The sequence below is a fragment of the Dietzia aurantiaca genome (assembly GCF_021033825.1).
In the GTDB taxonomy this organism is placed as follows: Bacteria; Actinomycetota; Actinomycetes; order Mycobacteriales; family Mycobacteriaceae; genus Dietzia; species Dietzia aurantiaca.
Window position 1 is genome coordinate 56,485 of sequence record NZ_JAIFXZ010000012.1, and the last position, 56,673, is coordinate 113,157.

Annotated in this window: 56 protein-coding genes and 1 pseudogene (2 of these 57 cut by a window edge); 29 read left to right on the top strand and 28 right to left on the bottom strand. The window is 69.4% G+C overall.

Going from position 1 to position 56,673, the window contains the following annotated elements; all coding sequences use genetic code 11:
* The 4 genes from coaA to K3888_RS12860 all read left to right on the top strand — a co-directional run.
* Nucleotides 1-829 carry the 3' portion of a type I pantothenate kinase gene (gene coaA / locus K3888_RS12845; RefSeq protein WP_230930668.1) on the top strand. It extends 104 nt beyond the left edge of the window, so only the last 829 of its 933 coding nucleotides appear in the window; its start codon lies off the left edge, out of view; its stop codon occupies nt 827-829.
* Between the two features lie 275 nt (nt 830-1,104).
* Complete coding sequence (locus K3888_RS12850; protein WP_230930669.1) at nt 1,105-1,497, top strand: GntR family transcriptional regulator; 393 nt, start codon at nt 1,105-1,107, stop codon at nt 1,495-1,497.
* Nucleotides 1,494-2,453, top strand: coding sequence for an ATP-binding cassette domain-containing protein (locus K3888_RS12855; protein WP_230930670.1), 960 nt, complete (start codon nt 1,494-1,496; stop codon nt 2,451-2,453). The genes K3888_RS12850 and K3888_RS12855 overlap by 4 nt, the downstream gene beginning before the upstream one ends.
* Complete coding sequence (locus K3888_RS12860) at nt 2,450-3,226, top strand: hypothetical protein (protein WP_230930671.1); 777 nt, start codon at nt 2,450-2,452, stop codon at nt 3,224-3,226. Before K3888_RS12855 ends, K3888_RS12860 begins: the two co-directional genes overlap by 4 nt.
* Before the next feature lie 332 nt (nt 3,227-3,558).
* On the opposite strand, the gene K3888_RS12865 is transcribed toward K3888_RS12860, so the two are convergent.
* From K3888_RS12865 to K3888_RS12905, 9 genes are all read right to left on the bottom strand, one after another.
* A complete protein-coding gene (locus K3888_RS12865) occupies nt 3,559-4,047 on the bottom strand; it encodes a nuclear transport factor 2 family protein (RefSeq protein ID WP_230930741.1) in 489 nt (162 codons plus the stop codon).
* A gap of 5 nt (nt 4,048-4,052) precedes the next feature.
* Nucleotides 4,053-5,615 (bottom strand): aldehyde dehydrogenase, encoded by a 1,563-nt coding sequence (locus tag K3888_RS12870; protein ID WP_230930672.1) that lies wholly within the window; start codon nt 5,613-5,615, stop codon nt 4,053-4,055.
* Nucleotides 5,616-5,673: 58 nt separating this feature from the next.
* Nucleotides 5,674-6,669: a PDR/VanB family oxidoreductase gene (locus K3888_RS12875; RefSeq protein WP_230930673.1), complete on the bottom strand. Its 996-nt coding sequence runs from the start codon at nt 6,667-6,669 to the stop codon at nt 5,674-5,676.
* Nucleotides 6,670-6,682: 13 nt separating this feature from the next.
* Complete coding sequence (locus K3888_RS12880) at nt 6,683-6,877, bottom strand: ferredoxin (RefSeq protein ID WP_230930674.1); 195 nt, start codon at nt 6,875-6,877, stop codon at nt 6,683-6,685.
* A 33-nt stretch (nt 6,878-6,910) separates the two neighbouring features.
* Nucleotides 6,911-8,170 (bottom strand): cytochrome P450, encoded by a 1,260-nt coding sequence (locus K3888_RS12885; protein WP_230930675.1) that lies wholly within the window; start codon nt 8,168-8,170, stop codon nt 6,911-6,913.
* Between the two features lie 58 nt (nt 8,171-8,228).
* On the bottom strand, nt 8,229-8,699 hold the full coding sequence (locus K3888_RS12890; RefSeq protein ID WP_230930676.1) for a nuclear transport factor 2 family protein: 471 nt from the start codon (nt 8,697-8,699) through the stop codon (nt 8,229-8,231).
* Between the two features lie 316 nt (nt 8,700-9,015).
* Complete coding sequence (locus K3888_RS12895; protein WP_230930677.1) at nt 9,016-9,384, bottom strand: EthD family reductase; 369 nt, start codon at nt 9,382-9,384, stop codon at nt 9,016-9,018.
* Nucleotides 9,385-9,434: 50 nt separating this feature from the next.
* The gene (locus tag K3888_RS12900; protein WP_230930678.1) at nt 9,435-10,709 is read right to left on the bottom strand and encodes a cytochrome P450; all 1,275 of its coding nucleotides are present in this window, start codon (nt 10,707-10,709) and stop codon (nt 9,435-9,437) included.
* 3 nt (nt 10,710-10,712) lie between these two features.
* The gene (locus K3888_RS12905; RefSeq protein WP_230930679.1) at nt 10,713-11,096 is read right to left on the bottom strand and encodes a hypothetical protein; all 384 of its coding nucleotides are present in this window, start codon (nt 11,094-11,096) and stop codon (nt 10,713-10,715) included.
* Nucleotides 11,097-11,216: 120 nt separating this feature from the next.
* Here K3888_RS12905 and K3888_RS12910 point away from each other — a divergent pair, with 120 nt between their 5' ends.
* A complete protein-coding gene (locus K3888_RS12910) occupies nt 11,217-11,660 on the top strand; it encodes a nuclear transport factor 2 family protein (protein WP_230930680.1) in 444 nt (147 codons plus the stop codon).
* Here the strand turns inward: K3888_RS12910 and K3888_RS12915 are convergent, their stop codons facing one another.
* Nucleotides 11,661-12,764, bottom strand: coding sequence for a tocopherol cyclase family protein (locus K3888_RS12915; protein ID WP_230930681.1), 1,104 nt, complete (start codon nt 12,762-12,764; stop codon nt 11,661-11,663).
* 37 nt (nt 12,765-12,801) lie between these two features.
* Here K3888_RS12915 and K3888_RS12920 point away from each other — a divergent pair, with 37 nt between their 5' ends.
* Nucleotides 12,802-13,290 carry a PH domain-containing protein gene (locus tag K3888_RS12920; protein WP_230930682.1) on the top strand — a complete coding sequence of 163 codons (489 nt, stop codon included), beginning with the start codon at nt 12,802-12,804 and terminating at the stop codon, nt 13,288-13,290.
* Complete coding sequence (locus tag K3888_RS12925; RefSeq protein ID WP_230930683.1) at nt 13,287-14,750, top strand: PH domain-containing protein; 1,464 nt, start codon at nt 13,287-13,289, stop codon at nt 14,748-14,750. The genes K3888_RS12920 and K3888_RS12925 overlap by 4 nt, the downstream gene beginning before the upstream one ends.
* Here the strand turns inward: K3888_RS12925 and K3888_RS12930 are convergent.
* The 3 genes from K3888_RS12930 to K3888_RS12940 are packed head-to-tail and all read right to left on the bottom strand — an operon-like array spanning nt 14,747 to nt 17,333.
* Complete coding sequence (locus K3888_RS12930; protein WP_230930684.1) at nt 14,747-15,433, bottom strand: MOSC domain-containing protein; 687 nt, start codon at nt 15,431-15,433, stop codon at nt 14,747-14,749. The genes K3888_RS12925 and K3888_RS12930 overlap by 4 nt on opposite strands.
* Nucleotides 15,433-16,200: an isoprenyl transferase gene (locus K3888_RS12935; RefSeq protein ID WP_230930685.1), complete on the bottom strand. Its 768-nt coding sequence runs from the start codon at nt 16,198-16,200 to the stop codon at nt 15,433-15,435. The genes K3888_RS12930 and K3888_RS12935 overlap by 1 nt, the downstream gene beginning before the upstream one ends.
* A gap of 59 nt (nt 16,201-16,259) precedes the next feature.
* Complete coding sequence (locus K3888_RS12940) at nt 16,260-17,333, bottom strand: 3-deoxy-7-phosphoheptulonate synthase (protein ID WP_230930686.1); 1,074 nt, start codon at nt 17,331-17,333, stop codon at nt 16,260-16,262.
* A 399-nt stretch (nt 17,334-17,732) separates the two neighbouring features.
* On the opposite strand from K3888_RS12940, the gene K3888_RS12945 reads away from it, so the two are divergent.
* A complete protein-coding gene (locus K3888_RS12945; protein ID WP_230930687.1) occupies nt 17,733-19,220 on the top strand; it encodes an HNH endonuclease signature motif containing protein in 1,488 nt (495 codons plus the stop codon).
* 258 nt (nt 19,221-19,478) lie between these two features.
* Here the strand turns inward: K3888_RS12945 and K3888_RS17890 are convergent.
* Both K3888_RS17890 and K3888_RS17895 read right to left on the bottom strand, forming a co-directional pair.
* Nucleotides 19,479-19,733: pseudogene (locus tag K3888_RS17890) on the bottom strand (nuclease-related domain-containing protein); the annotation flags it as partial.
* Nucleotides 19,616-19,864, bottom strand: coding sequence for a hypothetical protein (locus K3888_RS17895; protein WP_230930745.1), 249 nt, complete (start codon nt 19,862-19,864; stop codon nt 19,616-19,618). The pseudogene K3888_RS17890 and the gene K3888_RS17895, both read right to left, overlap by 118 nt.
* A 640-nt stretch (nt 19,865-20,504) precedes the next feature.
* Between K3888_RS17895 and K3888_RS12960 the strand changes: the two genes are divergently transcribed.
* Nucleotides 20,505-21,755, top strand: a complete 1,251-nt coding sequence (locus K3888_RS12960) for an LLM class flavin-dependent oxidoreductase (RefSeq protein WP_230930688.1) — start codon at nt 20,505-20,507, stop codon at nt 21,753-21,755.
* Nucleotides 21,752-22,453, top strand: coding sequence for a CE1759 family FMN reductase (locus K3888_RS12965; RefSeq protein ID WP_230930689.1), 702 nt, complete (start codon nt 21,752-21,754; stop codon nt 22,451-22,453). The genes K3888_RS12960 and K3888_RS12965 overlap by 4 nt, the downstream gene beginning before the upstream one ends.
* Before the next feature lie 5 nt (nt 22,454-22,458).
* Here K3888_RS12965 and K3888_RS12970 read toward each other — a convergent pair whose 3' ends face one another.
* The 7 genes from K3888_RS12970 to mca all read right to left on the bottom strand — a co-directional run bounded on the left by K3888_RS12970 (nt 22,459) and on the right by mca (nt 31,224).
* On the bottom strand, nt 22,459-23,559 hold the full coding sequence (locus K3888_RS12970) for a beta-mannosidase (RefSeq protein WP_230930690.1): 1,101 nt from the start codon (nt 23,557-23,559) through the stop codon (nt 22,459-22,461).
* The gene (locus tag K3888_RS12975; protein WP_230930691.1) at nt 23,556-25,205 is read right to left on the bottom strand and encodes an ABC transporter; all 1,650 of its coding nucleotides are present in this window, start codon (nt 25,203-25,205) and stop codon (nt 23,556-23,558) included. Before K3888_RS12975 ends, K3888_RS12970 begins: the two co-directional genes overlap by 4 nt.
* Nucleotides 25,202-26,653, bottom strand: coding sequence for a glycosyltransferase (locus tag K3888_RS12980; protein ID WP_230930692.1), 1,452 nt, complete (start codon nt 26,651-26,653; stop codon nt 25,202-25,204). The genes K3888_RS12975 and K3888_RS12980 overlap by 4 nt, the downstream gene beginning before the upstream one ends.
* Nucleotides 26,638-27,936 carry an exosortase/archaeosortase family protein gene (locus tag K3888_RS12985; protein ID WP_230930693.1) on the bottom strand — a complete coding sequence of 433 codons (1,299 nt, stop codon included), beginning with the start codon at nt 27,934-27,936 and terminating at the stop codon, nt 26,638-26,640. Before K3888_RS12985 ends, K3888_RS12980 begins: the two co-directional genes overlap by 16 nt.
* Nucleotides 27,933-29,825, bottom strand: a complete 1,893-nt coding sequence (locus K3888_RS12990) for a hypothetical protein (RefSeq protein ID WP_230930694.1) — start codon at nt 29,823-29,825, stop codon at nt 27,933-27,935. Before K3888_RS12990 ends, K3888_RS12985 begins: the two co-directional genes overlap by 4 nt.
* A gap of 155 nt (nt 29,826-29,980) precedes the next feature.
* Nucleotides 29,981-30,304, bottom strand: a complete 324-nt coding sequence (locus tag K3888_RS12995; protein WP_230930695.1) for a hypothetical protein — start codon at nt 30,302-30,304, stop codon at nt 29,981-29,983.
* Entirely contained in the window at nt 30,301-31,224 is a 924-nt protein-coding gene (gene mca, locus K3888_RS13000; RefSeq protein WP_230930696.1) for a mycothiol conjugate amidase Mca, read from the bottom strand. The genes K3888_RS12995 and mca overlap by 4 nt, the downstream gene beginning before the upstream one ends.
* Nucleotides 31,225-31,337: 113 nt before the next feature.
* On the opposite strand from mca, the gene K3888_RS13005 reads away from it, so the two are divergent.
* The 6 genes from K3888_RS13005 to K3888_RS13030 all read left to right on the top strand — a co-directional run bounded on the left by K3888_RS13005 (nt 31,338) and on the right by K3888_RS13030 (nt 38,573).
* Nucleotides 31,338-31,796: a DUF4307 domain-containing protein gene (locus K3888_RS13005; RefSeq protein WP_230930697.1), complete on the top strand. Its 459-nt coding sequence runs from the start codon at nt 31,338-31,340 to the stop codon at nt 31,794-31,796.
* A gap of 110 nt (nt 31,797-31,906) precedes the next feature.
* On the top strand, nt 31,907-32,404 hold the full coding sequence (gene greA / locus K3888_RS13010; protein WP_230930698.1) for a transcription elongation factor GreA: 498 nt from the start codon (nt 31,907-31,909) through the stop codon (nt 32,402-32,404).
* A gap of 92 nt (nt 32,405-32,496) precedes the next feature.
* The gene (locus tag K3888_RS13015; RefSeq protein WP_230930699.1) at nt 32,497-34,725 is read left to right on the top strand and encodes an McrB family protein; all 2,229 of its coding nucleotides are present in this window, start codon (nt 32,497-32,499) and stop codon (nt 34,723-34,725) included.
* Nucleotides 34,722-36,152, top strand: a complete 1,431-nt coding sequence (locus K3888_RS13020; RefSeq protein WP_230930700.1) for an McrC family protein — start codon at nt 34,722-34,724, stop codon at nt 36,150-36,152. The genes K3888_RS13015 and K3888_RS13020 overlap by 4 nt, the downstream gene beginning before the upstream one ends.
* The gene (locus K3888_RS13025) at nt 36,149-37,291 is read left to right on the top strand and encodes an SGNH/GDSL hydrolase family protein (protein ID WP_230930701.1); all 1,143 of its coding nucleotides are present in this window, start codon (nt 36,149-36,151) and stop codon (nt 37,289-37,291) included. The genes K3888_RS13020 and K3888_RS13025 overlap by 4 nt, the downstream gene beginning before the upstream one ends.
* 61 nt (nt 37,292-37,352) lie before the next feature.
* On the top strand, nt 37,353-38,573 hold the full coding sequence (locus K3888_RS13030; RefSeq protein ID WP_230930702.1) for an acetyl-CoA C-acetyltransferase: 1,221 nt from the start codon (nt 37,353-37,355) through the stop codon (nt 38,571-38,573).
* Between the two features lie 377 nt (nt 38,574-38,950).
* Here K3888_RS13030 and K3888_RS13035 read toward each other — a convergent pair whose 3' ends face one another.
* Nucleotides 38,951-39,802, bottom strand: a complete 852-nt coding sequence (locus K3888_RS13035; protein ID WP_230930703.1) for a Bax inhibitor-1/YccA family protein — start codon at nt 39,800-39,802, stop codon at nt 38,951-38,953.
* 254 nt (nt 39,803-40,056) lie between these two features.
* Between K3888_RS13035 and K3888_RS13040 the strand changes: the two genes are divergently transcribed.
* The 3 genes from K3888_RS13040 (at nt 40,057) to K3888_RS13050 (ending at nt 42,557) form a co-directional block, all read left to right on the top strand.
* Nucleotides 40,057-40,818: a PadR family transcriptional regulator gene (locus tag K3888_RS13040; RefSeq protein WP_230930704.1), complete on the top strand. Its 762-nt coding sequence runs from the start codon at nt 40,057-40,059 to the stop codon at nt 40,816-40,818.
* A 117-nt stretch (nt 40,819-40,935) separates the two neighbouring features.
* Nucleotides 40,936-42,195: a hypothetical protein gene (locus K3888_RS13045; RefSeq protein ID WP_230930705.1), complete on the top strand. Its 1,260-nt coding sequence runs from the start codon at nt 40,936-40,938 to the stop codon at nt 42,193-42,195.
* Nucleotides 42,196-42,230: 35 nt separating this feature from the next.
* A complete protein-coding gene (locus K3888_RS13050) occupies nt 42,231-42,557 on the top strand; it encodes a gamma-glutamylcyclotransferase family protein (RefSeq protein WP_230930706.1) in 327 nt (108 codons plus the stop codon).
* Nucleotides 42,558-42,681: 124 nt separating this feature from the next.
* Here the strand turns inward: K3888_RS13050 and K3888_RS13055 are convergent, their stop codons facing one another.
* From K3888_RS13055 to K3888_RS13070, 4 genes are all read right to left on the bottom strand, one after another.
* Complete coding sequence (locus K3888_RS13055; protein ID WP_230930707.1) at nt 42,682-43,503, bottom strand: hypothetical protein; 822 nt, start codon at nt 43,501-43,503, stop codon at nt 42,682-42,684.
* Nucleotides 43,500-44,243, bottom strand: coding sequence for an ABC transporter ATP-binding protein (locus K3888_RS13060; protein ID WP_230930708.1), 744 nt, complete (start codon nt 44,241-44,243; stop codon nt 43,500-43,502). The genes K3888_RS13055 and K3888_RS13060 overlap by 4 nt, the downstream gene beginning before the upstream one ends.
* Nucleotide 44,244: 1 nt before the next feature.
* Nucleotides 44,245-44,643, bottom strand: a complete 399-nt coding sequence (locus K3888_RS13065) for a GntR family transcriptional regulator (RefSeq protein WP_230930709.1) — start codon at nt 44,641-44,643, stop codon at nt 44,245-44,247.
* A gap of 394 nt (nt 44,644-45,037) precedes the next feature.
* Entirely contained in the window at nt 45,038-46,570 is a 1,533-nt protein-coding gene (locus tag K3888_RS13070) for an MDR family MFS transporter (protein ID WP_230930710.1), read from the bottom strand.
* Between the two features lie 287 nt (nt 46,571-46,857).
* Between K3888_RS13070 and K3888_RS13075 the strand changes: the two genes are divergently transcribed.
* From K3888_RS13075 to K3888_RS13115, 9 genes are all read left to right on the top strand, one after another.
* The gene (locus tag K3888_RS13075; protein WP_230930711.1) at nt 46,858-48,249 is read left to right on the top strand and encodes an MBL fold metallo-hydrolase; all 1,392 of its coding nucleotides are present in this window, start codon (nt 46,858-46,860) and stop codon (nt 48,247-48,249) included.
* A gap of 8 nt (nt 48,250-48,257) precedes the next feature.
* On the top strand, nt 48,258-49,154 hold the full coding sequence (locus K3888_RS13080; protein ID WP_230930712.1) for a sulfite exporter TauE/SafE family protein: 897 nt from the start codon (nt 48,258-48,260) through the stop codon (nt 49,152-49,154).
* Nucleotides 49,147-49,311 carry a DUF8730 family Cys-rich protein gene (locus tag K3888_RS13085; protein ID WP_230930713.1) on the top strand — a complete coding sequence of 55 codons (165 nt, stop codon included), beginning with the start codon at nt 49,147-49,149 and terminating at the stop codon, nt 49,309-49,311. Before K3888_RS13080 ends, K3888_RS13085 begins: the two co-directional genes overlap by 8 nt.
* 48 nt (nt 49,312-49,359) lie before the next feature.
* On the top strand, nt 49,360-50,196 hold the full coding sequence (locus K3888_RS13090; RefSeq protein ID WP_230930714.1) for a helix-turn-helix transcriptional regulator: 837 nt from the start codon (nt 49,360-49,362) through the stop codon (nt 50,194-50,196).
* A 127-nt stretch (nt 50,197-50,323) separates the two neighbouring features.
* Nucleotides 50,324-51,355, top strand: coding sequence for an iron-siderophore ABC transporter substrate-binding protein (locus K3888_RS13095; protein WP_230930715.1), 1,032 nt, complete (start codon nt 50,324-50,326; stop codon nt 51,353-51,355).
* Nucleotides 51,356-51,362: 7 nt separating this feature from the next.
* Nucleotides 51,363-52,433: a FecCD family ABC transporter permease gene (locus tag K3888_RS13100; RefSeq protein ID WP_372459574.1), complete on the top strand. Its 1,071-nt coding sequence runs from the start codon at nt 51,363-51,365 to the stop codon at nt 52,431-52,433.
* A 14-nt stretch (nt 52,434-52,447) separates the two neighbouring features.
* Nucleotides 52,448-53,482: a FecCD family ABC transporter permease gene (locus K3888_RS13105; protein WP_230930743.1), complete on the top strand. Its 1,035-nt coding sequence runs from the start codon at nt 52,448-52,450 to the stop codon at nt 53,480-53,482.
* A complete protein-coding gene (locus K3888_RS13110; protein ID WP_230930716.1) occupies nt 53,479-54,324 on the top strand; it encodes an ABC transporter ATP-binding protein in 846 nt (281 codons plus the stop codon). The genes K3888_RS13105 and K3888_RS13110 overlap by 4 nt, the downstream gene beginning before the upstream one ends.
* Before the next feature lie 32 nt (nt 54,325-54,356).
* Entirely contained in the window at nt 54,357-54,815 is a 459-nt protein-coding gene (locus tag K3888_RS13115) for a nitroreductase family deazaflavin-dependent oxidoreductase (RefSeq protein WP_230930717.1), read from the top strand.
* Between the two features lie 12 nt (nt 54,816-54,827).
* Here K3888_RS13115 and K3888_RS13120 read toward each other — a convergent pair whose 3' ends face one another.
* Nucleotides 54,828-55,952, bottom strand: coding sequence for a sterol desaturase family protein (locus tag K3888_RS13120; RefSeq protein WP_230930718.1), 1,125 nt, complete (start codon nt 55,950-55,952; stop codon nt 54,828-54,830).
* Nucleotides 55,953-56,387: 435 nt separating this feature from the next.
* On the opposite strand from K3888_RS13120, the gene K3888_RS13125 reads away from it, so the two are divergent.
* Nucleotides 56,388-56,673 carry the 5' portion of a hypothetical protein gene (locus tag K3888_RS13125; RefSeq protein WP_230930719.1) on the top strand. Its footprint extends 53 nt past the window's final position, so the window shows 286 of its 339 coding nt (coding positions 1-286); its start codon is at nt 56,388-56,390; its stop codon lies beyond the right edge, outside the window.

Sequence of the window (56,673 nt, forward strand, 5' to 3'; positions counted from 1 at the left end):
CGAAGGGCTACGTGGCCTGGGCGAACATCTCGACCTGGACGAGATCGCGGAGATCTACCTGCCGCTCAGCCGGCTCATCCACCTGCAGGTTTCCGCCCGGCAGCGCCTGTTCCAGTCCACCAACCTATTCCTCGGCGAGGCCTCCGACGCCCCGATGCCGTTCGTGATCGGCGTGGCCGGCTCCGTCGCGGTAGGCAAGTCCACCTCCGCCCGTGTGCTGCGCGCACTGCTCACCCGCTGGGACTCCCACCCGCGCGTCGACCTCATCACCACCGACGGCTTTCTCCACCCCAACCGCGAGCTCGAACGCCGTGGCCTCATGCACCGCAAGGGCTACCCCGAGTCCTATGACCGGCGGGCGCTGCTGCGGTTCGTCACCGAGGTCAAGTCCGGTGCACCGCTGGTGCGTGCGCCGGTCTACTCGCACACCAAGTACGACATCGTGCCCGGCGAGCACATCGAGGTGAAGCGGCCGGACATCCTCATCGTCGAGGGTCTCAACGTGCTGCAGACCGGGCCGCGGCTCATGGTCTCCGACCTGTTCGACTTCTCGCTATATGTCGACGCGCGTATCGAGGACATCGAGCAGTGGTACATCGAGCGCTTCCTCGAACTGCGGAGCACGTCGTTCTCCAACCCGAACTCGCATTTCGCGCATTACGCGGACCTGTCCGACCAGGCGGCCCGGCTCGCCGCGCGGGAGATCTGGACCTCGATCAACCGGCCGAACCTGGTCGAGAACATCCTGCCCACCCGGCCGCGCGCGACACTCGTGCTGCGCAAGAACTCGGACCACTCGATTCAGCGACTGCGCCTGCGCAAGATCTGACCCGCTGCGCCGCTCCTGCGCCGCTTTCGCCCGGCCCGCCCCTGTCGCGCCGCCGCATCCACGCGCGGCCGCTTTCGCCTTCGCCCTCATCGCGAAGGGTGTTTGGCGCATTTCCACTCGGGCGATGCAGGCGATTCCCTCTTGACGATGAGGTGTAGCAGCCCTGCTCCCCCGCCTGGCCACAACGGGACACCCCGCCACGTCATTGACCCCGCATCGGTCACATGGTTCACTAGTTCAGTAACTAACCCACCAACCTGGGGAGGGCGACGCCCGTGGATGACGGCAAACCGCTCTTCGTGCAGATCGCCATCCAGGTCGAGGCATCAGTTCTGGACGGCTCACTCGCGGAAGGCGAACGCGCCCCGTCGACGAACGAACTCTCGAGCTTCCACCGCATCAACCCGGCGACCGCCGCCAGAGGCATCAATCTCCTGGTGGACCGCGGCATCCTCGTCAAACGTAGAGGTCTCGGGATGTTCGTCGCGGACGGCGCCAGGCAGCTCCTACGAGCCGAACGACAGCAGCGCTTCACGGATCACTTCATCTCCCCCATGCTCGACGAGGCCAGGGCCATCGGTCTGAGCCCCGAGGACGTCGTGGACCTGATCAGCACCACCACCCACACCCCCACCGACCACGACCGGATGAAGGAGCAGGCGCAATGACCACCGCTATCGAAGTCCACGACCTCACCCGCAGACACAGGTCGGCAACCGCACTCGACTCGGTCACCGTGTCGCTCGAAGCCGGCGTCATCCACGGACTGCTGGGCCGCAACGGTGCCGGCAAGACCTCGCTCATGTCGATCGCCTCCGGGCAGGACTGGCCCACCAGCGGCTCGGTCACCGTTTTCGGTGAGCACCCACACGAGAACGAGCAGGTCCTGCCCCGAATCTGCTTTGTCCGCGAGGACCAGCGCTATATCGAGGACTCGTACGCTCGTCACGCGTTCGCCGCCGCGGCCATGGCCTTCCCGCGCTGGGACCAGCAGCTGGCCGACCGGCTGAGCAGAGAGCTCGGAGTCCCGGCCAGGACGCGGATCAAGAAGATGTCGCGAGGCCAACGTTCGGCGGTCGCGGTGATCATCGGTATCGCCTCCCGCGCCGACCTGACCTTCTTCGACGAGCCCTACATGGGCCTGGACGCCGTGGCGCGGCAACTGTTCTACGACCGGCTCCTCGAGGACTACTCCGAGCATCCGCGCACGATCGTGCTGTCCTCGCACCTGATCGACGAGATCGCCCACCTCATCGAGAACGTGGTCCTCATCGACCGGGGACGCATCATGCTCGACGAGCAGGTCGACGCGCTCCGCGGCCGGGCCGTGACGCTGATCGGCGCCGCCGACACCGTCCGGGAGCTGACCGACTTCCGCCGGGTCCTCCACACCGAGTCGCTGGGGCGCCTCACCAGGTCGACGGTGTTGGGGGCGCTCGAGGAGCACGAGGAGCAGCGGGCCCGCGCCCGGGGCGTCGAGGTGCTCCCGGTGTCACTGCAACAGCTCATCGTCCACCTGACCTCGGGAGACGTCGGTGGAATGCGCGACGAGGGGCCGGCTACCGCCCCGGATCCGACGACGACAACCTCACCCCGCAACTGGAACTCGGAGGTCGCATCATGACCGCCCTCTCTGTCGACGCACGCGTTGTCGACCGACACCGGCCCACCACGTGGGCGACACGCATCCCGGCCGCGTTCCGGCTGCAGTTCATCGTCCCCACCAATCTGATCATCGTGCCGGCGATGGTGTTCCTGCTGGTCTGGGCGGTGTCCATCGGGATCACCGTGTGGATCCACGCGGCGGCCGGTGACCGTGTCGCCTCTGTGGAACCGATGTACGGCGGTGCGTCGCAGGCGGCGGTGTGGACGCTGGGCTTCATGGCCGCCTACACCGTCACCCAGACGTTGCCGTTCGCGATGGCGCTGAGCTTCAGCCGCCGGACATTCGTAGTGGGCTCATACCTGGCGTTCATGGCGGTCTCGGTCGGATTCGGTGCGGCCTACACGCTGGCCGCCTGGATCGAGAGGGTGACGAACGGCTTCGGCATCCACGCCTACCAGTTCGACACCCCGTTCATGACGAGCACCAACGGCCTCGTCGGCGGGGGCGCCCTGGCCGCGGCGATCGCACTGACAGTGATGACCGTGACCTTCATGTTCGCCGCGGTGTTCCGCCGCATCTCGGTTCTGACCTTCTGGACCCTCCTGGTCGCCCTCGCCGCGGTGCTCGGCGTGCTGGTCTTGTTGATCGTGCAGAACGTCGGGTGGTCCGGCCTCGGCGGCTGGTTCCTGCGGCAGACCGCTCTTACCGGGTCGGCGTACCTACTCGGAGTCTCCCTGGTGGCCGGGGCGTTCGGGTACCTGGTCTTACGCAGGGACACGCCCGTCAGTTGACGACTCACCCCGGGGCGACGTGGGCCGCCCGGCGATTCTGAATTCATGGCAGTTCTGTGCACGATCCTCACGCCGGCTCCCGGGATGCCGACGGCGATTCCGAGCACTCCACGGACAGGCTCGCCGACCAGTCCTGGTGCCCACACTCACCCGATGCCTCGAGTTCTCGTCACGGTCGGCGTGGACCGAAGTGATCGCCTCGGATCACGTCGATCGCGCCGTCCTCGCATCGTGTGAACGACTGCGCTGATCCACCAGCGACAACAGCGGGGCGACCCGGACCATGTTCAGGTCCGGGTCGCCCCTCGCGGATGACCCCCACGCGGATCCGGTCACCCCGGCAGCGTCCGTTCGGGCCAGAGGAACTCGAGCTTCACGCGGGAGATGAGCCATCTCCCGTCGACCTTCTTGTACTCATCCTGGTAGATGCCCAGGTAGAACAGCGGGTTCGCGTGACCGCCCCCAGAGGTCATCACACCCTGGCGGGTGAGGTACTCGATCAGGTACCAGCGGCCCTTCGCCGTGTTCTCACCGGTCAGTTCGATCCACGGATTGGTGACCGCATGGATAGCGCTGTACGGCGCTCCGACCTGCTCGGCCACCGCCGCATAGTTCGCGCGGATGGTCTCCCGGCCCACCCAGTCACCGCCGTACTCTTGACTGAACTCGCAGACCGCGTCCTCGGCGAAGATCGAGGCGAGCCCGTCCAGGTCCTGGGAGTCGAAGTAGGCCGAGTACGCCAGCCGCAGGTTCTTGATCTCTTCGACCGCGAGCAGCTCGTCGAGCTTGGCGAGGCGACGATCGTTGTCGTCGTCAGACATCGTCGTCACGCCCCCTTACGTGCGCCGGTCGTGACCACGTCGGCCTGCTCGACCACGGAATCCGGGATCGACATCGACGGGTCGACCGAGATGGTCTTGGGGATCAGGTAGCCCTCGAGGCCGGCCACCCCGTGCTCACGGCCGATCCCCGATTCCTTGAACCCACCGAACGGCGAGTTGAAATCCGCCGAGAACGAGTTGACCGAGAACGTGCCGGTCCGCACCCGACGAGCGAGCCGGAAACCGCGCTCTACATCCGTGGTGTAGACCGAGCCGGCGAGACCGTATCGACTGTCGTTGGCGATCCGGACCGCGTCGTCCTCATCGGTGTACCTGAGCACCGCGACAACCGGGCCGAAGACCTCCTCCCGGGCGATCTCCATGTCGGGGGTGACGTCGACCAGGAGGGTGGGCTCCACGTACCACCCCTTGTCCAACCCCTCCGGGATGCGGCCGCCGAACGCCACCGTCGCGCCCTGCTCAACGGCCCGGTGGATCATCCCCAGTACGTGCTCACGATGGGCTTCGGTGATCAGCGGTCCCATGTCGGTGCCCTCGGCGTGCGGGTCACCTACCTTGATGTCCGCCATAGCGGTCACCAGCCGCTCCACCAGCTCGTCGTGACGTGACTCCGAGACGAGGAAACGGCTCTGGCACACGCAGCTCTGGCCGCTGCTCGGGATCACGCTGACACCCAGGAGCGTCGGGACGGTGGTCTCGAGGTCGGCGTCGTCGAGGACGATCGCGGCGGACTTACCTCCCAGCTCGAGGACCACCGGTCGGATGAGCGATCCGCACTCGCGACCGATGTGGGAGCCGACGGTGGTGGAACCGGTGAAGCTCACCATGTCCACGTCCGGATGCGAGACCAGATAGGCGGACTCCTCGGGACCCGCGGCGACGATGTTGATGACGCCGGGCGGGAAGCCGACATCGTCGATCAACTGCGCCAACGCGAAGACCGCGAGCGGATCCGGCTCGGGCACCTTGACCACCACGGTGCAGCCGGCGACGATCGCCGGCGCCACCTTCTGCGAGGTCCCGGGCATGGTGAAGTTGTAGGCGACCATGGTCGCCACCACCCCGACGGGCTCCTTGACCACGAGGGCCTGGGTCTCGTACGGCATGATCATGCCGCCGGCCGAACCCCCGGCCAGAGGACCGAGGTCGGCCTTGCGGACCTCCTCGAAGGGATAGTGCCGACCGACTTCGGCGTTGTAGTTCCAATGCAGAGTCGGCGCGACGGCCTGGTACACGTCGGCGAGCATCCGGGTACAACCCAGCTCGTCGACGAGCAGCTCCGCCATCTCGTCCTTGACCTCGTAGAGGCGCGTCGCCAGTGCCTCGCACAGAGCCGCCCGCTCCGCCACCGGCCGGGTAGCCCAGTCGGTCTCGTAGAACGCGCGCCGGGCCGCCTCCACCGCGGCATCGATGTCCGCTCGGGTCGCACGTGGCACCTCGCCGATCGATTCACCCGTAGACGGGGAGACGACGGTGAACTTCTTGGTCGACTCCGTCGGCCGCCACGCCCCGTCGATGTAGAACTCGCTGTAGCTCCTGGGGAGCATCGATCCTCCTGAATACGTGTGTTATTGGGTGAAGTCGAGGCGATGACCGCCCACGCCTCTACAGATCCAGCACCAGTCGGGGGCAGGTGGCGCGGGAGACGCAGATCATCATGGTTTCCTGCGACTCCTGCTCCTCGGGGGACAGCACGACATCGCGGTGCTCAGCGGTGCCCTCGAGGATCGGAGTCTCACATGAGCCGCACGTTCCCTCGGTGCATGAGGTCGGCACGTAGACGCCGGCCTCGGTGACCACCTCGAGGATCGTCTGGTCCTTCGAGACCTGGACCGTGACCCCGGTCTGGGCGAGCTCCACCTCGAACCCGGTGTCCTCGGACGTGTCGACCTCGATCGCGGTGAACCGCTCGATGTTCAGTGCGCCGGCCGGCCAGGACTCACAGTGCGCCTCGACCGCGGCCAGGAGCGGCTCGGGGCCACAGCTGTAGACCAGCGTTCCCTCCTCGGCGGTACCGAGGAGTCCGTCGAGGTCGATCAACCCGTTGGCTTCCTGCGGCCAGATCGTGACCCGGTCCCCCAGGTCACGCAGCTCGTCGACGTAGCCCATGGTCGACTCGCTCCGGCCACCGTAGATGAAACGCCATTCGGCACCGGCAGCCTCCACCGCGCGCATCATGGGGATCAGCGGGGTGACGCCGATCCCGCCCGCGATGAACAGGTAACGCGGCGACTCGTGCAGCGGGAAGTGGTTGCGCGGCCCCTTCAACTCGACCGCGGAACCGGCCCGGAGCTCGGAGTGGATGCGGCGTGACCCTCCCCTGCCCTCCTGCTCGAGGAGCACCGCGACCCGGAGCGTCTTCCGGTCGGACGGGTCTCCGCACAGTGAGTACTGCCGTATCGCGCCGTCGTCGAGGACGATGTCCACGTGGGCGCCCGGCTCCCACCGGGGCAGGTCGCCGCCGTCGGCCGCGCGGAAGACCAGCTCGATGACGCCGTCCGCGATCTCGCGCCGGCTGTCGACGATCGCGTTGATCGTCTCGTCACCGGCCGCGTTCTCGCCCAGGTCGACGATCTCTGTACGGAGGGGATCGGAAACCATGGTCATTGCTACCTCAGGATTCCCGCACGATCGAGATGGCGGATTCCGGGCACGCCCGGACCAGCCGACGTGCGGTTTCAGGGGACATCTCCGGAGCGTCCTCGCGGACCACGCCGCGTCCCCGGTCGTCCTCGGCGATGTACTCGGGTTCCAGCGTGTAACAACGCGCATGGCCCACACAGAATTCGTGATCGATCTTGACCTTCATGGTGTGTCCTTTCTGAGGATGCGTCGTCCGGCCTCAGCGGGCAGCCGCGGCAGGGGTGATCTCGTCGACGGTGACCACGAACTCGGTGAGGCCGCGGGTCGGCATCGAGTGGGTCTCGATCGTCTGATCCGGCGCGAGGGCGATGCCCGGCATCCGGGTCAGCACCGAGGTGAACGCCACCCGGAGGAAGATCCGGGCGAGGTTGGACCCGAGGCAACGGTGAATTCCTGCACCGAAGGAGACGTGACGCTTGTTCTCCCGGTGCACGTCCCAGGAATCGGCGTTGGGGAATACCGTCTCGTCACGGTTGGCCGAGCCCGGGAGGTTCCAGATCTTGTCGCCGGGCTCGAGGTCGTAGCCGTTGAGGGTCGTCTCCTTGGTGACGGTCCGCTGCATGAGCGTCACGTTGACGAACAAGCGCAGCGCCTCCTCGATGGCCTCGTCGAGCAGGGACATGTCGTCCTGCAGCTCCTTGAGGTCATCCGGATGGGTGGCCATGTGGTGGATCGTCCCGCTCAACACCGTGCCGGTGGACTCGAGGCCACCCAGCGTCAGGGCGATCATGATCTTGATGAGATCCGCATCCTCGGGAACCTCGCCTCCGGGCCGGCAATTGGCCAACACCGTGACGATGTCGTCGTCCCCCCGGGGATTCTCCCGACGCTCCTGGAGGATCTCCAGGAGGGCGGCACTGAGGCTCGCGAAGGCGTCGACCGCCCGCTCGGGGACGATGAGTGCGTCCTGCGCCCACTCCGAGAACTGAAGGATCCTGTCGCTGTCGGCGGGAACGCCGAGGATCGCCGCGAAGATAGCACGGGCCTGCATGGGCCGGACGAACTCATCCATGACCTTGAAGCTCGTACGGCCTTCGAGTCCGCTGAGCAGGTCGTCGGCGATGCCCTCGATCAACTCGGAGTGCGCTTCCATCTTCCTGAGCGTCATCAGCGGCTCGATGATCTGGCGCCACTCGCTGTGCACCGGTGGGTCGGTGTCGAGCGGGATGAACACAGGGGTGTCATTGGGATCGTCGTAGCGACGGTCGGCCAGATGTGACGCCGCGCGCCCGGACTGGAAGGTCCGCCAGTCACGCTGGATCTTCCACAGATCCTTGTATCGGGTCACCAGCGGCACGGTGGTGTTGCCCTGCTTGTGGAACGCGAGATCGTGTTCCTCGCGGAGGTGCTTGAGGATCTCGAGGTTGTTCTCGTTGTACTCGTCCGACCACATGTCGACGAAGGGACACCTCGGCTGGTCGGCTACAACGGAGTTCGGATCGGGCATTTTCTTACCCATGGGGGTCTCCTGGTGCGTGAGGGGTGACGTTGCCAGAGCACTCGGGCTCTGCAGAGTGTCAGGACTTGAGCCCCGCGGGGAGCAGGTCGGACTCGCCGGCCTCCACCAGGGAGCCGCCGAGAGCGGCGAAGAGTTTGATCGAGTCGTAGTACTCGACGAAACGGGCCACCTTGCCGTCGCGGATGACGAATCGGGAGATGTACTCATTGGCGTACCGGGCACCGCTGCGAAGCGTCATATCGCTCTTGTAGGTGGCAATAACGACGTCGGGGTCGCTCGCGAGCGTGTCCAGGGTCATGTCGTGCAGGTTCTCAGACCCGTCGATCATGTGGTCTCGCGCCTGGCCCAGGACCTCCATGTAGGCGTCCCGGCCGGCGGTCTCGCGCTCGAACGTAGGCGGACGGAACGGGAGCTCAAAGACGACGTCCTCGGTCGACAGCTCGCGCATGGTCTCGATGTCCCACTTGTTCAGTGCATCGGTGTAGGCACGCACCAGGTCCAGGTTCCTGCTCCGCTGATCATCGGTCATCGTGCACCCCTCCTAGGGCTTGAACTGAAGTCGATTAGGGCTCACTGTAATCATAGTCACACAGTGGCGCAAGCCACATGGGCCAAATACTTGGAAATCCTCGCAACCGAACGATCACAGACATCTCCCCAGCACTGGAGCCGTTTTCGTAGTGCGCCGCATATCGGTGCAGTTCGGCGCACCGTGCCGTTGACGCAACATCTAGCGGTCAAGCGTCCACCTGATGAGACAACGCGACGCGCTGCCAAGCCGGCCGCCCTCACACGACAGAAGGGCCCGGGAGAGACCCCCGGGCCCTTCTCATCGGTGTCCGCGACTACATCTTCGCGACCACTTCCGAGACAAGTTGCACACGCGAGACCTCGTAGACATCGATGTGCTGTACGAAGCCGGTGTTGTCACTGTTGGCGGCCGCCCACCCCTCGCTCTCCGGAGCCTTCTTCAGTGCCTCCTCCGATTCGAAGGCCATGATAGAGAAGGCATCGGGCTTGGGCGCCCCCTCGGGGATGCCCCAGTTCATCATCGGGTTGTTGTTGAGGAAGGTGTGCCACCACGCCACACCCGGGATCGACTTGCCGATGTCGGCATGCTTCTCCAGGTAGTGCTCGCGGAACTCCTCGGGCGAGGTTCCCGCCCACCGGTAGAGGGCGAACAGGTACACGGGTTGATTCTCGACGGAGACCATGATGGGTGTCCTTTCTGATTGCGGAACTCGGGCGGCATCGCCGCCCGGGGCTAGGAGATGAAGCGGACGGGCAGCGCGGCGGGCCCGTAGAAGTTGAAGCTCTTCTTGGCGGTCGGGTCCTGATCCACCAGCTCGACGCCGGAGAACCGGGTGATGATCTTCTCCAGCACCATCCGCAACTCCATGCGCGTGAGCGATGTGCCGGGGCAGACGTGCGGCCCCCCACCGAACGCGACGTGATTGGCCGCGAGCTGCTTCCGGCCGATGTCCATCCGGTCAGGGTCGTCGAACACCTTGGGATCCCGGTTCGACGTGCCCATCCCCACCCAGAGCATGTCACCGGCCTTGAGCTGCTGCCCGCCCAGCTCGATGTCCTCGGTGACAGCACGGAACGATCCCTGCACCGGGGAGTACATGCGCAGCATCTCTTCCATGAACTGCGGGATCCGATCGGTTTCCGCCTTCAGCTCGGCCCACATCTCAGGATTCCGACCGAGGAACTCGATCATCTTCGACAGCGCGGTGGCCGAGGTCTCACTGCCGCCGACCATCGTCAGCTGAAGCACCTGGAACAGGTCATCGCGGCGGAGCGGCGTCTCGCTGGCAGCGTTGAGCTTCACGATCCGCGAGATGAGGTCCTCGGTCGGATTGGCCTCCCGATCGTCGATCTGCCTGTTGCAGTAGGCGTCGAAGCCGTACCGGGTGTCGACGAGCGCCTCGATCTGCTCGTCGGTCTGGTCGGGGTTGCCGACCATCGAGTTGAACCCCTCGGTCCAGTCGAGCATCTGAGGGACCATGTCCCGCGGGAATCCGAGTATGTCGGCGATGACCGTCATCGTGTATTGGTTGGCGAACCCATCGACGAACTCGACCTCCTCTCCGGCCGCGATCCCATCGACGAAGATGTCGGCTGTCTCCTCGATGCGCGGAGCCCAGGACTTGAGCGCGTTAGGGGTGAGGGCACCCATGATCAGCCGACGATGGCGACCGTGCTCCGGCGGGTCTGCGAAGAGGAGGACCTTCCGGTCGCTCGTCCCGTAGTCCTCACCGAGCTCGTCTTTGGCGCCGGGACGCCGGGCGGCCAGGTCGATCAGCCGCTGCCACTCATCGGACACATGCTCACCGAGCATCTTCTTGGTGGAGAACACCGACGCGTCCCTGAACACCTTCTGCGCGTTCTCGTGGTCCGCCACCACCCAGAAGCCCAATGCGTCACTCCGGGAGACCGGGCACTCCGACCGGACCTCCTCGAACGCGGTGTGCGGGCATTTCAACTGCTCATCATCGAGGCCGAAGAACTTCTCGTACTGGAATTCGGTGGTCATCTCTCATGCTCCCCGGTTGGTGAACCCGCCGACGTGCTCGAAGGTGCGGACACTGCCGAAGCCCTCGAGCAGTCCGCGGAGCTCGTCGTTGACCGACCCGTAGATTCGCAGGTCGAGGACATCCACGGAGGACATGAGCGCACCCACGACCTCTTGGTCCATCTCCTTGAGGTGCTGGAGGAACGCGTCGGCATCCCGGTAGTGCTCGTGGGCGAAGAGGATTCCTGCGCCCTCGTCGATGTAGAAATTGTGCCCGTACAGGTGGTCACCCTCGGCCTCGGTACTCGCGCCGAGCGCCTTCACGACCGAGCTGAGTCGCTCGATCGACACGCCATCATGGATCTTCATCTCCGAGGTCGCCCGGACCTCGCGGCTGCTGTCCGCCATTGGCACGTCCTTTCTGCTGAATTGAACTCGCTTCTGGTACGTTATGTGAGCCCCACCACACTGTCAATGTCCCGTTCTTTACCGGAAGTCCACCCACGAGAACTGATCTGAGGACGTACGATGCCGACTCCCCACGGCCCCCTGACCGCCGACGACAGGACGGATATCCTCGCCTTGACCTCGCGGTATGCACACGCACTCGACCGCCACGACTGGGATCAACTCAGTTCGGTGTTCGCGCCGGACGCGAGGATGGAGTTCGCCGGCCTTCCGCCCGAGACCGGGCCGGCGGCGATCGCCGCGGTGTGTGCCCGAGCACTCGAGCCATTGGAAGCGAGCCAGCACCTGGTCGGCTCTCCCCTACTGGAGACTCTGGGGGATTCGGTGACGGTCTCGAGCTATTTCCACGCCCAACACGTGCGCACGGTGGATGGCCGGACCGCCCTCTTCACGGTCGCCGGTACCTACGACGATCTAGTCGAACGACGACCCGAGGGCTGGCTGATATCTCTCAGACGTCAGTCGGTCAGCTGGCAGGCCGGCGATCCCCGGGTACTGGGCTAGCTATAACGTATGTCGAGTCGGCGGCGCGCCGGTTTCTCCCTCGGGGACGCCACGCCGCCGTAGCTCCGCCTCGGCCCGCGCCAGTCCCCCGTGTTCGAGCGCGGCCAGGTAGCTGTGGTCCGACCACACGAGTCGACCCCGCCGACGGACCTCCACCTCGAGCTCGCCGGCGAGGTGCTCGATCGCCCCGGCCGAATTCCGTCCCTGCGACGGCAGCGGCACTGGCAGCACGTGCGCACGCTCAAGCGGCGACCGCCCCACCACGCGCACCTGCCAGCCGTAACCGCGCCCGGCCAGCCGCCATTCGTCGTCGCCCACCTCGGCGCGCACGGGTGAGACGACCGGATTGCCCAGCCGGATCACCCGCCCCCCGGGCAGCCGCACGACCAGCGCGGTGACCTCGGTTCGTAGCGGACCCGAGTGGATCTGCCCGCCGGCGAAGGCGACGCAGGTGTCGGGTTCGCTGAACGCCTGCGCCTGCCCCCACCACCAGGAATCCGGGAATCCCTCAGCGCCCCAGTTCTTCTCGCCGTAGACCTCGGCGCCGTCGAACTCCCAGCGCTGCCCGTCGAGCTCGGCCCACCCATGTGCGCGCCCGCCGAGCAGCCAGGGGTGCCAGTATTGGTTGAGCGCGGGCACGGACTGGAAGATGCTCGACCCGCCGACCGCAGGGTGCGGCCACTCGACGGGGTCAGTGATGTCGACGTGCAGCCGCGCGCCGTCGCCCAGGTCCACACGGATCCCGTCGTGGCGGTACTCGAACAGGTCCCCGGACCGGGCCCCGACGCGGTGCGGGTGCGCCCAGCCGTGGGGTGCGGCGGCCAGACGGAGGGAGGAGAAGGTCGACGACGACGCCCGCCCCTCACCGTCCCGCCACGTTCCGCCTGCGTCGGCCGGCAGTCGCACCTCGTCCGCGGCCAGCCCGAGCGTGGCCCACTGCCCCTCGGGTCCCCGGTTGACCCCGATCAGCGCGATGACCACCCGCCCGCGATCGGAATCCGTGAGCCGGAGGAAGTAGCCCTCCATGGCTACGCCGTGTGCTCGAAGCGGATCGCCGAAGGGCACGTCTGCGCCGGTGGCCCGGTACCAGCCGAGGAGGCTCATGCTGCCAGCGTCGCACATGAGGCCTAACTTGGACACCGTGACCTCACCGCCTCTCGCCCTCCGTCCGCCGAGTAACCGCGTCGATCCACGCTGCCGGAGTTGGTGGACCACGCAGGTCGTCCTGGTCGTGGTCGGACTGCTGATCGCGCTCCTGGTCGTCCCGTTGTTCCTGGGACCCTTGCTGCTGCTGGCTCCCGCGGTGTGGCTCGTGATCGGAGTGGCGGCGATCGTGGTGGTGCCGCGGGTGCGCTGGTCGATCCACCGCTGGGAAGAGACCGACACCGCCATCTACAGCCGTAGTGGCCTGTTCTGGGAGGAGTGGCGCGCGGCGCCGCTGTCGCGGGTGCAGACCGTCGACAAGACCCGCGGGCCCCTGGAGCGGCTGTTCGGTCTCGCGACGGTCGTGGTGACCACGGCGTCGTCGAAGGGCGCGGTCCGCATCCGTTCCCTCGACGCGCAGGTGGCCGAGGAGATGGCCCGGCGTCTCACCGTGACCGCCGAGGGCGACCAGCGGGACGCGACATGACGGAGCGAGCACAGCACCTCGACCGTCGGACCATCACCGCCAGCACGATCATCGCGGCCGGAGCCCTGGTCCTCGCGGCGATCCCCACAGCGATCGGCATGGTCCTCGGCGGGCTCGGTGCCGGCTGGGTCACGCTGTGGTGCGTCGCCGGCCTCGTCATCGGCACCGCCTCGACCGCGGCCATGGAGGCGATCCGCCTCGCCGTCACCACCTTCCGTCTCGACGACCACCGCGTCGAACGGCGCGTCCGTTTTCTGACCAGCACCACCACGTCCATCGCCACCTCCCGGGTGCGCAGCGTGGAGATCTCGGCGAATGTGGTCCAGCGCCGGATGGGCATCGCGACGGTGAAGCTCTCCAGCGGCGAGACCGACGGAGCACGCCTCACCCTGGCCTCGCTCGATCGGCAGGCCGCCGAGGGATTGCGACGCCGACTGCTGGCCGATCGCGCCTCGGCGGACTCCACCGAGGTCGCGCGCGTCGATCCGGGCTGGGTGCGCTACGCCCCGGCGAGCCTCATGACCCCCTTGTTCGGTCTCATCGCGGTGGGCGTGCTCTTCCAGGTGGCCGACTGGTTCCAGGCGGTTCCAGAGATACTGTCCTGGATCTGGGGCCGCATCGAGGACGTCCCGATCCCCCTGCTCGTCGTGGCCGCGATCCTGGCGGTCCTGCTGGTCGGGTCGCTGATCTCGGCGGTGTTGTTCGTCGAGAACTGGTGGGCGATGCGCCTGGATCACCACCGGGACGGCTCGCTCGAGATGCGCCGCGGCCTGCTCGTGGGTCGGCACACGACGCTGGACGGCAGCCGGATCCGCGGTATGACCCTGCACGAACCCCCTGGTTTCCGCATGGTCGCAGCCGCGCGCCTGGACGTCGTCGCGATCGGGGTGGGAATCGGCAACGACGAGAACGGCCAGACCAAGCCGAGCCCCGCCCTGGTTCCGGCCTCGCCGCGCGACGTACCGGTCGGGGTCGTCGAGTCGGTGCTCGGGGTGGAGCTGCCCGGGTCGGGGTCGCTACGTGCCCACCCGCCCCGGGCCCGACGACGACGACTATTCCGCGCCCTCCTGACCACCCTCGCCCTCACCGCGTTCGCACTCGCGCCGGCGCTGGTGTGGTCATGGCTGTGGTGGGTGCCCGTCGCCGTGGTCGCGGTCTCCGGGGCGGTCTCGGCGTGGATCGCGTCCGACAACTCCCGCGGACTGGGCCACGCGGTCACCGACCGTGTGGTGGCACTGCGCAAGGGGTCGATCATGCGGCGAACCGACGTCCTCACCCGGGACGGGATCCTAGGCTGGAACATCCGCCGCACCCCGTTCCAGCGTCGGGCGGGCCTGGTCACCCTGTTCGCGACCTCGGCCGGCGGCACGGGCGCATTCCGACTCCCCGACCTCGGCCACGACCAGGCGGCGCAGGTCTGGCGCACCGCCGGCGACGTGTGGCACCACCTGGCGCTCTAATCGGCGTCGACGGGCCTGACGTCCGTGGCGGGATCCAGCTTGCGGACGAGGCTCGGGGCGAGTTCGGCGAGATCGAACTCGGCCAGGAGTCGGCGGGCCTCGTCGTCGTCGACCCCGGCGAGGATCCGCGCGATGGTCACCCTATGCGAGGGAACGGTGACCACCCGGATCTCCTCCCCCGCCTCCACCGGGCCGGCGGTGAGGACCCGCGCATACGCGCCGGGACGGCCGCCCTCGGTGAACCGGCGCACCCACTTCGGGCGACCGACGCGGTGGGCGAAGGTCTGGCACGGGATGCGCGGCGTGGTGATCTGCAGGCGCAGTCCGCCGGTTCCCACCTCGAGCTCGGTGCCGATCTGCAGCTGAGAGGTGTCGATGCCGGTGACCCGCAGGTTCTCGCCGAAGAAGCCCAGAGGGACGGGGCCGCCGAGCTCGGACTCCCACTGCTCGACATCAGAGTCCGAGAGCAGGTAGACGGCCTTCCACTCGCCGCCGTGGTGCTCGCGGTCGGCCTGGATGTCGCCGTGGAGGCCCAGGCGACGCACTGCGACAGGGCCCTCGACGGGGCGCTTGTCGATCGCCGAGACACCCACGCGGCCGGGCACGGTGATCAACTGGTCGACCACGCACACGGCGCGGATCGTGAAGGCGTCCGGGACGCCGGCCGACTCGACGCCCGACATCAGTGGCCGAATCGCCGGTTGCGGGCCCCGTAGTCGCGCAGCGCGCGCAGGAAGTCGACACGGCGAAACGCCGGCCAGTAGGCCTCGGTGAACCAGATCTCCGAGTAGGCGCTCTGCCACAGCAGGAAGCCGGACAGCCGCTGCTCGCCGGAGGTGCGGATGACCAGGTCAGGGTCGGGCTGACCGGACGTGTAGAGGTGCTCGCCGATCCCCTCCACGGTCATGGCGTCGACCAACTCCTGGCCGGTGCGGCCCTCCGCGATGAGTCGCGCGACGAGGTCTCGGGCGGCGTCGGCGATCTCGTGTCGGCCGCCGTAGCCAATCGCCACGTTGACCTTGCAGCCCGGCCGTCCGACGCTCGCCCCCTCGGCGGCGCGCAGTCGCGCGGCGATCTTCTCCGGGAGCACCTCGAGGCGGCCGACGATCCGGACCTCCCAGTTGCGGTCGGGCCCGGTGATCTCGTCGACGACATCAGCGATGACCTGGAGCAGTTCCTCGAGTTCGGCGGCGTCGCGGCCCAGGTTCTCCGTGCTGAGAAGGTAGATCGTGGCCACGTCCACGCCGAGTTCGTCACACCAGCCGAGCAGCTCCGCGATCTTGGTGGCACCGGCGCGATAGCCATGACTGACATCGGTGAATCCGGCCTCGCGTGCCCAGCGCCGGTTGCCGTCCGCCATCACGGCGATGTGGCGGGGCAGCCTCGACTCGTCCAGCGAGGCGCGCAGGCGCGACTCGTAGAACGAGTACAGGGGTGAGGAGGCGTCCACGCGGGACAGAGTACCGCGCGGCGCCCCCTCGACCGAGCGCCGCCTCGACCACGATCGGATCATCCGCGGCGACTCTTTCGCACCGCTTCGGCGAGCGTGCGCAGGCTGTCGGCGGTGGTGTCCCAACCGATGCAGGCGTCGGTGACGGACTGGCCGTACACCAACTCGGCGGCCTCCACAGACTGGGCTCCGGGCTCAATGAAGCTCTCCACCATGAGACCGGAGATGCCCTGCTCGCCGCCGGCGATCCGATCGGCGAGCTCGCCGACGACCTCGGCCTGGCGCACATGGGACTTGCCGGAGTTGGCGTGGCTCGCATCGACCATGACCAGACCCGGGAGCCCGACCTTCGCGACCGAGGCCACCGCTGCGGCGACCGACTCGGCGTCGTGATTCGGGCCACCGGTGCCGCCGCGCAGGATCACGTGACAGTCGTTGTTGCCGGCGGTCTCGACCACGGACGCGCGCCCCTCGGCGTCGGTGCCGAAGAACACGTGCCGCGACGCCGACGACCGGCAGCCGTCCACCGCGACCTGCACCTCGCCGTCCGTGCCGTTCTTGAAGCCGACCGGCATGGACAGCCCCGACACGAGCTGGCGGTGCACCTGGCTCTCGGTCGTGCGTGCGCCGATCGCGCCCCAGGAGACGGCGTCCGCGATGTACTGCGGGCTGGTCGGCTCGAGGAACTCGGTGCCGACGGGAAGGCCGAGATCGAGGACATCGAGCAACAGCTTGCGCGCGGTACGCAGACCGCGCGGGATGTCGTAGCTGCCATCCAGCGCCGGGTCGTTGATGAGCCCCTTCCAGCCGACGGTGGTGCGCGGCTTCTCGAAGTAGACACGCATGACGATCAGCAGGTCCTCGGCGAGCTCCTCACCCAGGGCGGCGAGGCGCCTGGCGTAGTCGAGCGCGGCCTCGGTGTCATGGACCGAGCAGGGGCCGACCACCACGAGCAGGCGGTCATCGCGACCGGCCAGCACCTCGGCCACGTCGCGGCGGCTGCACTCGACGAGCGCCTCGCGGGCCGCGCCCAGCGGCATCTCACCGAGGATCTCGGTGGGGGTCGGCAGCGGCGAGTAGGACAGGACCCGTCGGTCAGCGGTCTGGGTTGGATTCTCGGCGGTGATGGTCACGGCGGTGCGCTCCTGGTATCTCGGTGGTGGCGGGCCGGGTGCCGTGATCTGATGGTGCCCCTGTCGACACCCGGGCCGCCTGTCTGAAATGGCGGGAGGCGGCGACCATGCTGGTCACCGCCGCTGGGCTCCGGGTGTCGACGCCCCTACTAGAGGACGCGTGCGCTCGCGGCGCGGGCTCCACCCGGAGCCCACATAAAGCGCCAATAGGCGCGAGCGTTCGACATGCGGGCCACCATAACAGAACCTCCCATCGGGGCGGCGGCGGGGCGGCCGCGCCCCGGCAGAAGCCACAGGGGCCAGGGAACAATCAATCGAACACTTGATCCAATCGACACCCTCGTTTACACTAGTTCATACGTTCGATGTCACGGTTCGACCGACGAGGAGGCGGTGAGCATGGCCATGACGAGGCCTGGGTCCACCGGCCCGCTCCGCGCGGTCCCGGACCCCGTCGACGAGCTCGATCCCGATGCGGTGAGCGACGCCGCCCGACACGCCACGAAGGCACAGAACCTCGCCGGGGCCACGCGCCTGGAGGCCGCTTTCCGCCTCGTCGAGGCCTTCCGCAGAACCGACGAAGCCGAGAAGACCGCGGCACGTCCGGCGTTCGCCCGACTGGAACCCGCCGACCGCGCCAGGAACGAGTTGTCCGCCGCAATGTGCCTGACCAGCTGGCACGCTGCCCGGCTCGTTTCCGCCGGCGTACAGCTCCACACTCGCCTTCGACTTCTCCGCGACTCCGTCTCCCACGGCCTGTTCCCCGAGCAGCTCGCCATCGACACCGCTTGTCGACTGGCCGTAGTGCCCGACCGGATCGTGCGTTCCGTGGAATCCGACGTGGTCCGCAGGCTGGGCCGGGCACTCGACGGCGGCAGCAGACCCAGCCGCACCGCCCTGGATGCGATCGTCGATGCGGCGCTGACCAAACATGACCCGGGATCTCGCGAAGACGCGGTCGCCGCCGCTTATGAACAGCGTAAAGTCCGTTTCCGCCCGGCGCCCAACGGCATGACCACCATGTGGGCGAGTCTGCCCTCAGCTGATGCCGAGAAGCTCCGCCGTCGGATCGACTCGGCCGCCCAGGCCGCACTGGATGCCCTCCACCCGCGTACCCGGGACCAGCTTCGAGCGGACGCGCTGTGCGCGCTCGGCGACCCCACCACGAATGATGTGTGCGACCCGCTCGGCGACGAGACGACCGGCAGCCCGTGGGCCGCCGACTCACCGGTCCGCATCTCCGTCATCGACGGTCGTGCGCAGGGCCTACCCAACCTGGTCGAGTTCGTCCGAGGCGCGTACGCCAGCTTCGACTGGCTGTGCGAGCAGCTGCTAGCGAGCGGCGACTCGAAGGTGCGCTTCGAGGTGGTCGACCCCGCCCCCGGCGCGCTCGACTCTCCCGAAGCGGCCCTGAAGTATGTCATCAGTGCGGCGCTCGCCGAACGCATCCGTCTTCGTGACGGCACCTGCCGGCACCCGGGTTGCACTGTCGACGCGAAAGACTGCGACGTCGACCATATCCTGGCGTTCGACCAGTTGAACCCCGCCCTAGGCGGCCCGACAGCCGAGTGGAACCTGCTCTGCCTATGCCGCAAGCACCATCGCGAGAAGACATTCGGCCGCAACGCCTACCGACCAGGCCCACTCGGCGAGCTGATCATCATCACAGGCTCCGGCCACGAGTACCGAACGCTCCCCGGCGGCCCACTCGCCCGCGCCCGCGACCAGATACTTGAACATCAATGGCGAGAACACGTCGCACACCTCATCGCCGAGGACAACCACGTCACTAATCCCCCGGGAGCCGACCGGCAATACCGCCGGAGCTCCTCGTGTGGCGCGCCGCCCTCCCACGAGGACGTCGGCGGCGATCCCCGCTCCGCTTGAGCGCACGCCCACCCGCTCGGCATGCTCAGCGCTGCCACGTGTCCGAACGCCGGGCCACCTCATGGATCGCATCGATCTCCGCAGACCCTTACGCTGGGGCTGGGATCGTAGGTACCGGCCGACACCCCTCCGCGGCACCACCACGACCGTGCCATCGGTCGGCTGCGCCCTGACCGTGAAACCGCGGCGGGCGCCCACCACGACGATCAGCCCGGTGACCGGAACGGGAAAGCCCACTCGCTCCCCGAGCATGCGCGACGCCCGCGTGGCCTCATAGCGACTGTTGCGTACGTACGGGACCCTGCGCCCGTTGATCATCACCGTGTCTCCGCCCACCCACACGGCCGCCTTCGGGTGGTGTTTCGTGTTCACGGTGAACACGCCACCGGGGCCGATCACGATGTGGTCGATATCGGTACCGCGATCCCCGACCCGGACAGCGTGCAGGACTCGCCAATCGGCCCCGGCGCGAGAGAGTTGTTCGGCGACGGCCTCTTCACCATCGGCACCGATTCGCCAGGCGCGCTCAGTCGTGTTCGCATCGACGAGCCGGGACAACAGGTGTCGTAGCCGACCCTGAGCCCGGCGTTCGGCCAGCGCACGCTCGCGGGCCGCGGCTCCGGCGCGCACATCAGCGAGGTCATGCCAGCTTCTGGCCGGCGGCGCGGGCGCGGGTGACACCAGACCAGCCGCGGACCGACCGTTTCGGGCGCGCGTGTCGACGGTGTCGAAGTGCTCCCCTATCGCCGCTCGCAGCAGCGGCCGGTTCGACATGTCATCGGAGTGGAAACGTCCCGTCCTCATGTCGAGATAGCCCAGATCAGCGCCACCGGGAGTGGCGGCGTACAACCTGTCGTGCCCGAAACGAGCCCACCGGCGAACGATCCATTCCGTCACGAGGTCTCCCCCGCGTCGCTCGCCGAGGTCGTCGAGACAGTCAGATAATGCCCGGTCATCGGTAGTCCTTTGCCAGTTCGCCCGGCAGCTGGAGAACCCGGGCGGGGTGAGGGCGGCGAAGACGGCGCGGAGGCGCTGCACGCGCACTAGAGAGGGAGGGGACGCCCGAGGACTCGCGCTACATGAGGGGTTCGTGGCCGCGCCGGGGCACCAGCACTGCCGCCAACAGCATAAATGACCCGTTTCTAGACCGGACGGGGTTCCGGAGCGCAAGCCATCAGGTGACCGGGAATACCCGACCGCGTCCTTTTGTTTGACATGTCAGCAAGTTAGAATGGGGCCGACGCCCCAGGCAGATCAGGACAGACTAAACGAGAGGCCATCACCATGCAGTTCGGAATCTTCAGCATCGCCGACATCACGCCGGACCCGCTCACGGGCGCGATACCCACAGAGCACGAGCGATTGGAGGCGATGGTCGAGTACGCGGTACAGGCGGAGCAGGTCGGCCTGGACGTCTTCGCGCTGGGCGAGCATCACAACCCGCCGTTCGTCACGTCCTCCCCCACCACGACGCTCGGCTACATCGCCGGCAGGACCTCCGAGATCATCCTCTCGACGGCCACCACGCTGATCACCACCAACGACCCGGTGAAGATCGCCGAGGACTACGCCATGCTCCAGCACCTGGCCGGCGGCCGGGTGGACCTGACGATGGGCCGCGGCAACACCGGCCCGGTGTACCCGTGGTTCGGCCAAGACATCCGCCAGGGCCTGCCGCTGGCCATCGAGAACTACGAACTGCTCCACCGACTCTGGAACGAGGACGTCGTGGACTGGGAGGGCAAGTTCCGCACGCCGCTCCAGCAGTTCACCTCGACCCCGCGCCCGCTCGACGGCGTGGCCCCGTTCGTGTGGCACGGCTCGATCCGCTCCCCGCAGATCGCCGAGCAGGCCGCCTTCTACGGTGACGGCTTCTTCCACAACAACATCTTCTGGCCGATCAGCCACACCAAGCAGATGGTTGAGCTGTACCGTCGCCGCTACGAGCACTACGGACACGGCTCCGCCGACCAGGCGATCGTCGGACTGGGCGGGCAGTTCTTCGCCCGCGCCAACAGCCAGGACGCCGTCAACGAGTTCCGCCCCTACTTCGATAACGCCCCCGTCTACGGCCACGGCCCGTCGATGGAGGACTTCACCGCACAGACCCCGCTCACGGTGGGCTCGCCGCAGCAGATCATCGACCGCTACATGACGATGCGCGAGCACGTCGGCGACTATCAGCGCCAGATGTTCCTGGTCGACCACGCCGGCCTGCCGCGGAAGACGGTCCTCGAGCAGATTGAGATCCTCGGCACCGAGATCGTGCCCGCCCTGCGCCGCGAGCTGGACGCCCTGCGCCCGGCCCACGTGCCGGACGGCCCCACACACGCCGGCCGGGTCGCCGCCCGCGACGCCGAACTGGCCGCGTCCGGCGAGCCCGCCTACGACGACGCCTACCGCTTCGGCACCGGCGACAACTGGACGGGCCTGACCGTCGAGGGCGGTCAACGCGCCCAGGAGCAGTCCCTGGCCCGCGATCGCCGCAACCAGACCCGCCTCGAGCAGTCGCAGGCCGGGAAGGAGAGCAAGTGAACACCCACGCCACCAGCCCCGCCGGCGAACGGCCGCTGAACCTCGTCGTCGTCGCCGCGGGAACCTCGGTGCCCTCCAGCACCAGGATGCTCGCCGACCAGCTCACCAAGGCCACACGTGACGCGCTGGCGCGGCACGGCCAGGACGTCCACGTGACGGTCCTGGAGGTGCGGGAGCTCGCGCACGAGATCGTCGACGCCACCTTCACGCGGTTCCCCGGCGACAAACTCAAGGTCGCAGTGGAGGAGATCGGACGCGCCGACGGCGTGATCGCGGTGACGCCGACCTACAACCAGTCGTACTCGGGCCTGTTCAAGGCACTGTTCGACGTGATCGAACCGGGCACCCTCACCGGCGTCCCCGTGGCGCTCGGCGCGACCGGCGGCACCGCACGACACTCGCTGGCGATCGACTACGCGCTGCGGCCGATGTTCGCCTACCTCAAGGCCGACGTCGTGCCCACCACGGTGTTCGCCGCGAGCGAGGACTTCGGCGCGGTCACCACCGCCGCCGACGAGAACTCACTGGCCTCGCGGACGGCGCGCGTCGGAACCGAGTTGGGTGACTACATGTTGCGCTTCGCCGGCGTGACAGCCGGCGCCGTGGCACCCACCCGCGCCGACGCGGGTCGGGGACGAAGGACCGACGACGACGAGTTCGGCGACTTCGTGCCCATGGGAGATCTGTTGGGTCGCTGATCAGCTCAGCCGAGGCCGGGCTGCATCGCCGCGTGCGCGAGGATCGGATCGCCGGGACCGATGTCGAATGTGCACTCGTCCGGGCGCGGATCGGGGACGAACGCCCACAACATCGCGCCCGCGGCGCCGACGGTCCGATACCCGTCCAGACGCGCGGCCAACCGGTCGGCCCGCCCGTCGAGCGGGTTGCAGCTGCCCGCGCGTAGCCCGACCTCGGCCACCAGGACCGGGGCGTCGACCTCGTCGAGACGCTGCGGCAGCCAGGCGGCGTCGTCGTAGTCGTGGTACTGGAGCACGTCGACGAACGGCGAGTCGGCGAGCAGCGTGTACCCGTCGCCGGCGATGCCGCACTGGTCGCCGCCGATCACGCCGGCGGTGATGAGCCGACCCGGATCCTGTCCACGGATCACCCGGCCCACCTCGTCGGTCCACTCACGGAGGACCCGGTCGGAATCCGCGGGGCAGGTACGTGCGGCGAGCGAGCAGTCGTCGCCGCTACAGACCGACGGCTCCGGCTCCCCCACCGGCTCCCAGGCCGCGATCACCGGCGATCCGGACCAGCGCCCCACGGCTGCGGCCACCCAGTCGCGGTGGCTCAGCGGAAGCGCGCCCGGCCGGGTCCACCCGCCGAGGTACCAGTCCCGCTGTTTGAACACCTCGTCGTCACACGCCCCGTCCTGGCCGGCGAGTACCGGCAGGATCATCTGGTCGTGGCGCTCGGCGGCGGCCACGACCCGGTCGATGGTGGTGAAGTCCAACTCACCCGTGTGTTTGTTGACCGCAAGGTTCTGGAAGGCGTTGAAGCGGGTCAGGGACCGGTCCGGCAGCGCAGAAAAGTAGGCGTCCAGGTCGACCTCGGCACCACATCCCGCGTTGATACCCCAGTCGGTGGCCAGCTGGTAGGCGTTGAGCCCGGTCGGCCACCACGGCCGCCCGTCCAGGAACAGGACCGAACCCACGGCCGTCGCGCGGGGGGCCGCCCGGGGCTCGCCCCGCGGCGGCTGCGGCGGCGCGCACGACGACCCCGACAACACCGCCGCCAGAGCGGCGAGCAACCCCACCGTCCCGGCGCGGCGGGCGGCCGACCACACGGCGGTACGCCTCACGATCCGACCACCCGCCACAGGCGCCAGGTAGGCCTGTCGTGTCCGGAGTTGACGACCTCCGCCTCCAGCGACGCGAAGCCTGAGCCGTTTTCGTAGATCGTCGGGTAGCGCAGGTTGAGTGCGTCGGCGGCGCCGCGCCCCTCGTCGGGGACGGTGAGCAGGTACTCGATGCCGTGGGCGCCCGGATCGTTGAGGGCGGTGACGAAGTCCCGGTCCGAGGGGATGACGTACGTCTGCGGGTGGCTGGTGGAAGCGATGATCGGGAACCCCTGCATGGTGTCCAGGATGACCGATCCGTCATCCAGGCCGAGCGAATCGAGATACTCGGCGATGCGACGCTCGGTGTCGAACGAGGCGATGATCGCCTCCTGTTCGCGGCGGAGCTCGGGGTCCGAGTATCCGAGCCGGGGCAGGATCGCGGCGTGGAGGGCGTGTTGTTCCTGGGAGAGCTCCGGGGAGAGCATCGCCGCAGCGGAGACGGGGAGACCGGCGACGACGGCGAGGACCGCGATGGCCGACACCGGGGCCGTCCACCGGGAGGGGTCGTCCGCGCGGTCGACGGGTCGTGGGCCGGGCCGCCGGGCCCGCATCCGGCCGTGTCGGGGCGCGAGGAACACCGCGCACAGCACGAGCAGAGGCACCGCGATGATGTAGAACCGCAGGAACGGGAACGTCAGTCCCCGCAGGTAGGCGAGGGTGGCGAACGCCAGGACGGCCAGCGGGAGCAGCAGGGCGAGCGGCTCCGGATCGCGTCGGCGCGCGGCGAGGGTCACGCAGACCACGCCCACCAGGGCCAGAGCCGGCGCCGTCACGATGATCTCGGCCGCGGAGAACGCGATCGCTTCGAGTCCGCCCGCCGAGCCGCCGCCGGATTGCTCGAGAATCGCCGCATTGCCGTAGCGGGAGGAGAACTGGGCCAGCGCGCTGCCGGTGATGAGCCAGCTGGTGGCCGACCACACCACAAACGCCAGCACGGTGGGCGCCGCCACGAGGAGGCCGTCGAGCACCGCCACCGCACCGCGCCGGCTGCGGTACCACGCGACGGCAGCCACGAGCAGCGTGGCCGTGCCCGTGGCGGCGAGGGCGTCGTAACGGGTCAGGTAGGCCAGGCCGAGGGCGAGGCCCGCGACGATGAGGTCGTGCACGTCGTCGGTGGTCATCCACCGGACCAGTCGACGTACCGCCCACACGACGAAGAACACGAACAGCGCCTCGCTCATCCCGTTCGCCCCGTAGTAGATGATCATCGGGTGCAGGGCGAAGGCCGCCGTGAGCAGCCACGTCATCCAGGCGGGGCAGCGGCGCTCACGGGCGATGGCTTGGACCTGCACTACCGCCCCCGCCATTGCCGGTGCGCTCACGGCGATCGAGGTGAGACCCCAGCGGGTGAGCTGCGGGAACCACTCGGACAGCCACACCAGCGGGAGCTGAGCCAGCGCGGTGAGCGGGGTGAAGATGAACCCGATCGCGGCCAGGTGTGGGTCGCGGGAGAGCAGCGCGGCGCGGGTGTCCGCGACGCGGCTCAGCGCGTCGCCCTGCAGGTAGCCCACGCCCAGCGCGAGGTACAGGCCGACGGCGAGATAGCCCGCGGCTGCGAGCAGGAACAGCGGCGTGGCGCGCGGGATGTGCAGGGAACGCGACCTCATGACGCCAACCCGTGGACGGTCTTCTCCCAGTAGGAGGGGTTGGCGAACAGTTGGTAGGTGCCCTTGATGGCAGCGACCGACATGAGCAGCCAGTACAGCGGCACGGTAAGACAGGCCCACCACAGTCGCGGGTTCTCGGTCTCCCGGACGGCGACGAGGTTCGAGTACAGGATCGTGGCGTTGCCGAGCACCAGGCAGACCAGCGCCGGGAAGTAGACGTACGCCGGGAACACCTGGGCGACGAGAGCGGGCTGGCCGAGGATCCACGACAGGGTCACCAGCCAGAACACCATGTTCAGGCAGGCGATCACCGGCGTGCCGGCGAGCAACGTGGTGAATCGGAACATGCCCACCGTGCCGAGGGTCCGCCACAGCGCGACCGGCCGGCGCATGTGCACCAGCCACGTCTGCAGGTACCCCTTGTACCAGCGGGAACGCTGCCGGATCCAGTTGATGGGGTCGGGGTTGGCCTCCTCGAGAGTGGTGGAGTCGAGCACGGCCGTGCGATAGCCGCGGGCGGCGATCCGCACGCCCAGGTCGGCGTCCTCGGTGACGTTGTGCGGATCCCACGCCCCGATCTCCGAGAGCACGTCGGCGCGGATGTGGTTAGAGGTGCCGCCGAGCGGGATCGGTGAGTCCGACCGCATCAGGCCGGGCAGCAGGAAGTTGAACCACAGTGCGTAGTCGGCGGTGAACCAGGCGGCGAGCATGTTCTGCGACCCGTTGTGGAAGGCCAGCTTGGCCTGCACGCAGGCCACGTCGTGGTCGAGATCGGCCAGTGCCGCTACGACCCGGCGCAGTTGGAGCGGGTCGGGCCGGTCCTCGGCGTCGAAGATCGTGATGATCTCGCCCGTCGCGTAGTGCAGGGCGTAGTTGCACGCCTTGGGCTTGGTGCGCGGTTGGGCGGGCGGGATCCGCAGGATCGTGCACACCTCGCCCAGACCGGCGGCCTCGGCGGCGTCGATCGTCACCTCGTCGTCGGCCTCGAGCAGGAGGAGCACCTCGAGCTTGTCGGCCGGGTAGTCGATCGCGTCCATCGCGCCGATGAGGTCGCCGATCACCTCCGGCTCGTTGTAGGCCGGCACGAGCACCGTGTAGCGGGGCAGGTCCGCGTCCGGCACCGAGCGGGCCCGGTCATCCGGGATCGTCATGATCGCGTCGCGCGCCAGCCCGCGGGAGAGCAGGAGGACCCGGTCGGCGAGTGTGACGAGGTAGGCGACCGTGCACAACGCGGTGAGGATGATGAGCGTGCCGGTGGTCGCCGCCACCAGCGCGACGACCAGGACGACGACGGCCACGGCGCCCACCCACTTCTGCCAGGGCACGAACGGCACCGCCGCCGAGGCCAGCGGATCGCGCTCCCGGAGCCCGTGTACGGAGTCGTGCAGGGCCGCGTCGCTCCGGGCCTGCTCATCCGGGGCCGGGGCCGGGATCACTGCGTCTGCCACTGTGCCTCCACCAGGTTGGTGCCGAGTTCCGTGAGCATCGCGAGATCCTTGTCCTGGGGGCCGCTGGCGGTGACCGACGCCGATCCGCGCAGCAGCAGGGACAGCATCCGCCCGAACGTCGAACCGGCCACGTGGACGGTCTCGGGGAACTCCGCGTCGTACTCGTGGTCGTCCACGGTGAGGACCGAGACCCGTTGGACGTGGTCGGACGAACGGGTCCAGGTGAACGTCAGCAGGCTCCAGGTGAGGAGCCGGTCGTCGTCGACCACCGTGCGGTACCGGCCGGTGATCCCGTGGCCCAGGTCGACGGGCTCCGGGTCCCCCACTCGAGCGTTGGTCAGGTCGTAGGTCATCTCCAGCGGGTAGACGTCGAGCTGTCCGGGATCGGACACGGTGAGGGTCTGCACCACCGCCTGTCGGGGCCGCATCAGCTGGTCCCAGTCGGCGCGCGGGGCATCGGCGCGCAGCAGCTGGCGGTAGAGGGTCGCGGACGGGCCGAACATGCGCGGCGCCCACTGGAAGTCCTGCACCGACCGTTCGGTCCACCCGGCGGGGACGTTCTGCCCGGGCCCGGCGGGGCCGGACGGCCCGTGGCCGAGTCGGGTCTCCGCGCCGCCCGGCAGTGGGGCGAGCCACAGGGCCACGCCGACCACGAGCAGCAGTGGGACGCTACGCCAGGCCTGGCGGGCGGTGACCGCGGGCCCGGCCCACTGCACGCGGGCGGACGGTCGACCCCGCCGGACGCCGCGGACGATGACGACGACCGGGCCGGCGAACACGACTGTGGCCACCACCGCGGCCTCCGCCCACGGCCCACCGCCGAGGAGGTACATGACCAGACGCATCGCACCCGGAGAGGCCACCGCCAGAACGAGCCACGTCGCCCAGAAGCGGCCTGTGCGGCGGAGTCCGAAGGCGAAGATGCAGCAGCCCAGCAGATACGCCCACGCCGCCATCACGTCGACATGCAGCAGCACGTACGCACCGGCGTAACGCGGGACGAGCAGCCACTGACTCATCAGGGCGATGAGGAGGACGACCGTGCCGACGATCGCATCGCTCTGGCGGTCGTGGATCGGCAGCTCGGGTCGGCGACGCCACGCGAGCGCGCTCACGGTGAGCAGCCCGCCGAGCGGTGGGGCTAACACCACCGCGCTGCCCGCCCCCACGGCGGTCTCGTCTGCGACCCGCCCCCAGGTCGACCAGAACGCGAGAACGACGAGCGTCAGGAGAAGAACTCCCCGCGCGGTGGACTCGGCGACCGCGGAGGTGCGCGGCGTCACGGCCGGCGGCGGGAGCGGCCGCGACCGGTCGCCAGCCAGGCGATCCCGGCGAGCGCGATCCCGGCGACCGCGGCCACCGACCCGACGATCAGCGCGGTCCGCACCGTTGCCGACCCGCTGTCCTCGTCGGCGCCGACCGTACCGGTGGCCTCAGCGGTCGACAGCTGGATCGGCTCCCTGCCCGGGGCGGTGAACAGGACGTCACCGCGCAGTCCGGCCCAACGGTCCGGATCGGCCGACAGCCACTCGAGGGTGCGGTCGAGCTCGCCGGACCCCGACGAGGTCGAGGCGACCAGGATGGCGCGGTCGGCGTCCTCCACCACCTGAAGGGACGCGAAATCGATGTCCTCGGAGAACTGCATGGTCGCCGACTCACCGTTTTCGGTGCCCACCACCTCGAGTGTGCGGCCGCCGGTCAACTCCAGTGGCAGCGGCAGTCCGTCCGCGGCGCCGTCGGAGGACACCAGCAGCCCCGGTGCCTCGCCTTCGGTGAGCTTCTCGACTGTCACCCACTCCGGTCGCAGCAGACTGGCCGAGAGCGCCTGCAGCTCCGCCAGGATGGTTATCGCCCGCCGGGTGTCGTCGAGTGACGCGGAGCCGGTGGCCACCTGCACCCGCGGCATCATCGCCTGGGGCATCGAGTCGAAGCCGCGGGGCGCCGGCGAACCGGATTCGCCGATCCGGAGGACGGAATCTCCGGAGACGACCATGCTCAGCGGCTGCACGACCCCGCACGCGGCGCCGGCGCCGGAGGTCTGCAGCGACACGGAGACGTCGGTGTAGCGGCCCAGGACGCCAGCCGGGACGACGACCGTCCGGTCGATCAGCCCGGACTGGTCCGCCACCCACGAGTCGATCACCGTGCCGCCCGCGTCCACCACCACCAGCCCGCTGCGCTCGGACGGCGGCGGGGAGTACACACCCGACAGTTCGAGGGTGACGTCGCCCGCGACCGTCGCCAGACGCGTCTGGTCGAGCCCGAACGTCGCGGTCACCGTCCCCACTCCTCGGGAGGAGACCGGGCCGGTTCCCAACTCGTCCAGCGTCGCCGCGGTGATCAGCGCCCGCGGCGCCGGTAGGTTCGACTCGACGGTGACGGAATCGGTGATCGCCAGATCCCGCAGGTCCGACGACACCGACCGCGCCTGGTGGGCCAGGGTGCTGGCGTCGCCGACGATCTCGACAGTGGGCACCGGGGCGTCGACCAGCGTGATCCGGGTCTGCGGGTCCTCCCGCATCTCCACCCGCCGGGTGAACGGGGAGGCGGACGTGGCCCGGACGCCGTCGGCGGGCAGGACCGCCACCTCGAGATCGCGGGGGCCGAACCGGGCCGACGCGGCGAGCGCCAGCTCAGCGGCCGCCTCCGACTCGACCGTGCTCGGATTGGTGGGCAGGTAGATCTCGAGCCGTTCCAACACCGGCGGGATGAAATCCGCCAGAACGCGCGGTACCTCGGGCTCGCCGTCGAAGATCACCTCGCTGTCACGCAGCTCCAACGATCGCTCGGTCCAGTCCGGGCACGCCTCGCCCTTGGAGGTGAGCACAGTCCGCAGCGTCACGTCGGCCACGCCGTCGCGTACGCGGGCCCGGTCGAGCGGGATCTCGACGGGCATGAATTCGCTGGCGCCGTCGACGGCGAGTCGGGCCAACAGCAGATCCCCTGACCACGCCTCGAGGTGGCCGCTGTCCAGGTCGACGGGCGTCTGTACCGTGCCGGCCAACGTCTGCGGGGTCAGCCCTTTCGGCACCGGGATCGGGAAGGCGACCTCGTCGGTGCGCTCGCGGAACCCGATCTCGTCCGCCATCCCCAGCGGGGTCGCCCCGATGACAGTGCGCGCACCGGCGGGCGCCGGAAAGGCGAGCGCGATGACAAGCAGGCCTGCGGACACACGACCGAGAGGTGCTAAACCGGTTTTCACGTGATGAGACGCTACCGCTGAACACCGGTGATCAGGAATCAGACTCCGCCCATTGGCCAGGCGGGGCACCCGTCAGCGGGTGGTCGCTCATATGCCGAGCGGGTCCCGGCTCACGGTGACGGAGCTCAGCGGAGGTCCGAAGCCCCGTCCGGGTCGTCGATGGGAACCCCGGACCGGTCCGTGCCCTCGTCGGCGAGCTGATCCGGCTCCGGGTGCTCGGCGTCGAAGCTCTCCGGCAGACCCTTGATGTGCTTGTTCATGTTGCGGATCAACAGGATCGTGGCGATCAGCAGGAGCAGTACGATCGGGATGCCGATCGGCGATGCCTTACCGAACTCCGGTCCGAGCGGGTTGTCGTTGTACCCGGGCGTGCCCGGCGACTGGTTCTGCGCCAGCACCATCGCCGACTCGTACGCCAGAATCTGGACGTCGGGCCCCAGGGTGATCATCGCGGGTCCTCACTCGTGCTCGGTCCGACGGGCAGGTCGACGTGCGGGTCGACGCCCTCGAACAGGTCTGCCTCGTATTGTCCCTCACCGAGCTCCGGCGAGCCCACACGGCTGGCGGCCAGCTCGAACTCCTCGGTCGGCCAGACCCGCTGCTGCATCTCCACCGGGGCCGCGAAGAACCAGCCGTTGGGGTCGATCTGGGTGGCATGCGCCAACAGCGCCGAGTTGCGCTGTTCGAAGTAGCCCGCACACTCCACGCGCGTGGTGACCCGCTCCATGATGTCCGGACGGTCACCCCAGCGCGACAGGAACTCCTCGAAGTGGCGGACCCCGTCGCGGGCGTACAACTCGTCGTCCAGCAGCTGCAGGCGGCTCTTGGGAAAGCCGTGTGTGTAGTAGACCTTGGCGATCGCCCACGGCTCGCCGGCTTCCGGATAGCGGGCGGGATCGGCGGCGGCCTCGTAGGCGGCCATCGACGCCGAATGCACCTTCAGATGATCCGGGTGGGGATATCCACCGTTCTCGTCGTAGGTGATCATCACGTGCGGCCGGAACTCCCGGATCCTGCGGACCAGGGCCTCGGTCGCCTCGTCGTCGTCGACCAGGGCGAAACATCCCTCGGGCAGCGGCGGCAGGGGGTCACCCTCGGGCAACCCCGAGTCCACGAACCCCAACCAATGCTGGTCGACGCCCAGGATGTCGGCCGCGCGCGCCATCTCGCGGCGCCGCACGGCGGGAAGGTCCGCGGTGATGTCCGGGCGGTCCATCGCCGGGTTGAGGATGTCGCCACGCTCACCCCCGGTGCAGGTCTCCACCAGGACACGGACACCCTCGGCCGCGTACCTGGCCATGGTCGCGGCCCCCTTGGACGCCTCGTCGTCGGGATGGGCGTGAACCGCCATCAGCCGGAGACCGGCCATCGTGGCACCTGCCGTTCTGTGCTCGCGCTAGTGTGACCGCCCCATTCTAGGGTCGTCCGCGCCGGAGATGCCCCCGGGCGGCCCCGCCGACCCGCCCCCGATACCCTGGGGGCATGAGTGAGCCGAGGTCGGACGCCACGTCGCCGCGTCCCCCTGCCCTCCCCGAGGGGCGATACGACGGGGTAGACGAGCGGTCCGGGTTCATGGGCAAGGTCGTCGCCGGGTTCCTCGTGGCGCTCGTCCTCGCGCTCCTGGTGGCCGGTGGGTTCACCATCTACCGCCTCAACGCCACGCCCTCCATCACCAGCGAGGTGATCGGCGTCGAGGTGATCGACGAGCAGTCCATGCGCATGTCGATGACCGTCACCCGCGACGACCCGGGCGAGGCCGCCTACTGCATCGTCCGCGCGCAGGACCAGTCCAAGGGCGAACTCGGCCGCCGTGAGGTCTACGTCCCCCCGTCCGACAACGGCACCGTGCAGGTCGATGCCGAGATCGCCACGACCGGGCGCGCGTACATGGGCGACGTGTACGGGTGTGGCAACGACATCCCCGACTACCTGCGGCGCTAGCCCGTTGGGCGCCCGCCCCTGTGTTAGCATCGGTTGCATCAGCACGGCTCCCTTTGGCGGGGCCGTGTTTTTGTTACCTGCACGGCGAAACACAGATTGGAGTGCGCCCCATGGCGAACGACACCCAGGTCCACTGGCTGACCCAGGACTCGTACGACCGCCTCTCGGCCGAGAAGGAGGCGCTCATCGCGAACCGCCCCCTGATCGCCGCCGAGATCAACGAGCGGCGCGAGGAGGGCGACCTCAAGGAGAACGCCGGCTACCACGCCGCGCGCGAACAGCAGGGCCAGGAAGAGGCCCGGATCCGCACGATCGACGACCTGCTGGCCAACGCCCAGGTCGGTGAGGCCCCCACCGAGTCCGGCGTCGCGCTCATCGGATCCGTCGTCCGCGCCTACTACAACGGCAACGAGGACACCAAGGAGACCTTCCTCATCGGCACCCGCGGGGAGGGCTCCGGCAAGGACGACCTGGAGATCTACTCCCCGGAGTCGCCGCTCGGCAAGAACATCCTCGGCGCCAAGGTCGGCGAGACCCGCGAGTACACCGCACCCAACGGCAAGACCGTGTCCGTCACCGTCGTGACCGCGGAGCCTTACCAGAGCTGACGGTCTCCGACCGCCTCCCGGTGGTAGGTTTTTCACGAATGTCGGGCCGGATGATCGGACCCGATTCCGCGCCGGTGTAGCAGGAGTTCCACGTGTCAGACGGTTCCCACGACAGGCCCCTCGGCCCCGCGCCGAAGATCGAAGCGGCGGCCGGGCGGGTTCTGGGTCCGGCGCTGCGCACAGGCCTGTCGCCGTTCGAGGACGACCTGTACACGTGGACCCCTGAGGTCGCCGAGGAGCTCGCCCGCCGACTCGACGCCGATCCGGACGAGTCGGCGGGCGAATCCATGCGCTCTCCCGTCATGCAGGCGTTGCACGACCAGCTCGAGGGCGCGCCACGGCCCGTCGTGCTGCTGGCCGCCGAGCTGCTCTACATCCAACAGTTGCCGCTGTCCACGGTGACGGCCCGCCTCAAGCGGGGTCGCGTCCGCGATGTCCTGTCGTGGACCGAGAACCCCCCGGAGATCCCCGCGGACCTGGACGAGGTGCTCACCGAGCGGGGACCGCTGACCGGCGGGCTGGGCTTCAACGTCCAGATGCGCGAGCACCTGCGTTGGCTGTGCTCGTTCATCATCCACTGGGCGGAGCTCGATTCCTCGGTCCGCGACGCCGCGCTCAGCGACCCGTGGGAGTTCCAGCGCGCCGCCCGCTCCACGCCCGGCGACTGGCGGGCGATCCGTTACAGCCTGCAATACCTGGTGTGGCCCGGCCACTTCCAGCCGATCGTCAAGCACGAGCACAAGACCCGCATCCGCGACGCCTTCGCCGACCTCATCAGCGGCCCGTCCGGAATCGACGAGCTGGACATCGACCAGGACCTGCACCGGATCTCCGAGGTCCTGTCCGCCCAACTCGGCCAACCGGTCGACTGGTACCGGGGCTCGGTGGCCAACCAGTGGCAGCGGCACCGCGACGACCACTCCCGGCGGGCCTGGCTAGTGCGCCCGGGCCGCGGCGGGGTCGGGCAGGCCGGCCAGTGGGTGACGCAGAACCGCATCGCCCTGCCCGCCTCCCATCTCCCGCGGATCCCGGCCCACGCCAGTCGCCTCGAGGTCTCCCAGGCAGTCGAGCAGGGGTACCCGCACCTCGACTACCAGGCCCGTTTCCAACTCACCGCCGAACTGCACACCTTCCTGTCCCGGATGAGCCCGCAGGACGTGGTGGCCACCGTCGCCGACGCCCGGCTGCAGCTGGGCACGCTGACCGACGATCTCGGATACGTGGAGGACGGCGGCCAGCAACTCGAGCGGTCGGTGCTGTGGAGCGAGGTCACCCTCGACCTCGACTCGCTGCCCAGCCCCCTGTCGGAGTTGATCGGCGAACCCGGAACCGTCGTGGACCTCACCGACGGGCTCGACGCGCTGCTGTCGGCCATGCACCCGGGGAGCCACTCCTCCGAGTCCGCGATCGCCGAGGCTCCCGCCGCCGGCGCCGTGCCCACACTGCCCGCGGTGACCGACGAGTTGGCCGACGGCCTGCACATGCCCCGCGAGGAGCTGCAGGAGATCGTCGACACTCTGCAGTCACGGCAACAGATCGTGTTCTACGGCCCGCCCGGCACCGGTAAGACCTACCTCGCCCAGGAGCTGGCGCGGTTCCTGGCCGGCGCCGACGACCCGAGCCGGGTCCAGCTGGTGCAGTTCCACCCCAGCTACGCCTACGAGGACTTCTTCGAGGGCTACCGCCCCACGCTCACCGAGTCCGGCCAGCCGGGCTTCGCGCTGCAGGCGGGCCCGCTGCGCCGGCAGGCCGCGCGTGCGACGTCCGAGTCCGGGCGGGACCACCCGAGCTTCCTCATCATCGACGAGATGAACCGCGCGGACCTGGCGCGCGTGTTCGGCGAGATGTACTTCCTTCTCGAGTATCGCGACCGCACCGTGTTGCCGCAGTACAGCCCGGACACCTCGTTCCGGCTGCCGCGCAACCTGTTCATCATCGGCACCATGAACACCGCGGACCGGTCCATCGCGATGGTCGACGCCGCCATCCGCCGTCGGTTCGCGTTCATGGAACTGCACCCCGACACCCCGCCGGTCGCGGGCGTGCTTCGCCGGCACCTCGAGGCGCGCGACGCGAGCACGGAGCCGGCAGACCTGCTCGAGGCGCTCAACTCGGAGATGGACGACTCGGACCGCGACCTACGCATCGGCCCCTCGTATTTCATGAAGGACGAGGCCACCGAGCCCGGAGGCCTGGAGGCCATCTGGCGCTTCGACCTGCTCCCCCTGCTCGAGGAGCACTACTACGGTCGCCTCACCCGCGCGGAGGTCCATGAACGGTTCGGTCTGGCGGCGCTGCGCCGGAAGATCGGCCGGGCATGACCGCACCCTCGACGGGCTCGGCGGCGACGTCTCTGGCCCTCGAGTTCGACGAGTTCGACCGCCGCGGAAAGCTCGTCACCCTGAGCTGGGAGGGTGCCCACCACCTCTCCCAGACGCGACTGGTGGAGGTCCTGCCCGCCGGTCGCGACACCTGGCGTCTGATCCCCAGCGGGGCCGTGGGCTCGGTGCGCGTCGAGGGGCTGTCCGTGCGGGTCATGCCCGCCGCGAGCCTGGGGCTGACCCAGCTGTTCTTCCTCCTGGACCACGCGGCCGACGACGCCTTCCTGCCGTCGGCCGTCCAGGCACGTGACGACGACGAGCTGTGGGTCTCCGTCGCCGAGTCCATGGCCCGGTTGGCGCACCAGGCATTGGCTCCCGGACTGCTGCGCGGGTACCGCCGCGTCGACGAGTCGCTCACGACCGTGCGGGGACGGATCCGCCTGGGCGACCAGATCCGCCGCCGGCCGGGCATGGCGATTCCGCTCGAGGTCTCGTACTCGGAGTTCACCCCGGATATCGCCGAGAACCGGATCCTGCGCACCGCCGCGCATCGACTGCAATTCCTGCCGGACCTGCCGGACAACACCCGGCGCCGCCTGGCGATGGTCGACGCCCGACTGGCCGACGCCTCGCTCATCCCACAGGGGGCGCCGGTGCCCGCCTGGACGCCGTCGCGGCTCAACGCCCGCTACCAGGACGCACTCGCGCTGGCGGACCGGATCGTTCGACGTATCTCGGTGGAGGTCGAGGACGGACACGCCTCCTCGGCCGCGTTCGTGACCGAGATGCCGGCCCTGTTCGAGCGCTTCGTGGAATCCGAGTTGACCGCCGCGCTGCACGGTCACGGTGGGCGTCTGCTGCAGAACCCCGTCGTCGACCTGTCATCCGGAACCGAGGCGGACACCGACGACACGGGCGTGGCCGGGGACGGAACCGACGAAGGCAGCGCGGGGCGCCACCGCGCCGCCCCCGGCCGACACCGCGCGCCCGCCGACGACGGCGACCACATCTCCGTGCGCACCGGCCTGGTCTACGAGGTCGACGGCGACCCGGTCACCACGTTCGTCGCCACCTACCCCACCGACCGGCGGGCCCGTGCCGCCGAGCACTACCGGCTCCTGGCCGCCTGTACCGCACTCGGCGTGGGCCGGGCCTACCTCGTCTACCCGGCGCAGCGCCGCGACGACGCTCCGCAACCGCGGCGGATCGTCCACACCGACATCTCGATCGTCGAGTACCCCGTCGACCTGTCCGGGGGCCCCGCGCAGAGCCGCCGGGCTATCGTCGAACTGGCACAGCAGGCCCGGGCGCTCGCGGCCACACCGGCGGCCCCGGCCGCGCGCCACCGCACCGGAGCCCGGCACCACACCGCGGTTCACCACCACACCGCGACCCAGATCCGCGAGGGGAGACGACACGCGCGATGAGCGAGACCGACGATCCGGCCCGCCGCCTCGTGGTGAGCCTCGCGCTGGTGGCCGTGGGGACGGTCGGTGCCTACCGCGGCGCCTACGAGGTCCTGGCGCAGCAGGCGCGGATCGCACGCCGCGTGATCCCCAAGCCCACCGGTCGCCCCTTCGAGGGTGACGGTCTCTACCGGCCCGGCGCCGCGACGCCCGAGCCGTGGCGGCCCGGCATGGAGTGCGACGTCCACATGATGGTGTTCGGCGACTCGCTCGCCGCCGGCCTGGGCGCCGACTCGGCCGCCGAGCTGCCCGGCGTGCTGATCGCGCGCGGCCTGGCCGAGGAATCGGGCTTGGACGTGCGGCTGAGCATCAAGGCGATCGTCGGCGCCACCTCCAAGGGCCTGCCCGGCCAGGTGGAGGCCATGCAGATCGCCCACGGCGACCCGGACATCTCCGTGATCCTCGTCGGCGGCAACGACATCACCGCACGCAACGGGATCGGCCCGTCGGCGCGGCGCGTCGGTGAGGCCGTGCACGCGCTACGCGAGGGGGGCTCACACGTGGTGGTGGGCACCTGCCCGGACCTGGGGATCATCAAGCCGGTCCCCCAGCCGCTGCGTTCGGTCATGGCCACCCTCAGCCGGCGACTGGCGTCCGCGCAGGCCGTCCAGGTCCGCAAGGCCGGGGGCGTGCCCGTGTCCCTGGCCGAGACCCTGGCGCCCGAGTTCCACCGACGCGGCGAGAGCCTGTTCTCCCCCGATCGCTTCCACCCCAACTCGGCTGGTTACGAACTCTCCGCAGGCCTGCTGCTGCCCGCGGTGTGCGTGGCGCTCGGCGTGTGGGACGAGGCGCCCGAGGAGTCGGCGCCGCAGGGCGCCGAGGAGGCCGCCGCGGCGCTGACCGAGACCGAGGCCGCCGCCGAGGCCGGCCCGCACCGCGACTCCGTGGTCGCCCGGCTCACCACGCGTTTGACCGACTTCGTCCGCAACCACGAGGACGCGGGCGATCAGGACGAGAACACGTTCCTGCATAATGAGAACGTGGACGGTGACCCGGAGAACACGGGGGACGCCCGCGAGGCCGCGGACACCCTCCGACGCCGGAGCCGCATCCTCAGGTTGGCCCGCCCCGCGCGGGAGGACCCTGGTCCCGCAGACTGACCCGACCGCACGGTGCTCTCACCAGATACAGAGCACTCACCTGACAAAGAAGGAGCCTTCCATGCCGGAAGCCGTGATCGTCTCTTACGCCCGTTCTCCCATCGGACGCGCCAACAAGGGTTCCCTCGTGGGCATCCGTTCGGATGACCTCACCGCCCAGATGGTCAAGGCGGCCCTGGCCAAGGTGCCCGAGCTCGACCCCACCCAGATCGACGACCTGATGCTGGGCAACGGTCTGCCCGGCGGTCAGCAGGGCTTCAATATGGCCCGCGTCGTCTCGGTGCTCGCCGGCATGGACACCGTCCCCGGCACCACCGTCAACCGCTACTGCTCGTCGTCGCTGCAGACCACCCGTATGGCGCTGCACGCGATCAAGGCCGGCGAGGGCGACGTGTTCATCTCCGCCGGTGTGGAGACCGTCTCCAACTTCCAGTACGGCACCTCGGACCACATCCCGAACACCCACAACCCGATCTTCGCCGACGCCGAGGCCCGCACCGCCAAGCGCGCCGAGGGCGGCGCCGACGTATGGACCGACCCGCGCGACCAGGGCATCCTGCCGGACGTATACATCCCGATGGGCCAGACCGCCGAGAACGTCGCCCAGATCACCGGCATCACCCGCGAGGAGCAGGACCACTGGGGCGTGCGGTCGCAGAACCGCGCCGTCGAGGCCGTCGAGCGTGGCCACTTCGCCAACGAGATCACCCCGGTGACCATGCCCGACGGCACCGTCGTCACCGCTGACGACGGCCCGCGGCCCGGCACCACCTACGAGAAGATCTCGCAGCTCAAGCCGGTCTTCCGTCCCGACGGCACCGTCGCGGCCGGCAACTGCTGCCCGCTCAACGACGGCGCCGCCGCCCTGGTGATCATGTCCGACACCAAGGCCAAGGAGCTCGGCCTCACCCCGCTCGCGCGTGTCGTCTCCACCGGCGTGTCCGGCCTGTCGCCCGAGATCATGGGCCTCGGGCCGATCCAGGCCGTCAAGAACGCCCTGAAGATCGCCGGCAAGCAGATCTCCGACATCGACCTGTTCGAGATCAACGAGGCGTTCGCCGTCCAGGTGCTCGGCTCGGCCCGTGAGCTCGGCATCGAGGAGGACAAGCTCAACGTCAACGGTGGCGCCATCGCGCTGGGCCACCCGTTCGGCATGACCGGCGCCCGCATCACCGCGTCGCTCATCAACAACCTGCAGGCCGAGGACAAGCAGTTCGGCGTCGAGACCATGTGTGTCGGCGGCGGCCAGGGCATGGCGATGGTGCTCGAGCGCCTCAGCTGATCCCCAGCGCGGCGGGCAACCTGCGACCCGCCATCGCGAAGAGCGTTCCGCTCACGTTTCCCGAGAATGCGTGAGCGGAACGCTCTTTTCGTTGTATCGAATCGCTGCCGGTCACGCTGCGCGCGGCACATGACAGCGGCCCCGTCTCCCTGTCTCGAGGGGGCCGGGGCCGCTCCCCTCGGCCGTCGGCCGTGGTGTCGTCAGCCGCGCTGCCGAGGCCGCCCGTGAGACGCAGCCGAAGCACCCAGGCCACCGCTCGAACGCAAGGCCTCCCGTGAAATGGCGCACGGCCCCAGCCCCCTCACGAAGGGGCCGGGGCCGTGGATTCGTCCGGGCCGGAGCCGAGCTCCGAGCTGGATCGCCGGCCGCGTACGAGGTCAGTCGCGGAAGTAGCTCATCAGGCGCAGGATCTCGATGTACAGCCAGACCAGGGTCACGGCCAGACCGAGGGCGACGCCCCAGGCCATCTTCGCGGGGGCTCCGGCGCGCACGAGGCGGTCGGCATTGTCGAAGTCCATCAGGAAGCTGAACGCGGCGAGGCCGATGCACACCAGCGAGAAGATGATCGCGATGGTGCCGCCGTCACGCAGCGGGTTGAAGCCGAAGAACATCGCGCCGACGAAGTTGCCGAGCATGAGTACCAGGACGCCGATGATCGCGGCGGTCATGAAGCGCGTGAACTTGGGGGTCACGCGGACGGCGCCGGTCTTGTAGACGAACAGCATGCCGGCGAACACGCCGAACGTGCCGAGTACGGCCTGGCCGATCACGACCCCGGCGCTGGCACCCGCGATATCCATGGTGAACACGTGCGAGACGGCGCCGATGAACAGGCCCTCGAACGCCGCGTAGACCAGGGTGACGGGCGCGGAGTCCATCTTGCGGCCGAAGGTGGCGACCAGAACGGTGATGAACCCGCCGATGCCGCCGACGAGCAGCAGCGGCATGGCCAATCCCGCCGAGATCGACAGCCAGTAGGCGATGATGCCGATCACGCCGATGACGCCCAGGGTGATCCCGGTCTTGGAAACGACGTCGTCGATCGTCATGGGGCGGTCGTCGGTGGCGAACTGCGGCTGCTGTGCCGCATAGCCGGGCTGCGCGCCGAAGCCCTGCTGGCCATACTGACCCTGCTGGAAGGCGGCCTGCCCGGCGCCACCGAACTGTGTGGCGCCCTTGGCGCTCGACTCTGACAGTGAGCTGAAGACCGGGTTGCTGCTCTTGCGCATCGGGGTCCCTTCGGGTGTGTCGGGGGAGGTCGGTTGTCGAGAGGCCCCGCCGGGATACCGACGAATCACTCGTAGATGGTTAACGCACGGTCATCGTCGCTTGTTCCCGCAGGCGGATACTGTCCCGCCCGTTCCGGCAACCAATCCCGCTGACGCCATTTAACGATATGTCGTTGACATTCTTATGATAGTCGTTGATACTCGTGTCCAGCCGGGTGCCACCAGGGCACCCAGAACACGAGAGGAGACGTTCGATGCGAAGCAACGACGTCATGTTCAACCCGGAGGGCTTCGGCCCGTCCGAACACGGCGATGGAGGCGGATTCGCCGGCCACCGCCGGGGCGGCCACCCACGCCGCGGCGGCCGTGGCCATGGCCACGGGCACGGGCGGCCGCACGGCCACGGTGAGCACGGGGGCCCCGGCGGTCCCTTCGGACCCGGTGGGCCATTCGGCCCGGGCGGCCCGTTCGGCCCCGGCGGGCCGTTCGGACCCGAAGGCCCCTTCGGTGGCGCGGGCCGGTTCGGCGAGGGCCACGGTGGGCGCCGCGGGCCGTCCAGGCGACGGCGCCGCGGAGACGTTCGCCATGGTGCACTGCTGCTCCTCGCGGAGGGCCCCATGAACGGCTACGGCATCATCCGCCAGCTCGCGGAGCGTAGCGGCGGAACCTGGCGGCCCAGCTCCGGGGCTGTGTACCCGGCCCTCGCCCTCCTCGAGGACGAGGGACTGATCGGCCCCGCCGAGGACGCAGGGCCCAAGCACTACCAGCTCACCGAGGCCGGCCGCGCCGAGGTCGACGAGCTGGCGGACCGCCCGGCCCCCTGGGACGACGCCACGGAGGAGGCCGCCTCGCGGCTCGGCGGGAATGCGGAGCTGTGGAAGGCCTTCGGCGATGCCGCGATGGCGGTTCGCGCCGTGGTCCAGACGGGCGATGAGACGATCGGGGCCGCGGCCACCGACGAGCTCGTCGCACTACGCAAACGGCTCTACGGGCTCCTGGCGAACGGCACCGACTGACCGCAGTCCGCCGCGCGATCCCACGCCTCGCGACCTCCGATCTCGCGTGAACACAGCCACAGCCGCCCCCGCATGGGATATATGTGACATCCAATACAGATGCGGGGTGGTGGTCACATGGCCGGAGTGGCCGGGGTGTGGGTGGCGAAGCTCGTCGTCGTCGCGATGGTGGCGACAGTCGGAGCCGCGCCGGCAGCGGCCGGGGACCCACCGGTCCCCTACTCGGCGCCGACCGCGGCCCCGCTCGACGTGGTCGAGGACAATCCTCACGGGGAGCGGGGGGGCGGCTTCGCCTCGTCCCTTCCCACTGACAGCGCGACGTTGCGGCCGATGCTCGACCGCGCACGCGCGTCGGGAGTCGACCCCGCGCGCTACGCCACGCTCGCGCGCCAGTACTGGCTCGCGGTGGGTGCCGAGAAAGCCGGGATCGACCTACAACACTGGGTGCCTGAGCGCGGGCTCGCCGCCAACCTCGAGAACGTCGACAAGGTGTACGTGAACTACCTGCGGCTGGCGAACTCGCGCGACGACTACTTCTGGACGGGGATGGCCGGGCTCGCGGGGATGTCGTTCGCCGCCGGCTTCTGGGATCTCGAGGAGGTCGGACAGCTGCTCACCGTACCGGCCGTGCACCAACTGGGCACCGCCGTCGGCGGCGCGCTCCACGACCTTCCGTGGGAACTCGCACGCGAGATGCCCGAGGATGTCCGACTGCTGGCCACGGTCGGTCCCACGCTCACCCGCGCGGACATCGACTGGTACCTGCACCGCCTGTTGGTGATGCAGCGGCACATCTTCATGGACATGATCCCCGCGCACGAGGCGTACGCCGCCGAGGGGTTGCCCGCCGTCGAGGAGCTCGCGGCCGGCGGAGCCTATGACGAGTACGTGGTCGACGCCTGGCGCATGGTCGACGCCGGTGGTCCCGCGAACCTGGCCGAGGTGCTGGTACGGATGGCATCGCGCGAGCAGAACCAGATCATCGCCGACCAATGGGACGACACCGCGGCGGGCCGCGATGATGTGGGGCGCGTGCTGACCTACATCACGACCGTCGGGGGCAGCCCCGACATCCCCGGCGCCCGTAGTCTCGGGCAGTTCCGGCCGCTGACCGTACAGGCGGAGGTGGACGGGCGGCCGATGACCGCCCACACCCCGTTGCCGGCGTTCAACTGGGCTGACCGCGGGCCGCGCTGGGAGTACATCGAGCAGGATCTCGTGCCGCGCTATCGCGAGCTGGTCCAGGACCGGCCCGCGGAGGCGGAGCAGGTGCTCGGCGTGGTGTTTCGCGAGCGGGCCGAGCAGAACCGGATCCTGCGGCGGCTTCCGGAGTTCCTCACCGAGATGACCAGCGGCTGGGCGGTGGTGGCAGAGTGATCGCAACGGCCGGCCTGCAACAGGAGGAGACCCCGATGCCCGAGCACCTGTTCGTCTACGGAACCCTTGCGCCGGGTCGGCCGAACGCGCACGTCCTGGCTGATGTGCCGGGGACCTGGCGGCCGGCGACGATCAGCGGCTCACTATACGAGCGCGGCTGGGGCGCGAGTCACGGGTTTCCCGGCATCGTCCTGGGCTCGGGAGGCGAGGTCGCGGGCTTCGTGTTCTCGTCAGACGACCTCGTCGAGCAGTGGACCATGCTCGACGAGTTCGAGGGAGACGAGTACTCCCGGGTGACGGTAGAGGCCCGGCTGGACGAGGGCGGCGCGGTCGCCGCGCAGGTCTACGCGCTGCGCGACTGACGCCCCAGCAACGCGAAGAGCGTTCCGCGCACTCCCCTCTCGGGCGATGCGGGCGGAACGCTCTCGGCGATGACGGGACCGGCCAACGCACGGGTCAGCGCAGGTCGAATCAGCGCAGGTCGAATCAGCGCAGGGCGACCTTGTGATTCCAGGATCGAACCGTGCGCCAGGCGCAGAACACCAGGATGAGCCCCATGGTCGCCAGGAACCCGATGGGCATCGCCTCGCTGGTGGCGGTGCCCACGGTCATCTCGTCCAGGACGTTGAACGAGACCAGCCCCAGGCGGTCGCCCTCCATCCCGATGCCGAGCGGGATCGCGACCATTCCGAGGAGGGACGCCACCTGCATGCCGACGTAAAGCACGACGAACACCACGATCGGGCCTGCGGCACCCATTCCGGCGAACCGGTTCTCGTGGCCGACGGAGACGGCGAAGTAGTAGTAGATCGGCCACACCAGGAACGAGGCGAGCATCAGAATCGCACCCGCGACGATCATCCAGGCGGGCGCGATCTCCGCGAGGTCCGCCATGATGTCGCCGATCACCGCGACCGACGGCGATGTGACACCCGAGTTGATCGCCACGGCCCACCACACGACCCAGCCGAGCAGGGCGGTGAGTACGACAGCGGCGAGCGAGACGAGCACCGCCCAGAGGAGTTTCGCCCGGAAGATGGTGGCACCGCGCACCGGGATCGACTGCGTGAAGTACCCGGTCCGCCCGTAGCCCGACCGCCAATAATCGGCGACGAGCAGGAGCTGGACGCCTGGCACCAGCACGAACACCGCGAGGAAAGCGAGCAGCAGCCCGAGCACGGACAACACCGACCAGCCCGACGCGCCGAGCAGGCTTCCGAAGAGCCCCACCAGGACGGTGATGCCGAAGTACATGCCGAGTGCCCCGCGCGTACGCAGCCACTCGTGCTTGAGCAGTGTGGTGGTCATCGGTACGTCTCCTTGAAGATCTGGTCGAGGCTGGCGGAGTGGTTCTGGCGCAGGTCGTCGGCATCGCCCTGCAGGAGCACCCGGCCGTGGCGCATCATCACCGCGGCGTCGAGGATCGGCTCGAGGTCGTGCACGAGGTGGGTGGAGATCAGCAGCAGCGAGTCCTCCGAGAGGTTGCGCACGATGCCGTCCACGATCAGGTCGCGCGCGGCCGGGTCGACGCCCGAGATCGGCTCGTCCAGCAGGTAGACGCGGGCGTCACGGGACATGGCGAGCGCGATCTGCACCTTCTCACGCATACCCTTGGACATCTCCTTGAGTCGCGAGGTCTCGCTCAGGCCGAAGAAGCCGATGAGATCGCGCGCCTTCTCGAGCTGGAAGTCTGCGAAGAAGTCGTTGTAGAGGCCCAGACAGTAGGTCACCCGGGCGGAATCGGGCAGGAAGCTGGTGTCCGGCAGGAAGGACACGAGCGCCTTGGACTCGGGGCCCGGGGCATGGCCGGCTATGCGCACGTCGCCCGAGTATCCGGACAGCACGCCGGCGAGGATCTTGAGCAGTGTCGTCTTGCCGCAGCCGTTCTCGCCGAGCAGCCCCACGATCCGGCCGGGCCGCAGTGTCATGGTCAGCTCGTCGAGGGCGCGGGTCGGGCCGTAGCTCATCGTCAGGCCGGAGACCTCGATGAGTGCCTCGAGACCGGCGTGGGGGGAACGGTCGGCGTGGTGGGCGGTGTTCTCGCTCATGTCAGGCTCCTCCGCCATCCGGAATGTCAGTGGTGTGGTGCTCATGGCTGTCCCATCTCTTGTCGAGTAGTGCCCGGGCCTGGTCGTGCGCCATCCGCAGGCCGCGGACGCGGCGGACGAACTCGTCGGCGGCGTCGGTGGCGAGGTCGGCGCGGACCTCGTCGATGCGGGCGTCGTCGTGGGTCACGAACCGCCCGGTGGCCCGCTCGGAGCGGCACAGCTCGAGCCGTTCCAGTTCCGCGAGTGCCCGCTGGGCGGTGTTGGGGTTGACGCCGAGGTCGGCCGCCAACTCGCGGACGCCGGGCATCTTCTCGCCCGCCGCCCACTCCCCTGTCACGATGCGCCGCGAGAACTCCCCGACGAGCTGCACCCAGATCGGGGACGAGGTGTCGAACTGCATCGCCGCTCCCCTCCGTGTTGCTGTATTAGGTACTTAATACAGTGACACGAAGGCGTGGCCGAGTCAAGAAGTGAGAAAGAAAAACCGCGACGACGACGACACCAACGGGGCCGCCGCCCGGACGTGCGGCGGCAGCATGGACGGCGTTGATATCGCGCGCGGCCCCCGGGCTCAGCCCAGAACCGCGTCAGCCGTCAGTCCGGTATGTTTCCCGATCTGCCGACCTGGGGGAACGATGACCGAACTGACGGCTCGTGGAATAGGCAGGGCTCGTGGGAGAAACAGAGCGCCGGGAGCGATGGTCCCCCCGGCTCCGAACTGTGCGCCGCCCGGGACGTGACCGCCCCGTTCGCGTGAGGGCTCAGCGCAGCCCTGGGCCGAGACGCCCGGCGGGTTACCTCCCCGAGTCGGCAGGGGTTGCGTCGTCGGCCAACGCTTCCGCGGCCAGTGCTTCCTCGGCCAGCGCTTCTGCAGCGGGGGCCTCGGTCTGGGCGGTGTTGCGCAGGAACCACACGCCGATCACGGTGATCAGCGAGATCGCGGCGCCGGCGATCAGGGCGTTGTGGACGCCGTTCATCTGAGCCGCCAAGGCGTCCTCGCCACCCTCGCCGCCAGCGACCTGACCGAGCGTCATCACGGTGATGAACAGGGCGGTACCGGCCGCCGCGGCGACCTGCTGCAGCGTGGTCAGTAGCGCCGAACCGTGGGAGTACAGGTGCGGCGGGAGGGACCCGAGCGCCGAGGTCATGAGCGGCGAGAACAACAGCGCGAGGCCGAACGTCAGCGTCACATGGAAGGCCACCACCATGCCGAGCGAGGAGTCGGCACCGAGGGTCGTCATGCCCCACAGGCCGGCGGAGGCCAGTATCGAGCCGGGGATGATCAGCGGGCGCGGACCGACCTTGTCGTAGCGCCGTCCCACGAACCAGCCGAGGATGCCCATGACCAGGCCGCCCGGCAGCAGCGCGAGGCCGGCCTCGAGCGTGGTCGAGCCCAACACCTGCTGCATGTAGATCGGCAGCAGGATCAGCACGCCGAACAGCGACATCATGGCGATGAGCATGAGCACCAGGGCCACGGTGAAGGTGGGTGAGGCGAACGCCCGCACGTCGAGGAGCGCATTGTCCTTGAGCGCGAGCTGGCGCCACACGAACACCGCGAGCGAGAGCACACCGACGATCACCGGGATCCACGGGGAGATCAGCGCATTGCCCGTGGCGGCCTCGCCGATCGAACTGAGGCCGTAGATCAGGCCGGCGAAGCCGAGAGCCGACAGGACGCCCGAGAAGATATCGAGCGGGACGTCGCGGTTCTCGGTGACGTTGCGGATCAGCGCGCCGCCGGCGATCAGCGCCAGCACGGCGATCGGCAGGACCGACCAGAACATCCAGCGCCAGCTCAGCGAGTCCAGCACCACGCCGCCGACGGTCGGCCCGATGGCGGGAGCAACGGCGATCACGATGGAGATGACGCCCATCGTCCGACCGCGGCGATCAGCGGGCACGACGTTGAGGACGGTGGTCATGAGCAGCGGCATCATGATGGCCGTGCCGACGGCCTGCACCACGCGCCCGGCGACGAGCATGGGGAACACCATCGCCAGCGACGCCAGCACCGTCCCGGCGGTGAACGTGCTCATCGCGATGACGAAGACGGTCCGCAGCGGCAGCCGCACGAGCATCCACCCGGTGAACGGGATGACCACGGCCATCGTGAGCATGAAGGCCGTGGTGAGCCACTGCGCGGTGGCCGCGGTGACCTCGAACTCGACCATCAGGTCGGGCAGCGCCACGGACATGATGGTCTCGTTGAGGATCACGACGAACGCGGCCGCGACGAGCAGCGCGATGAGCCGGATCGTGGCTGCAGGCAGTCGGGTGGATTCGGAACTGCTGCTGTGGTCGGCGGCAGTGGACTGAGACGTCACGGGTCGTCCTTATGAAATACGAACTGCGGAAAGAGTACAAAGCCCGGGCGGCACGACGCCGCGCGCGGGAACCAACGCACCCTACCCGACCACCATCCCCGGGCGCGCGTCAAGTGATGCGCGTTACCCGGACCCATGCCCGGCGAATGACAGCACCGAGATCGCGTCTCCACATACCCCGTCCCGTATCTTGCGGATACCCATAGGGGTATGTAGGTTCGTTGTTGTCACCACCCCGACCACCGGGTCGGCCCCGACGCCGCCCGGCCCACCCCACGGAGGACGCGATGCTTCTCGAACGGATCTATGACGACGACCTGGCCCAGGCCGGGTACCTGATCGGCTGCCAGGCCACGGGCGAGGCACTCGTGGTGGACGCCCGCCGCGACATCCGCGCCCATCTGGCGCTGGCGGCCTCCCACGGCATGACCATCACCGCGGTCGCCGAGACGCACATCCACGCCGACTTCCTGTCCGGCACGCGCGAGCTGGCGGCGGCAACCGGCGCCCGGATGTACGTCTCCGGCGAGGGCGGCGAGGACTGGCAGTACGGGTTCGATGCCACCCGCCTGCACGACGGCGACGAGATCACGCTGGGCAACATCACCGCCCGCGCCGTCCACACGCCGGGCCACACCCCCGAACACCTGTCCTTCCTCATCACCGACGGCGCGTTCGCCGACGAGCCCGGCTACATGCTCACCGGCGACTTCGTGTTCGCCGGCGACGTCGGTCGTCCGGATCTGCTCGACGAGGCCGCCGGCGGTGTCGACACCCGTTTCGGCGGCGCCGCGCAGATCTTCGACGGCCTCAGGCGCTTCGTCGCGCTGCCCGACCACGTCCAGGTCTTCCCCGGCCACGGCGCGGGCAGTGCGTGCGGCAAGGCGCTCGGGGCGTTGCCGTCGACCACGGTCGGGTATGAGCGGCGCCACGCGTGGTGGGCGGGGTATGTCGCCGACGACGACGAGGAGGGCTTCATTTCCGAACTGCTGGACGGCCAGCCGGACGCGCACGCCTACTTCGGCCGGATGAAGCGGCAGAACACCCAGGGCCCGGCGCTGCTCGGGCAGTTGGAGGACCCCGTCCTGTTGGACCCGGACGAGGTCGCGGGTGCCGTCGCCGCGGGAGAACTCGTCGTCGTCGACACCAGGGCGGCCGACCGGGTGCACGGCGGCACCGTCGCCGGCTCCCTCAACATCCCCGGCCCCGACAAGGCCGCCACCTACGGCGCCTGGGCCTACGACCCCGAACGCGAGTCGCGGCCGCTGGTCCTGCTGGCCGCCGACGCCGACGAGGCCGCCGCGACGCGCGACCACCTGGTCAGGGTAGGCATCGACGCCGTCACCGGTTACCTCACCGGCCTCGACGGGCTACCGACGGTCTCCCCCGAGGTCATCACGGCCGACCAGCTGGGCGCGCCGGGCCAGGCGCTGTTGCTCGACGTGCGCAACGCCAACGAGCACAGTGCGGGCCACATCCCCGGCTCCGCGCAGCTCAGCGCCGGCCGTGTGCTGTGGAACCTCGACCAGCTACCGGAGGACGGACTCATCGTGACCTACTGCCAGAGCGGCACCCGCAGCTCGGTCGCGGCCAGCGCCCTTCGACGGGCCGGTCACCGCGTGGCCGAACTGGAGGGCAGCTACGCCGGCTGGCTCGCCCGCGACACCGTCCGCGCCTGAGCCCGGCCATGGACCCGATGCTCATCCTGGTGGTGGCGCTGTCCGTGCTGGTGGGCCTGTCGTTGGGCCTGCTCGGCGGCGGAGGCTCGATCCTGCTGGTCCCGCTGCTCACCTACGTCGGCGGGCTCGCACCACACGAGGCGATCCCCACCTCACTCGTCGTGGTGGGGACGACGTCCGTGGTGAGCCTCCTCGGGCACGCGCGCAAGGGGCACGTGCGTTGGCGGGCCGGACTGGGATTCGGGGTGGCGGCCATGGTCGGTGCGTTCGGCGGCGGCCTGGCCGGCGGGCACGTCCCCGGCACCGTCCTCATGGTCGCGTTCGCGGCGATGATGCTGGCCACCGCCGTCGCGATGCTCCGCGGACGGCGCGACGAGCCGGGCCGAACCGACAGCCCCGTGAGAGCACCGTGGCGCGTGCCGCTCTACGGCCTCCTCGTCGGCGCCGCCACCGGGCTCGTCGGGGCGGGCGGCGGCTTCCTCGTCGTCCCGGCGCTCGCCCTCCTCGCAGGGCTACCCATGGCCGCCGCCGTGGGGACCTCACTACTGGTGATCAGCATGCAGTCCTTCGCGGGCCTCGGCGGCTACCTCACCTCGGTGAGCCTGGACTGGCCGTTGGTCGCGGCGATCGCCGCGGCGTCGGTCGTGGGATCACTCGCCGGCGTGGCGATGAGCTCGCGCGTCTCGGAGCGGGCGCTGCGCCGGGCCTTCGGCTACGTCGTCCTGGCGATGGGCGTGTTCGTGCTGGCCGAGGAACTGCACGGCGTCGCGCGGACGGTTCTCGTCGCCGTCGTCGTCGCAGCGGTACTCGTCACGGCCGCACTCTGCCTGTTCACCACCGACCACTGCCCGCTGCGGCGGCGACCCACCACACAACCATCAACCAAGGAGAAACACCATGTGTAGAGCTGTGAAGTGCCGCAAATGCGGCAAGACCACCTGGGCGGGCTGCGGAATGCACGTCGACCAGGTGATGGCCGGAGTACCCGGATCGGACCGCTGCCAGGGCCACGCCGGGGAACCGAGTGAGGGCGGCTTCTTCGCGCGACTGTTCGGGCGGTAGCCGCCCGACGGGAACCGCTCCCCCGCGCCGGTGGTGCAGAATCAGCGCATGGCAGTAACACGCACCGCAGAACGGCCCGGGGTCGACAGACGGACGCTGCCGGCGTACGCGGCGGGCGAGACAGCGATGCCGTTCGTGATCACCGGGATGGACGAGCTGGTCGACCGGGACACCGAGTGGGAGCCGCATTCACACCCCACGCACGAGCTGCTGTGGAACCGGCGCGGCGCGTCCAGCGCCACCATCGGGTCGCGCACGTGGACCATCACCCCGTCGGTGGGACTGTGGATCCCGGCGGGAATGATGCACTCCGCGCGGGCGGCGGCGGGCACGTGGTACCGGACCGCGCACGTGGACGTGCGGACCGCCTCCCCGCTCCCGACCGATCCGGTGGCGGTGGAGGTGACCCCGCTGCTCACACTCGTGCTGGAACGCCTGGTCGACACGGCGCTGCCGGCCGACTCGCGCGATCTCACCGAGCGCATGGTGTTCGACCTGCTCGAGCCCTCCCCGGACGCCCTCCTGGTGCAGAAGCCGACCAACGCACTCCTGCGTCCGATCGTGGCCGCCCTCGAGGCGCACCCCGGTGACAGCCGGACTCTCGCCGACTGGGCCGCGCGGCTCGACGTGAGCGAACGGACGGTGACCCGCGCGTTCCGGGCGGAGACCGGCCTGAGCTTCGGCGCGTGGCAGGCGGCACTACGCGCACAGCACGCCGCCCTACTGCTCGGCGGCGGCATGACGGTCGACGAGGTGGCCCTGCGGGTCGGGTACCGCTCGGCGAGCGCGTTCGGGGCCTCGTTCCGGCGGACGACCGGCCTCACCCCGGGCCAGCTGCGCTCACCCGGCAGCTCACCCGAACCTGCCGTGTCCGGATCGCGATAGGCGACGTCCGGATCAACTGATTGCGCACGGACGCAGGCCAGTCGTAAGGTTTTAGGCCAGCCTCACCTAACACCCCCGGGGTGTGTGGGGGCCGTGTCCCATCTCCTGAGAGTGAGAGAGCCGCCCTATGCGTTCTCGTCGTCTTGTCCCGTTCCTGATCTCCGCCACGGCGGCCCTGGCGTTGTCCGCATGTGGCGCCTCCGACGCCGACCAGTCCGACAGCGCGTCCGCGGCCGGGTCGTCGGAGAACTACCCCGTGGTGATCGAGCACGCGCTCGGAACCACCACGATTGAGGAGCAGCCGGAGCGTGTGGCCACGGTCGCGTGGGCCAACCACGAGGTGCCGTTGGCGCTGGGCGTCGTCCCCGTCGGGATGGCCGCCGCCAACTTCGGTGACGACGACGGCAACGGCATGCTCCCGTGGGTCGAGGAGAAGCTCGACGAGATGGGCGCGGAGCCGCCGGTGCTGTTCGACGAGACCGACGGGATCGACTTCGAGGCGGTCGCCGACACCGACCCGGATGTCATCCTCGCCGCCTACTCGGGCCTGACGCAGGAGGACTACGACACCCTCAGCGAGATCGCGCCGGTCGTGGCCTACCCCGAGGACCCGTGGGCCACCTCGTGGCGGGACGTGATCCGGTTCAACGCCCAGGGACTCGGGCTCGAGGCCGAGGGTGATGCCCTCGTGACCGATCTCGAGACCGAGATCTCCGAGGCCGCCCAGCAGTACCCGGACCTGGCCGGCACCAAGACCATGTTCCTCACGCACGTGGATCCGACCGACCTGAGCACGGTGAACTTCTACACCGCCAACGACACCCGCGCCGCGTTCTTCTCCGACCTCGGCCTGGATACGCCCGCCGCGGTGGCCGAGGCATCCGAGGCCGGAGGCTTCTCCGGCAGCATCAGCGCCGAGCAGCTGGACCGGTTCGACGACGTCGAGCTGATCGTCACCTACGGCGACCAGGAGCTCGTCGAGACCCTCCGCGCCGATCCGCTGCTGTCGCAGATGCCGGCGGTCAAGAACGACGCGATCGTGTTCCTCGACGGCAACGGCCCGATGGGCACCGCCGCCAACCCCACGCCGCTGGCGATCTCGTGGGTGCTCGACGACTACGTCGCGCAGCTCGCGGAGGCCGCCGGCACCGGTAAGTGACCGACCGGTGACCGTCACCCGGCCGGCGCCCGCAGCAGGCAGCATCACGCCGCCGTCCGCTGCGGGCGTCGCCGCCGTCCGCCGCCCGGCCCGCGTGCGCCTGTGTTGGCTCCTCGTCGTGATCGCGGTCCTCGTCGTCGTCGTCATCCTCTCGGTCACCATCGGGTCGCGCGCGGTGACGTGGGACGAGATCAGCGCCGCGCTCGGCGGCTCCACCGACGGCCTGGGCGCCGCGGCCGTGACCAAGCGCCTGTCCCGCACCGCGTTGGCCCTGCTCGTCGGCGCGGCGCTCGGCCTGGCCGGGGCGGTGATGCAGGGCGTCACCCGGAACCCGCTCGCCGACCCGGGCATCCTCGGCGTGACCATGGGCGCCTCCCTCGCGGTGGTGACCGGCATCGCGTGGTTCGGGCTGTGGACCTACTCCGGCTACATCTGGACCGCGATCGCCGGCGCCGCGATCGCGGCTGTGTTCGTCTACATCGTCGGTTCGCTGGGGCGCGGCGGAGCCACCCCGCTCAAGCTGGTCCTCGCCGGGGCCGCGACGTCGGCGGCGGCGTCGTCGTTCATCAGCGCCGTCGTGCTTCCGCGCGGGGACATCGCCGGCGGCGTCCGCTCGTGGCAGATCGGCGGCGTCGGCGGCGCCAGCTCCGAGGCGATCGAGCAGGTCCTGCCGTTCCTCGTGGTGGGCACGGCGATCTGTCTCCTCGCCGCGCGGCCGCTCAACTCGCTGGCCCTGGGCGACGATCTCGCCGCCGGACTCGGCGAACGCGTCCTGCTCGCGCGCGCGCTGGCCGCCCTGGGCGCGGTGCTGCTGTGCGGCGCCGCGACCGCCGTGGCCGGCCCGATCGCCTTCGTCGGACTCATCGTCCCCCACGTCTGCCGCCTGCTCGTCGGCGTGGACCACCGCTGGCTGCTGCCGTTCTCCGCGCTCACCGGCGCGGTGCTCGTCACCGCCTCGGACGTCCTCGGGCGCGTGATCGCCCGGCCCGCCGAGATCGACGTCGGCATCATCACTGCACTCGTCGGGGCGCCCGTGCTCATCGCGATCGTGCGCCGTCAGAAGGTCAGGGAGCTGTGACCACGCTGACGCCCATGCGCCCGTCGGGCGTCGAGATCGTGGCCGGCGGCCGTCGCAGTCGAGGGCGCCGCCGGCGGATCGTCCTGTGCGCGATGGTGCTCGTCGCCGTGGTCCTGTTCGCCACGACGTTGATGGTCGGCAAGACGTTCTACTCCCCCGCCGAGGTGCTCGGTGTGATCCTCGGGCAGGACGTGGCCGGCGCGTCGTTCACCGTCGGGCGCCTGCGCCTGCCGCGGGCCGTGCTCGCGGTGCTGGCCGGGATCTGCTTCGGCATCGGCGGCGTGACCTTCCAGACCATGCTGCGCAATCCGCTCGCCTCGCCCGACATCATCGGGATCAGCTCGGGCGCCAGCGCGGCGGCGGCATTCGCGATCGTCATCCTGGGGCTCGGCGGTGCGCAGGTGTCGGTGTTCGCGATCGTCGTCGGCATCGCGGTGGCACTCCTCATCTACGTCCTGGCGTACCGGGGCGGTGTGGTGGGGACCCGGCTCGTGCTCATCGGTATCGGGATCGCGGCGACGCTGGACGCCGTCACCAACTACATCCTCAAGTCCGCGCCGCAGTGGGAGTTGCAGGAGGCAATGCGCTGGATCACCGGCAGCCTCAACGGCGCCTCGTGGGACAGCGTCGTCCTGGTGCTCGCGGCGTGCCTGGTGTGCGTGCCGATCCTGCTTCTCAAGGCGCGCGACCTGTCGATGCTCGGCCTGGGCGACGACACCGCCTCTGCGCTCGGCGTCCGGACCGAACGCACGCGGATCCTGCTCATCGTGGCCGCCGTGGGGCTGATCGCGTTCGCCACCGCCGCCACCGGCCCGATCGCCTTTGTGGCGTTCCTGTCCGGCCCCATCGCCGCCCGCATCGTGGGCCCGCACGGCTCGCCGCTGATCCCGGCCGCGCTGGTGGGGGTCGTGCTGGTGCTGGGCGCCGACCTCGTGGGGCAGTTCGCCTTCGACACCCGGTTCCCCGTCGGCGTGGTCACCGGCGCGCTCGGCGCCCCGTACCTCGTCTACCTCATCGCCCGCACCAACCGCACCGGAGGCTCACTGTGACCGCCGACCACACGCTGCACGCCGAAGAGCTCACCCTCGGCTACCGCGAGCGCACCGTCATCCACGATCTGGATCTCGAGGTGCCGGCCGGCCGCCTCACCGCGATCGTCGGCGCGAACGCGTGCGGCAAGTCCACGCTGTTGCGGTCGATGTCGCGGCTGCTCACGCCGAGCGCGGGGCAGGTGCTGCTCGACGGCAAGAGGGTGCACCGGATGCCCGCCAAGGAACTCGCCCGCACGCTCGGGCTGCTCCCCCAGTCGCCCCTCGCGCCGGAGGGGATCACGGTGTCCGACCTGGTGGGACGCGGCCGCAACCCGCACCAGGGGATGTTGTCGCGGTGGAGTAGAGACGACGACGAGGCCGTCGCCGCCGCTCTGGAGGCCACCGGATCGCTCGAGCTGGCGGACCGGGCGGTCGATGAGCTCTCCGGCGGGCAGCGCCAGCGCGTGTGGATCGCGATGGCCCTGGCCCAGCAGACCGACCTGCTGCTACTCGACGAGCCGACGACCTTTCTCGACGTGGCGCATCAGGTGGAGGTGCTCGACCTGCTGGTGGACCTCAACCGCGACCGTGGGACGACCATCGTGATGGTCCTGCACGACCTCAACCTGGCCGCCCGCTACGCCGACCACCTGGTCGCGATCGCCGACGGCCGCGTGCACAGCGCCGGTCCGCCCGACGAGGTGCTCACCGCCGAGACGGTCCGCGCGGTGTTCGGGCTCGAGTGCGAGGTGATCCCGGACCCCACGTCCGGCCGGCCGCTCATGCTGCCGCTGGGGCGGCACGGGACACTCGACGAGTTCGCCGCCGGGTCACGAACGGCGACCTGCCCGGTCACCTGACGGCCGTCGGTGACCTATGCCACACTCCGACCATGGAGCGATTGTCGAGCGCGATCATGGCAACCTTTCTCCGGAACAGGCGAGCCGCCCGCTCCCCGATCCTGTTGTATCGGTACGGGCTGGGGTGGCTACTCGGTTCACGGCTGATGCTGCTCGAGCACACCGGCCGCAGATCCGGCCTGCCCAGACAGGTCTGCATAGAGGTCGCCGAGCGGCCGGCACGCGATGTCCTGGTGGCCGCGAGCGGTTTTGGCCGATCCGCCCAGTGGTACCGGAACCTGGAGGTCGATCCGAGGTGCCGAGTCAGCTCCGGCACCATCCGCCGCCGCCCCGCCACGGCCAGACTGCTCTCGACAGCCGACTCCGAGGCAGCGCTCGCTCGCTACAAAACACTGCATCCGACGTCATGGAGACTTCTGCGCCAGGTACTGGTGGACGACTTCGGCCAGGATGCGGACTCCATCCCGATGGTCGAGTTCCATCTCCACTGACGCGCGCAGGGCTCAGTCCCTCGGAGCACCCGCCCAGCCGGGTCCGCGAACGAGGTAGCTGGCGCGGTCCCGCCAGGTGCGCGACCGGAACACGTCGCGGGCTATCGCGCCCCACTCGTGCGTGGCGATCCTCAGCGGGTTGAACGTGTCGATGTTGGTGGTCAGCCCGTAGACGACCCGCTCCCCTTCGGGCTCGTACGTGCCGAAGAGGCGGTCCCACACGATGAGGATGCTGCCGTGATTGCGATCGAGGTAGCGGCGGTTGCTGCCGTGGTGCACGCGGTGAGCCGCCGGCGAGTTGAACACCTTCTCCAGCGGCCCGATCGACCGCACGGCCTCGGTGTGGATCCAGAACTGGTAGATGAGGTTGACCGCCCGCGCGTCCTGCACGATCGCCGGCCGCACCCCCAACAGCGACAGCAGCCCGTACGGCACGGACACGGTCAGCGCCTCGGCCACCGGCTGGCGCAGCGCGGTCGACAGGTTGTAGCGCTCACTCGAGTGGTGCACGACGTGCATGGCCCACAGCCACCGGCTCTCGTGCGACAGCCGGTGGTTGCAGTAGTAGATGAGGTCCCATCCGAGAATCGCGGCGGCGTAGGCCAGCGGCCCCGACCCCAGGTCGAGGGGGCTGCGGGCGAACAGCTTCTTGGCGGCGGTCTGCGCGCTCCACAACGTGGACGCGGTGACGACGGTCGAGGCCACCGCCGCGACCGCGGAAGCGCCGGTGATCCGGCGTAGTGCGGGCGGAAGCGCCGCGGCGGGCTCACCGACCGAGGCCGGGGCCGGGGCCGAGCCGGACGACGACTCCGTCACCGACCCCGCCTCCAGCAGCCCGGTGCTGCGGTTTCGGCGGATCACGTCGCCGGCAGTGGTCGCGGCGGCGGCGGCCACGGTCAGGCCCATGAGGGCTTTGGCGTACCGGCCGGTTCGCGGGGTGAGCGGCGCCAGGACCTTGTCGGTGATGTACGGGGCGAACAGGCTCCCGATTCCCATCGACAGGCTGGCCAGGGTGTCGGCGAGTTCGTAGTCGCCGGCACGCGCGTCCTCGGCGGGGTGGCGCTTCTGCCACGCGTATTCGGCGACCATCGACCCGACGAACCCGGGGATCGCCAGCACTGTCAGATCCAGCTTCATGGCCACAGGATAAGCGACGCGTGACGGCGGTCACGGCTCGGCGGCGGGAGCCGGCACGGGCCGCGTCCCGACCACTTCCGAGTTTTACCCGTCTCCCTGCCGTAGGGCGGGTCTATCATCATCGCTACCACTCCAGATAAGCTGCGCCTCATTAGCCCGCCGTCTCTGGAGATCTCCCTCGACAGCTCTCGACTAAGGCGCGCCATGCTCTCTCGGATGACCGCTGCGGCAGCGGCATTGGCATTTCCGCTTCTCATCCTATCGGCATGTTCCTCCGGAGACCCGGAGCCCGTGGAGGTCACGGTCACCTCGACGGTCCAGCCGTCCACAACGACACCGTCGAGTTCGGTCACGCCTAGTTCCACCACCTCAAGCGCCGACCCCACACCGAGCCAGGAGCCGGCGGCGGCTCCAGCCTCGGCTGCATGCGGCGCGGTGGGATACACGGCGGCCCCGGGCCACGAGAGCCCGCATTGCCTCGGCAAGCAGATCGCGTCGTGCGGGACGGCGAACCACCAGACCGGAACCACCTTCTTCACGGACGGCACCAGCGGCTGGACGCAGACGTGCCAGGACCAGATGCAGGCCGCCTACGTTCCGCCTGCTCCGGACCCGGTTCCGGCATTCGACCAGGACGCCTACAACGAGCAGTTCGCCGAGGAGTACTGGCGCACGCACCCCAAGCCGACGTTCGATCCGGATTCCGCTGACGGTTACGGCC

Excerpts from the sequence above, each read along its gene's own strand:
- K3888_RS12880 (WP_230930674.1), bottom strand. The coding sequence starts at position 6,877 with ATGAAGGTCAAGATCGATCACGAATTCTGTGTGGGCCATGCGCGTTGT.
- K3888_RS13055 (WP_230930707.1), bottom strand. The coding sequence starts at position 43,503 with ATGACCACCACACTGCTCAAGCACGAGTGGCTGCGTACGCGCGGGGCA.
- K3888_RS12890 (WP_230930676.1), bottom strand. The coding sequence starts at position 8,699 with ATGACCGATGATCAGCGGAGCAGGAACCTGGACCTGGTGCGTGCCTAC.
- K3888_RS12885 (WP_230930675.1), bottom strand. The coding sequence starts at position 8,170 with ATGGGTAAGAAAATGCCCGATCCGAACTCCGTTGTAGCCGACCAGCCG.
- K3888_RS13120 (WP_230930718.1), bottom strand. The coding sequence starts at position 55,952 with ATGAAGCTGGATCTGACAGTGCTGGCGATCCCCGGGTTCGTCGGGTCG.
- K3888_RS13075 (WP_230930711.1), top strand. The coding sequence starts at position 46,858 with ATGCTTCTCGAACGGATCTATGACGACGACCTGGCCCAGGCCGGGTAC.
- K3888_RS13020 (WP_230930700.1), top strand. The coding sequence starts at position 34,722 with ATGACCGCACCCTCGACGGGCTCGGCGGCGACGTCTCTGGCCCTCGAG.
- K3888_RS17895 (WP_230930745.1), bottom strand. The coding sequence starts at position 19,864 with ATGACCTCGCTGATGTGCGCGCCGGAGCCGCGGCCCGCGAGCGTGCGC.
- K3888_RS12975 (WP_230930691.1), bottom strand. The coding sequence starts at position 25,205 with ATGAGGTCGCGTTCCCTGCACATCCCGCGCGCCACGCCGCTGTTCCTG.
- K3888_RS12995 (WP_230930695.1), bottom strand. The coding sequence starts at position 30,304 with ATGATCACCCTGGGGCCCGACGTCCAGATTCTGGCGTACGAGTCGGCG.
- K3888_RS13060 (WP_230930708.1), bottom strand. The coding sequence starts at position 44,243 with ATGAGCGAGAACACCGCCCACCACGCCGACCGTTCCCCCCACGCCGGT.
- K3888_RS12855 (WP_230930670.1), top strand. The coding sequence starts at position 1,494 with ATGACCACCGCTATCGAAGTCCACGACCTCACCCGCAGACACAGGTCG.
- K3888_RS12870 (WP_230930672.1), bottom strand. The coding sequence starts at position 5,615 with ATGCTCCCCAGGAGCTACAGCGAGTTCTACATCGACGGGGCGTGGCGG.
- K3888_RS13090 (WP_230930714.1), top strand. The coding sequence starts at position 49,360 with ATGGCAGTAACACGCACCGCAGAACGGCCCGGGGTCGACAGACGGACG.
- K3888_RS13115 (WP_230930717.1), top strand. The coding sequence starts at position 54,357 with ATGGAGCGATTGTCGAGCGCGATCATGGCAACCTTTCTCCGGAACAGG.
- K3888_RS13005 (WP_230930697.1), top strand. The coding sequence starts at position 31,338 with ATGAGTGAGCCGAGGTCGGACGCCACGTCGCCGCGTCCCCCTGCCCTC.
- K3888_RS13105 (WP_230930743.1), top strand. The coding sequence starts at position 52,448 with ATGCGCCCGTCGGGCGTCGAGATCGTGGCCGGCGGCCGTCGCAGTCGA.
- K3888_RS13095 (WP_230930715.1), top strand. The coding sequence starts at position 50,324 with ATGCGTTCTCGTCGTCTTGTCCCGTTCCTGATCTCCGCCACGGCGGCC.
- greA (WP_230930698.1), top strand. The coding sequence starts at position 31,907 with ATGGCGAACGACACCCAGGTCCACTGGCTGACCCAGGACTCGTACGAC.
- K3888_RS12930 (WP_230930684.1), bottom strand. The coding sequence starts at position 15,433 with ATGTCGGGCGTCGAGTCGGCCGGCGTCCCGGACGCCTTCACGATCCGC.
- K3888_RS13035 (WP_230930703.1), bottom strand. The coding sequence starts at position 39,802 with ATGCGCAAGAGCAGCAACCCGGTCTTCAGCTCACTGTCAGAGTCGAGC.
- K3888_RS12895 (WP_230930677.1), bottom strand. The coding sequence starts at position 9,384 with ATGGTCTCCGTCGAGAATCAACCCGTGTACCTGTTCGCCCTCTACCGG.
- K3888_RS12910 (WP_230930680.1), top strand. The coding sequence starts at position 11,217 with ATGCCGACTCCCCACGGCCCCCTGACCGCCGACGACAGGACGGATATC.
- K3888_RS12900 (WP_230930678.1), bottom strand. The coding sequence starts at position 10,709 with ATGACCACCGAATTCCAGTACGAGAAGTTCTTCGGCCTCGATGATGAG.
- K3888_RS12905 (WP_230930679.1), bottom strand. The coding sequence starts at position 11,096 with ATGGCGGACAGCAGCCGCGAGGTCCGGGCGACCTCGGAGATGAAGATC.
- K3888_RS12925 (WP_230930683.1), top strand. The coding sequence starts at position 13,287 with ATGACGGAGCGAGCACAGCACCTCGACCGTCGGACCATCACCGCCAGC.
- K3888_RS12860 (WP_230930671.1), top strand. The coding sequence starts at position 2,450 with ATGACCGCCCTCTCTGTCGACGCACGCGTTGTCGACCGACACCGGCCC.
- mca (WP_230930696.1), bottom strand. The coding sequence starts at position 31,224 with ATGGCCGGTCTCCGGCTGATGGCGGTTCACGCCCATCCCGACGACGAG.
- K3888_RS13085 (WP_230930713.1), top strand. The coding sequence starts at position 49,147 with ATGTGTAGAGCTGTGAAGTGCCGCAAATGCGGCAAGACCACCTGGGCG.
- K3888_RS13040 (WP_230930704.1), top strand. The coding sequence starts at position 40,057 with ATGCGAAGCAACGACGTCATGTTCAACCCGGAGGGCTTCGGCCCGTCC.
- K3888_RS13030 (WP_230930702.1), top strand. The coding sequence starts at position 37,353 with ATGCCGGAAGCCGTGATCGTCTCTTACGCCCGTTCTCCCATCGGACGC.
- K3888_RS12915 (WP_230930681.1), bottom strand. The coding sequence starts at position 12,764 with ATGAGCCTCCTCGGCTGGTACCGGGCCACCGGCGCAGACGTGCCCTTC.
- K3888_RS13080 (WP_230930712.1), top strand. The coding sequence starts at position 48,258 with ATGGACCCGATGCTCATCCTGGTGGTGGCGCTGTCCGTGCTGGTGGGC.
- K3888_RS13050 (WP_230930706.1), top strand. The coding sequence starts at position 42,231 with ATGCCCGAGCACCTGTTCGTCTACGGAACCCTTGCGCCGGGTCGGCCG.
- K3888_RS12945 (WP_230930687.1), top strand. The coding sequence starts at position 17,733 with ATGGCCATGACGAGGCCTGGGTCCACCGGCCCGCTCCGCGCGGTCCCG.
- K3888_RS12865 (WP_230930741.1), bottom strand. The coding sequence starts at position 4,047 with ATGTCTGACGACGACAACGATCGTCGCCTCGCCAAGCTCGACGAGCTG.
- K3888_RS12875 (WP_230930673.1), bottom strand. The coding sequence starts at position 6,669 with ATGGTTTCCGATCCCCTCCGTACAGAGATCGTCGACCTGGGCGAGAAC.
- K3888_RS13025 (WP_230930701.1), top strand. The coding sequence starts at position 36,149 with ATGAGCGAGACCGACGATCCGGCCCGCCGCCTCGTGGTGAGCCTCGCG.
- K3888_RS13065 (WP_230930709.1), bottom strand. The coding sequence starts at position 44,643 with ATGCAGTTCGACACCTCGTCCCCGATCTGGGTGCAGCTCGTCGGGGAG.
- K3888_RS13045 (WP_230930705.1), top strand. The coding sequence starts at position 40,936 with ATGGCCGGAGTGGCCGGGGTGTGGGTGGCGAAGCTCGTCGTCGTCGCG.
- K3888_RS12960 (WP_230930688.1), top strand. The coding sequence starts at position 20,505 with ATGCAGTTCGGAATCTTCAGCATCGCCGACATCACGCCGGACCCGCTC.